Annotated in this window: 42 protein-coding genes and 1 pseudogene (1 of these 43 running past the window's edge); 23 read left to right on the forward strand and 20 right to left on the reverse strand. The window is 43.7% G+C overall.

Annotated features, from left to right (window positions below):
• Positions 1–128: integrase core domain-containing protein (locus ABMY45_RS20260; RefSeq protein ID WP_349289445.1), on the forward strand; the 128-nt coding region annotated here is incomplete at its 5' end.
• A 311-nt stretch (positions 129–439) separates the two neighbouring features.
• Positions 440–3,289 carry a pitrilysin family protein gene (locus ABMY45_RS20265; RefSeq protein WP_349289424.1) on the forward strand — a complete coding sequence of 950 codons (2,850 nt, stop codon included), beginning with the start codon at positions 440–442 and terminating at the stop codon, positions 3,287–3,289.
• Between the two features lie 91 nt (positions 3,290–3,380).
• On the opposite strand, the gene ABMY45_RS20270 is transcribed toward ABMY45_RS20265, so the two are convergent.
• Positions 3,381–5,516 carry a winged helix-turn-helix domain-containing protein gene (locus tag ABMY45_RS20270; RefSeq protein WP_235368376.1) on the reverse strand — a complete coding sequence of 712 codons (2,136 nt, stop codon included), beginning with the start codon at positions 5,514–5,516 and terminating at the stop codon, positions 3,381–3,383.
• A gap of 1,639 nt (positions 5,517–7,155) precedes the next feature.
• Here ABMY45_RS20270 and ABMY45_RS20275 point away from each other — a divergent pair.
• From ABMY45_RS20275 to ABMY45_RS20285, 3 genes are all read left to right on the forward strand, one after another.
• Positions 7,156–7,395 (forward strand): hypothetical protein, encoded by a 240-nt coding sequence (locus tag ABMY45_RS20275; protein ID WP_237117280.1) that lies wholly within the window; start codon positions 7,156–7,158, stop codon positions 7,393–7,395.
• Positions 7,396–7,461: 66 nt separating this feature from the next.
• A complete protein-coding gene (locus ABMY45_RS20280) occupies positions 7,462–9,540 on the forward strand; it encodes a hypothetical protein (RefSeq protein WP_349289425.1) in 2,079 nt (692 codons plus the stop codon).
• Between the two features lie 59 nt (positions 9,541–9,599).
• On the forward strand, positions 9,600–9,872 hold the full coding sequence (locus ABMY45_RS20285) for a hypothetical protein (protein WP_010606859.1): 273 nt from the start codon (positions 9,600–9,602) through the stop codon (positions 9,870–9,872).
• Positions 9,873–10,229: 357 nt separating this feature from the next.
• Here ABMY45_RS20285 and ABMY45_RS20290 read toward each other — a convergent pair whose 3' ends face one another.
• From ABMY45_RS20290 to ABMY45_RS20300, 3 genes are read right to left on the reverse strand one after another with little or no spacing between them, the layout of a single operon-like run.
• A complete protein-coding gene (locus ABMY45_RS20290; protein ID WP_102057708.1) occupies positions 10,230–10,772 on the reverse strand; it encodes a cupin domain-containing protein in 543 nt (180 codons plus the stop codon).
• Positions 10,769–11,455, reverse strand: a complete 687-nt coding sequence (gene mtnC / locus ABMY45_RS20295; protein ID WP_349289426.1) for an acireductone synthase — start codon at positions 11,453–11,455, stop codon at positions 10,769–10,771. The genes ABMY45_RS20290 and mtnC overlap by 4 nt, the downstream gene beginning before the upstream one ends.
• On the reverse strand, positions 11,452–12,066 hold the full coding sequence (locus ABMY45_RS20300) for a methylthioribulose 1-phosphate dehydratase (RefSeq protein ID WP_235368381.1): 615 nt from the start codon (positions 12,064–12,066) through the stop codon (positions 11,452–11,454). Before ABMY45_RS20300 ends, mtnC begins: the two co-directional genes overlap by 4 nt.
• 102 nt (positions 12,067–12,168) lie before the next feature.
• On the opposite strand from ABMY45_RS20300, the gene ABMY45_RS20305 reads away from it, so the two are divergent.
• Together ABMY45_RS20305 and ABMY45_RS20310 are read left to right on the forward strand one after the other, a co-directional pair.
• Entirely contained in the window at positions 12,169–13,308 is a 1,140-nt protein-coding gene (locus ABMY45_RS20305; RefSeq protein ID WP_211867259.1) for a methionine aminotransferase, read from the forward strand.
• Positions 13,296–14,066 (forward strand): amidohydrolase, encoded by a 771-nt coding sequence (locus ABMY45_RS20310; protein ID WP_349289427.1) that lies wholly within the window; start codon positions 13,296–13,298, stop codon positions 14,064–14,066. The genes ABMY45_RS20305 and ABMY45_RS20310 overlap by 13 nt, the downstream gene beginning before the upstream one ends.
• Positions 14,067–14,142: 76 nt before the next feature.
• Here the strand turns inward: ABMY45_RS20310 and ABMY45_RS20315 are convergent, their stop codons facing one another.
• The 5 genes from ABMY45_RS20315 to ABMY45_RS20335 form a co-directional block, all read right to left on the reverse strand.
• Positions 14,143–17,445 (reverse strand): methyl-accepting chemotaxis protein, encoded by a 3,303-nt coding sequence (locus ABMY45_RS20315; protein WP_206471203.1) that lies wholly within the window; start codon positions 17,443–17,445, stop codon positions 14,143–14,145.
• A 142-nt stretch (positions 17,446–17,587) separates the two neighbouring features.
• Positions 17,588–20,926, reverse strand: coding sequence for an amidohydrolase family protein (locus ABMY45_RS20320; RefSeq protein ID WP_349289428.1), 3,339 nt, complete (start codon positions 20,924–20,926; stop codon positions 17,588–17,590).
• A gap of 132 nt (positions 20,927–21,058) precedes the next feature.
• Complete coding sequence (locus tag ABMY45_RS20325; RefSeq protein WP_174170265.1) at positions 21,059–23,218, reverse strand: ATP-binding protein; 2,160 nt, start codon at positions 23,216–23,218, stop codon at positions 21,059–21,061.
• Positions 23,219–23,369: 151 nt separating this feature from the next.
• A complete protein-coding gene (locus tag ABMY45_RS20330; RefSeq protein ID WP_349289429.1) occupies positions 23,370–24,026 on the reverse strand; it encodes a response regulator transcription factor in 657 nt (218 codons plus the stop codon).
• A gap of 228 nt (positions 24,027–24,254) precedes the next feature.
• Complete coding sequence (locus ABMY45_RS20335) at positions 24,255–24,626, reverse strand: histidine triad nucleotide-binding protein (RefSeq protein WP_010376435.1); 372 nt, start codon at positions 24,624–24,626, stop codon at positions 24,255–24,257.
• A gap of 335 nt (positions 24,627–24,961) precedes the next feature.
• Between ABMY45_RS20335 and ABMY45_RS20340 the strand changes: the two genes are divergently transcribed.
• On the forward strand, positions 24,962–25,576 hold the full coding sequence (locus ABMY45_RS20340) for a DUF2057 domain-containing protein (protein ID WP_349289430.1): 615 nt from the start codon (positions 24,962–24,964) through the stop codon (positions 25,574–25,576).
• A 127-nt stretch (positions 25,577–25,703) separates the two neighbouring features.
• Here ABMY45_RS20340 and ABMY45_RS20345 read toward each other — a convergent pair.
• Positions 25,704–25,864 (reverse strand): annotated as a pseudogene (locus ABMY45_RS20345) (tyrosine-type recombinase/integrase); the annotation flags it as partial.
• Positions 25,865–26,401: 537 nt separating this feature from the next.
• Here ABMY45_RS20345 and ABMY45_RS20350 point away from each other — a divergent pair.
• Positions 26,402–26,545, forward strand: a complete 144-nt coding sequence (locus ABMY45_RS20350) for a hypothetical protein (protein WP_158299133.1) — start codon at positions 26,402–26,404, stop codon at positions 26,543–26,545.
• A 380-nt stretch (positions 26,546–26,925) separates the two neighbouring features.
• Here the strand turns inward: ABMY45_RS20350 and speE are convergent, their stop codons facing one another.
• Positions 26,926–27,786 carry a polyamine aminopropyltransferase gene (speE, locus tag ABMY45_RS20355; protein ID WP_349289431.1) on the reverse strand — a complete coding sequence of 287 codons (861 nt, stop codon included), beginning with the start codon at positions 27,784–27,786 and terminating at the stop codon, positions 26,926–26,928.
• Positions 27,787–28,006: 220 nt separating this feature from the next.
• On the opposite strand from speE, the gene speA reads away from it, so the two are divergent.
• The 4 genes from speA to ABMY45_RS20375 all read left to right on the forward strand — a co-directional run bounded on the left by speA (position 28,007) and on the right by ABMY45_RS20375 (position 33,035).
• Positions 28,007–29,887 (forward strand): biosynthetic arginine decarboxylase, encoded by a 1,881-nt coding sequence (speA, locus tag ABMY45_RS20360; protein WP_349289446.1) that lies wholly within the window; start codon positions 28,007–28,009, stop codon positions 29,885–29,887.
• 110 nt (positions 29,888–29,997) lie between these two features.
• Positions 29,998–30,873 (forward strand): acyltransferase, encoded by an 876-nt coding sequence (locus ABMY45_RS20365; RefSeq protein ID WP_045964780.1) that lies wholly within the window; start codon positions 29,998–30,000, stop codon positions 30,871–30,873.
• Between the two features lie 15 nt (positions 30,874–30,888).
• A complete protein-coding gene (locus ABMY45_RS20370; protein WP_349289432.1) occupies positions 30,889–31,809 on the forward strand; it encodes an acetyltransferase in 921 nt (306 codons plus the stop codon).
• Positions 31,806–33,035, forward strand: coding sequence for a mechanosensitive ion channel domain-containing protein (locus tag ABMY45_RS20375; RefSeq protein ID WP_174170269.1), 1,230 nt, complete (start codon positions 31,806–31,808; stop codon positions 33,033–33,035). Before ABMY45_RS20370 ends, ABMY45_RS20375 begins: the two co-directional genes overlap by 4 nt.
• Positions 33,036–33,059: 24 nt before the next feature.
• Here the strand turns inward: ABMY45_RS20375 and chrA are convergent, their stop codons facing one another.
• Positions 33,060–34,190, reverse strand: a complete 1,131-nt coding sequence (gene chrA / locus ABMY45_RS20380) for a chromate efflux transporter (protein WP_206471199.1) — start codon at positions 34,188–34,190, stop codon at positions 33,060–33,062.
• 96 nt (positions 34,191–34,286) lie between these two features.
• On the opposite strand from chrA, the gene ABMY45_RS20385 reads away from it, so the two are divergent.
• Positions 34,287–35,084, forward strand: a complete 798-nt coding sequence (locus tag ABMY45_RS20385; RefSeq protein ID WP_174170271.1) for a transporter substrate-binding domain-containing protein — start codon at positions 34,287–34,289, stop codon at positions 35,082–35,084.
• An 82-nt stretch (positions 35,085–35,166) separates the two neighbouring features.
• Complete coding sequence (locus tag ABMY45_RS20390; protein WP_010378204.1) at positions 35,167–35,793, forward strand: OmpA family protein; 627 nt, start codon at positions 35,167–35,169, stop codon at positions 35,791–35,793.
• Positions 35,794–35,862: 69 nt separating this feature from the next.
• On the opposite strand, the gene ABMY45_RS20395 is transcribed toward ABMY45_RS20390, so the two are convergent.
• The 4 genes from ABMY45_RS20395 to ABMY45_RS20410 form a co-directional block, all read right to left on the reverse strand.
• Positions 35,863–36,189 (reverse strand): helix-turn-helix transcriptional regulator, encoded by a 327-nt coding sequence (locus ABMY45_RS20395; protein ID WP_010606831.1) that lies wholly within the window; start codon positions 36,187–36,189, stop codon positions 35,863–35,865.
• A gap of 19 nt (positions 36,190–36,208) precedes the next feature.
• Positions 36,209–36,622, reverse strand: coding sequence for a hypothetical protein (locus tag ABMY45_RS20400; RefSeq protein WP_102057692.1), 414 nt, complete (start codon positions 36,620–36,622; stop codon positions 36,209–36,211).
• A 242-nt stretch (positions 36,623–36,864) separates the two neighbouring features.
• Complete coding sequence (locus ABMY45_RS20405; protein ID WP_010606829.1) at positions 36,865–37,209, reverse strand: rhodanese-like domain-containing protein; 345 nt, start codon at positions 37,207–37,209, stop codon at positions 36,865–36,867.
• A gap of 37 nt (positions 37,210–37,246) precedes the next feature.
• Complete coding sequence (locus ABMY45_RS20410; protein ID WP_349289433.1) at positions 37,247–37,459, reverse strand: DUF2892 domain-containing protein; 213 nt, start codon at positions 37,457–37,459, stop codon at positions 37,247–37,249.
• 74 nt (positions 37,460–37,533) lie between these two features.
• Between ABMY45_RS20410 and ABMY45_RS20415 the strand changes: the two genes are divergently transcribed.
• The 3 genes from ABMY45_RS20415 to ABMY45_RS20425 are packed head-to-tail and all read left to right on the forward strand — an operon-like array spanning position 37,534 to position 42,196.
• Complete coding sequence (locus ABMY45_RS20415; protein ID WP_010606827.1) at positions 37,534–37,839, forward strand: metalloregulator ArsR/SmtB family transcription factor; 306 nt, start codon at positions 37,534–37,536, stop codon at positions 37,837–37,839.
• A gap of 15 nt (positions 37,840–37,854) precedes the next feature.
• Positions 37,855–41,160: an efflux RND transporter permease subunit gene (locus tag ABMY45_RS20420; protein WP_227386769.1), complete on the forward strand. Its 3,306-nt coding sequence runs from the start codon at positions 37,855–37,857 to the stop codon at positions 41,158–41,160.
• Positions 41,150–42,196 carry an efflux RND transporter periplasmic adaptor subunit gene (locus ABMY45_RS20425; RefSeq protein WP_227386770.1) on the forward strand — a complete coding sequence of 349 codons (1,047 nt, stop codon included), beginning with the start codon at positions 41,150–41,152 and terminating at the stop codon, positions 42,194–42,196. Before ABMY45_RS20420 ends, ABMY45_RS20425 begins: the two co-directional genes overlap by 11 nt.
• Positions 42,197–42,213: 17 nt before the next feature.
• On the opposite strand, the gene ABMY45_RS20430 is transcribed toward ABMY45_RS20425, so the two are convergent.
• Positions 42,214–42,891, reverse strand: a complete 678-nt coding sequence (locus tag ABMY45_RS20430; RefSeq protein WP_010606824.1) for a nitroreductase family protein — start codon at positions 42,889–42,891, stop codon at positions 42,214–42,216.
• A gap of 151 nt (positions 42,892–43,042) precedes the next feature.
• Between ABMY45_RS20430 and ABMY45_RS20435 the strand changes: the two genes are divergently transcribed.
• From ABMY45_RS20435 to ABMY45_RS20455, 5 genes are all read left to right on the forward strand, one after another.
• Positions 43,043–43,924, forward strand: a complete 882-nt coding sequence (locus ABMY45_RS20435) for an ABC transporter ATP-binding protein (RefSeq protein WP_010606823.1) — start codon at positions 43,043–43,045, stop codon at positions 43,922–43,924.
• Between the two features lie 11 nt (positions 43,925–43,935).
• Complete coding sequence (locus ABMY45_RS20440) at positions 43,936–47,505, forward strand: M1 family aminopeptidase (RefSeq protein WP_206471196.1); 3,570 nt, start codon at positions 43,936–43,938, stop codon at positions 47,503–47,505.
• A gap of 59 nt (positions 47,506–47,564) precedes the next feature.
• Complete coding sequence (locus tag ABMY45_RS20445) at positions 47,565–48,521, forward strand: ATP-binding cassette domain-containing protein (RefSeq protein ID WP_349289434.1); 957 nt, start codon at positions 47,565–47,567, stop codon at positions 48,519–48,521.
• Positions 48,511–49,707 carry an ABC transporter permease gene (locus tag ABMY45_RS20450; RefSeq protein WP_349289435.1) on the forward strand — a complete coding sequence of 399 codons (1,197 nt, stop codon included), beginning with the start codon at positions 48,511–48,513 and terminating at the stop codon, positions 49,705–49,707. The genes ABMY45_RS20445 and ABMY45_RS20450 overlap by 11 nt, the downstream gene beginning before the upstream one ends.
• An 87-nt stretch (positions 49,708–49,794) precedes the next feature.
• Positions 49,795–50,457: a fumarylacetoacetate hydrolase family protein gene (locus ABMY45_RS20455; RefSeq protein WP_174170278.1), complete on the forward strand. Its 663-nt coding sequence runs from the start codon at positions 49,795–49,797 to the stop codon at positions 50,455–50,457.
• Between the two features lie 34 nt (positions 50,458–50,491).
• Here the strand turns inward: ABMY45_RS20455 and ABMY45_RS20460 are convergent, their stop codons facing one another.
• The 3 genes in view from ABMY45_RS20460 to ABMY45_RS20470 are tightly spaced (at most 3 nt apart) and all read right to left on the reverse strand, a layout consistent with a single transcriptional unit that may run on beyond the window.
• Positions 50,492–51,745, reverse strand: coding sequence for an MFS transporter (locus ABMY45_RS20460; protein WP_349289436.1), 1,254 nt, complete (start codon positions 51,743–51,745; stop codon positions 50,492–50,494).
• Entirely contained in the window at positions 51,742–55,854 is a 4,113-nt protein-coding gene (locus ABMY45_RS20465; RefSeq protein ID WP_349289437.1) for an amino acid adenylation domain-containing protein, read from the reverse strand. Before ABMY45_RS20465 ends, ABMY45_RS20460 begins: the two co-directional genes overlap by 4 nt.
• Positions 55,855–55,857: 3 nt before the next feature.
• Positions 55,858–57,671 carry the final stretch of an amino acid adenylation domain-containing protein gene (locus tag ABMY45_RS20470; protein ID WP_349289438.1) on the reverse strand. 4,498 nt of this gene lie beyond the right edge of the window, so the window shows 1,814 of its 6,312 coding nt (coding positions 4,499–6,312); the start codon falls outside the window, past its right edge — the gene reads right to left on this strand; its stop codon occupies positions 55,858–55,860.

Genomic DNA, 57,671 nt, shown 5'->3' on the forward strand with positions numbered 1-57,671 from the left:
TATACTTGTTTGAGTCACTGCAAGAAGTACGTGAAATCACTGATGAGTGGTTAGATATTTATAATTATGAGCGACCTCATGATTCACTTGGTGATATGACACCGGTTGGTTACCTTGAGGCTGCATAGAATTCTACGAAATAGCTGTACTAAATAGGGTGGAGTTACAAATGCTGTAGGTATAAAACGACATATTCGCATTGTTATCGTTATCTAACACTTCACTATTTGTTGTTCCAAAGGCTAAAAATAATTTCATTATATTTATAACTATTTGATTTTAGAGCTAATAAAAATAAATAAATTCATGATGACTCGATAAGCGACTTAAATTTCTTTGGCTTGTAATCTTGTCGCCAACAACGGGGAACGCTGAACGCTTCTAGCTTTGTTCCATACGAGATAAACGCCAAATTATAAAATAAATGTAAGGATTTTTTATGCTTTTAAACAAAGTTGCAATCGCAGTCATAATGGCCGCAACATTGAACGGTTGTAGTCAATTTCAATCTTCTGATGCGTCAAAGTACGCTGGTGCAACATTAGTGGAACAAAAAAACATTGAGGGCGGTGATATTGGGATCGCTTATCAAAAGTTTGAACTCGATAACGGTTTGACAGTTATTCTTCATGAAGATCATTCAGACCCATTAGTTCATGTAGATGTAACTTACCATGTTGGATCTGCACGTGAAGAAATGGGCAAATCAGGATTTGCACATTTATTTGAGCATATGATGTTCCAGGGATCAAAGCATGTAGCTGACGAAGAGCACTTTAAAATAGTGACGGAAGCAGGTGGTAAGTTAAATGCAACAACCAGTACAGACAGAACAAATTACTTCCAAACAGTGCCAGTAAATCAATTGGAGAAGATGCTTTGGTTAGAAGCGGACCGTATGGGATTCTTTGCTCAAGGTATTACTCAAGAAAAGTTTGAGATACAACGCGCCGCGGTAAAAAATGAGCGCATGATGCGATACGACAACGTCCCTTATGGGCAAGCTTTAGAAAAGCTGCACCAAGCGCTATATGACTATGGTCACCCCTATTCATGGATGCCGATTGGCTATATGTCTGATTTAAATCGTGCGAATTCAAATGATTTGAAAGCTTTTTTTAAACGTTGGTATGGGCCTAATAATGCGACGTTGACTATTGGTGGTGCTGTAACTCCAGATGAGGTTTTACCACTTGTACAGAAGTACTTTGGCTCTATTCCAAAAGGGGAGACTGTTTCAGATGCTGCAAAGCAACCCGGTACATTAGTTGAGTCTCGTTACGTTTCTTATGAAGATAATGTATCACTACCGATGCTTAGAAAAGTGTACTCAACGGTTTATATGGGGCATAAAGATGAAGCTGCGTTAGATGCGATTGGTTATTTTGCAGGGCAAGGTGAAAGCTCAGTGTTATATCGCGAATTGGTTGATACACAAAAAGCGGTAGCGGCATTTGCATGGCATCAATGCTTTGAACTATCTTGTCAAATGGCTTTTGGTGCACTTCCTCATCCGGTGAGTGGTGAGACACTGACTAGCTTAGATAAGCGCATTGATGAGTTAGTTGCAGATTATATTCAAAATAAAATTACCCAAGAAGATGTTGATCTTTTTATCACTAAAAGAGAAGCAGAGATTGTGAGAGCGCTGCAGAGCGTGGAGGGTAAAGTTTCTATGCTGGCTAAATTTGAGACTTTCCATGAGAATCCAGGTTTCCTAACTCAACAGCTTAAAAATGTTAAAGCTTTGAAAGTTGGAGATATAAAACGTGTATTTGAGCAATATGTTGCTAATAAGGCGAATGTTGTATTGAGTATTGTACCAAAAGGAAAGCCAGAACTTATCGCGCAGCAAGACAACTATACGCCGAAGTTTTATGAGCCTAAAGCAACTGAGGAAGTACGAGACGAAGTACAACTTCCCTCGATTACTGATAGTTTTGACCGCAGCATTAAACCGCAGGCAGGTGTTGCAAAAGCAATTACATTGCCAGACTTATGGCAAGTTAAAACTGATAATGGCATAGACGTATTAGGAGCGTTTGATACCGAAACGCCAACCACAACATTGCTACTTCAGATCCCTGCTGGTCGTTTATATGACCCTGAAAATAAAGCAGGGGTCGCACTTTTAACGGTGGAAATGTTGGGTCAAGCTACAACACAGAGTACGCCGTCAGAGCTGGCACAGCAATTGGCAAAATTAGGTGCTGAGATCGCATTCGAAGCGAAGTCTGAATATATTGAGGTTAAGCTATCCACATTAAGTAAGAACTTAACCGCGACACTAGATATCTTGTCAGAAAAGTTGTTACAACCAAAGTTTTCGGAGTCGGACTTCGCGCGAGTTAAAAGCATGGTTTCAGAATATAGTAAATCTGAACGCGATAGCGCAAAATTTCTGGCAGATAGCGCATTATCTCAGGTGATGTATCAAGAAGGAAACTACAGTAAACCTTGGTTGCCGTCTCAAGCAGAGCTTGCGACTATTGAACTTGCAGATGTTAAATCATTTTATGCGCAGCAGATACGTCCACAAGGTAGTAAATTATCAATTGTATCCGATGTTGCACAGTCGAAATTGGTGTCGGCATTAACTAGTGCACTATCACAGTGGCAAGGAAAAGGTGAGCTGGACATGGCGCTTCCTAAATTTGCTCCCCTCGATAGTAATATCGTGTATTTGGTACATAAAGAGAATGCACCTCAGGTCCAGATCCGTGTTGCTCGCCATGCCGCTGCGGAAGATTTAGCTGCGGAGCATTTTAAAAGTCAAATCATGAACTTTGCCTTCTCCGGCAGCTTTAACAGTCGAGTGAATCAAAACCTGCGTGAAAGCAAAGGATATACATATGGTATCGGAGGACACTTCTCTGGATATGGTGATGCCGGTCAGTTTGTCCTCGCTTCAGGCATTAATGCAGCAAACGTTGCTGATGCGCTGACAGAAATCCAACAAGAGCTTAGCAAGATTAGTGAGCACGGATTAACTGATGAAGAAATTCAATTCACAAGAAATTCGATCGCGCAAAGAGATGCGCTGAAATACGAAACACCAGCGGCAAAATTAAACTTCTTTGCGATGATGCATGCCCATAATGTTGATGCTGATATTGTTGATGTCCGAGCTAAAACAATTGAAACAGTTGGCAAAAAAGAGCTTAATCAGCTGGCGAGCAAGTACTTTACTCCAGCCGAGATGACTTATGTTGTAGTTGGTGACACCAACACGCTAAGCAAGCAGCTTGAGGGTAAAGGCTTCACTGTAAAGCAACTGACTATTCAGTAGGTTAGTGTAATCGAAAGGATCCCAACCATGGCGAGCTTATAGAGCTCGCCATTTTTCGTTATAAGCCTATCGGTCGGTAAGCTTTACCTGTTTAGCGGTGATATAACTTTATCTCATTGTGGTATCTCGTGAGGTAAGAAATCAGTAACTTGTCAGCATGAGCATCAAGGTAGTAAATGCTAGATTCGGCATTCACGCTGGCTTTGATATCTAAGATGGTTGTTATTTGTTGATTTGCGTCAAGCTTATATACGTATTGCCGATTATAGAGGTAGATTGCACCATTGGAGGCGGTGATCGTTGGTCTTACTTTTACTTCATTGGTGCGGTTTGCAAGCTCGGATCCGGATATCAAAGGGGTCACTTGAGCCGTTTCTATATTCAGTAACGAAATATTCCGATTACTTGATAAGGTTACTAGGTGATGGTCGTCGTACCAATCAATACTCACGATGTCATCAACCGTAATGATTTTGTTATTTTTGTCATTCAGAAAAGTAACCTCAATAATTTTGTCATCAGTTACCTTGTGAGCCCGCAGTTGAGCAACCTTATTTCCGCCAAGCCGAGTACCACCATTCTGTTCGTTATCGGGCAGAGTTATTAGCACATCAAGAGACTTCCAATCTCTCACTTCAGTTTGTTTGTTGGCGACATGTTTGACGAGAATTTGCTGATTGCTTGGATCTGAGTCGATAATGGAGTAGCCCGAACTTAATGCCGCTATGGGTGAATATCGATGGCTTGAGTCTATATGCATGACCCCGTAAGATTCCACATCTTTGAAAATGGAATCATTGTAGGCAAATTCATTATCCCCAAGGTAAGCCATAATTACTTCGTAAATATTCGGTTTGGCAAAGAGGGTTGATTTACCCGTATTAAGATCGATGACATAGCTGTCATGGTCGTAGCCGTAGGTCGTCATGAGCAATTGGTTTTCTGACATTGGCAAAATGTACGAGGTGGGCTCGACCGCAACTTTTACGGCAGGCAGCTCCGTTAAGCTTTGCATGGAATAGCGTTTGATTTCACTGGTGTTGTGATCAAACCACAGCACACTTTTTTGTTTAGTATTCCAGTTCGCAGCCCATAGCAAATGCGGGAACTCTGCCAATTTTAAGGTCTTTTGCCCTGTTGAAGTGGTCACCAGTAGCTCGACTTTATCACCGATATTACGAGTAAAAATTAGCTGGTGTGACTCAGGGATAATTGCTAAAAGCTGATCCCCAAAACCATGGTTATTCGGTGTTGTGATCCTAGTTTCTTGTTGTTTTTCCATATTATAGCTATAAATCGCACCTAGGTTTGGTACGTCTAAATAGCCTCGTCGACTGTATATCAGATGGTCTTTTCCAAAATCAAACAGTGCGTTAATTAGGCCGCCAGAACAGCGAAAGAGTAACTGGTCATGAGCGCCTGTTTTTGGAGATAACTGGTGGCGGCGGTATTCGCAGATAGGGTTTTCCCCTTCAGATCGGTATAAGTAATAAACCCATGTACTGTCAGCCGACCAACCTAAAATGTTGCTGCCATTCGGCAGGCTAAGTGCTCTTTCATGTTGGGTGGTAAGATCCATGAGCCTCACCTCCCCTAACGCCCCAACTTCATTGGTATCAGCTTTAAAATTATAGGCTAGGTAACGTTGATCCGGTGAGTTATACAGTTTGCCATGATGACCTCGATACCAAGATAGTATTTGATTATGGAAAATCTCAGCGGATGGCTGTGGCTGAGGTGCACTTTTTATCTGGAGAGTTTGCTTTGTGACGAAATATAGCACGGTGATCAAAGCGGCGAGCGCAATTAAGGTGCCACAGAGTATTCGCACTCGGTAAGACTTGCTTGCTTCGCTGTTTCCTGTGGTGTCAGATGTCTTACTAGATAGCTCAATCGGTTCAGGTGCCGGTATCGTGAAACTGTAGCCTTTGCGATAGTGGGTTTTGATCGTTGGTTGAGGTTGCAGATCACAAGCCAACTGCTTTCTTAACTCGAAAATGACTCGGTTAATTGTATTGTCGTCGACAAAGTTAAGTTGCCAAACATGTTCAGCCAGTTCCTGCCGCGTAATGATCCGCTCTTGGTTACCAATGAGATACATAAGTGTTTTAAACAGCAGAGGCTCAAGTTCTTTGCGCTCGTGTTTGTTGTTGATGGTTTGTGTTGCCGTATTAAGTTGCCAACATCCTATATCAATATACTTTGATTGTGTTGCTTCAAGAACCATGAAAATACCAAGTTAGTAATCAAAAAGGCGGATATACAAATTTCGATATTATCAAAGATTTCAAAATAATATTCAGCTGTTATTGCTTATATCATTAGAAATTAATAGTTTCCCATTATTGCATGGTCACAAAACCTTCATTTCAGATTTAGGGACAAGCTGCTTTACTATAGAGAATTTGAAGTAAGGTAAAGTAGCTAATGAAGGGATGGTTCATTATCGGTGTGGTTGTACTGGCCTTATGCAGCTGCCACTCTATTCACTCGCAAAAAACCTACATCCATATAGTTGCAAGTTGCCCCCCTCAGGTGTTTGAACAATTGTTTATTGATGCGACAGATAGCTTAGTTATATCGTCCTCTGAGGCTGAAATTCCTACCGGCATGCACACTAATCCTCTGCTTTTTTCACCGTTGACAATGTCTTGAGATCTTGTGGATAAGCTTTTGTTTGAGTTGAACGACGCGGGATTTAAGTTTCAAGGCGATTTCTTCGGTAAATATAATCACGCTTATCGTGATAACCATATAGGCGTGTATTTTGTTGAAGGTTGTGAGTATTTTATGCGCAAGTGAGATAGATATCGAGTTCACGATGTAATGGGTAAACTATCGACCGTAAAGCGTATAGGTCTTAAGCAATTACCGTTATATTTAAAAAACGATGCTGGTTGCTTTATTTTGGTTAGAGTGTTGCATTTGTGAGTTACACCAATTTGTCTTAATACTTGCTCAATCTGAAGGAGCAAACCTGACGCTAACTATGTTAAAAACTTCTGATTGAGAACAACTAAGTAGAAAAATTTTGCCTTGCTTATATGGATGTAGATACTTTGGAGGCAACAGGACGCGGTAGCCGTGTTATCGACAATGTTTTATCACCTCATAATAGGGTACTTAATTAATCAAGTTGGCCTTAAAGTCGGGATAAATAACTTACTTTGATAATTTTTATTGATATAGCGGTAAGTGGTAGCCTAATAAGTTCTATTAAAAAATTTTTATTTTTTTCTTATTCATTGATGTGAAAGTCCAAGTCGTTAAAATATGTGTTAATGCAGTACAGTGGGCTGTTATATTTAACTCCATGCTTTGAATTGCTTTATAAAAATTTTAATTTCTAAACCCGATTATCAAGTTCTTACCAATTTGTTATTTGCTCATGATTTTTTGTAATAAGGTGTTGAAAGTAATTGTTATTTTGTTTTTTTTTTGGAAGTTTTACTTTCTTCTTTATAAGTGTATTTTTGTGATGACATCTCTCTATTGTTGAAGACCCACTCAATTATTATAGGTATTGGTGTGTCAAGTTTGATGCTTATAACGCCTATAAAAAGTTAGTCAAATACATACAAACCGTAACAAGTAAATAAGGTGAAAATAAAAACGCTTGTATTGAGCTTTATAGTGCTCGTAGCTACCCAAAATGTCACTGCCGTAGAAAGAATTGACGTGATAGGTCATAAGCCATAAGCCAGATCCAATGCGGACACTATATCCGTGGGAAGGGGGGCAACTCTAGTAATAGCGCTGGCGCTTCGGGTGGTGGTAGCGGTGGTGCAAGCACGGCATCAAAACAGAAAACCGATGAAGAAAAAAGAAAGAAATGCTTAGCAGGTATTGATTCTCAAGGAACTTGTGTGGCGGACCGTAAATACACTATTAGTCAATTACATCATGCGTGTATTGGTGCTTCTGGAGTATTGGGTATTGCTGCTGGCGGTATCTCTTTAGGTGCAGGTGGGATGGCAGGTGTTGTTTCAGCAACAGCATGCAACATGGCAAAAGAGCATGATATACATAATGCAGGCAGTTATTGTTCAAGCAAAATTGCCAATCAGAAAAAACGTGTGCTAGAGCATAGCAAAGGTGATGTATAGGAGCACATTTTTCGCCTATACATCGTACCAGTGCTGACGATATATATTAATGCAAGGAGCAAAATATTGAGTAAAAAGTCACTTTTAATTGCAAGCGCTACATTGTTAGCACTGCTCTGCCTTTATTGGACATACCTCGCCTTTGACAACATCGAGGAAAATGTAATAACTCGTGAGCCGTTGCAGTCAAATAACATTGGACAATATCAGCATACAAGCTTGGGAAGTGTTGCAACTCAGCCGGAAGAAACGATCAGTGTGATGTGTAATGACTATGCAAGTGATATTGATGATATGGTAAGCTGGCAAGCTCTAGCTGAGCAGCGTATTCAATATATATTTTCTTCTATGCAGCATCAGGGATTAGGCGAAAACCAGCTAGATTATATTTCAAAAGCTGCGGGCCTAGGTATACTTAGAGGTCGAATGCTAAGGCCTGAATCGAAGTATTACCAATCGGTAGATGCAATCCCTCACTACGCTAATGGTATTTTATCTCAGCGACAGGCTGATATGTTCTGGGCCTACCTTAGAAGTCAAGACATCAAAGGGTTAATAACCGCCTATCAGCAAAATAAAATACAAGCCAGCAAGCGTGTTTCTGTCTACGACACACCTGTGAGTCTCATATTGACGCAACTTCAAGGTGACAATTCCAACGTTATTTCAGAGCTTACCTCGAGCGGTATTTTGGTGACATATCAAGACTTGGTTACAGCCACGCAACTAGGTATCGCTCCAACCCTTATGGCCCAGTTACTCGATGCAAGCGGACTAACACCGAGTGAAGTTTGGTATGACGATGAGTTAGAGCATTATACATCACTAACAAATGTTGCTATTGCTGCAATTAACTCTGAATTAACTACGTTTTGGCTTAAAGAAGGAAGTCCAGCAATTGCTGACCCATTTTCGAATAATGCCCTCGATTTACTCTCACCAGCACCTACAGACAAAGCTGATGAAGTAGAGTCTATCATTCTTTTATTACTAGCAAATGGGGTGCGCCCTTCGAACGAACTTAGTAGTAAGAGGCTTCTTCACTGGCTCTCTGATGGTACTCTCGCGCAATATAAGACCCAGCTTCAACACGTAGAAAATGCAATACCGTCAGAATGGCAAGATGAGATTGAATCGGGTGTCGATAAATTATATCGCGCCGTTTTATCAGACATAGTAGCTCCTGAAAAGTTGTCTAAAGCCCATCCCTGCTTTCACTCTGTCGGGCGAGCAAAAATACAGCTAGTATTTAATCGTGAGCACGCATATGAACAGCTAAATAATGAGCAGTTACAGGCCGTTAATGTTAAAGAGATAAAACAGTCAGCTGAGAGTTTGGTTACTACAGTCACTGAACAGAATACTGATCCAAGCATGATAGTCCGTGTTTTGGGGCAAGAACCTGATTTGCTGAACAAAATGGCAGTAGACAATTATCGTTATGAACAATTAAAAGCTTTGCTGGCGAGACACACCGAACAACAAGCGCAGTTAAGCGATGAAGAAAAGGCAAAGCAAGCCAAGTTACAAGAGGCGATCACAGAAGCCTTTACGCTGGCACAAAAAGGTAATTGGCAGCAAGCTGCAGATCATATGACTGAACAAAATGCGCACATAGAGCAGCAAGAAATGCTAAACGCTTTATTGACCATGGCCATTTCGACAAATGCCAGTATCGATGAAATAACTAGATTACTTGAAAAAGGGGCACAGCTAGGTCCCCAAACAATATTAAATTTAGTGCGAACGCACAACCTTCCACTAATTAAGGCGCTCGTTAAATATGACTTGGATTTACATTTTGTTGACCCACTAGGTCGCAATGCGTTGCTCTATGCCGTTTTATTACGCACTCCAAAAATCATGACATATTTGCTGAGACATAAGGTTTCAGTCAAGCCAGATCCCTATGTGCTAGATGCCTTAGACTTTGCACTAGAGCAGGTTGAAAATGGGGCAAGTGCCATGGAGTTAGCTGCTGGGATTAATATGAGTTTGAATGACAGCTTTTTCTATATCTCTCAGCTGCTCTACGCGGGAGCCCCTATTGAATCAAGTCACAAACAAAGGGTTGCTGCGTATCAAAATAGCAACCCGATACTATACAAAGAAATTATTTCGGCCTTTCCGAGCTTTAAACTATAGTGTCGTCTTATTTAACCTAAACCAAGCAATAAGCGAATCAAACTTTAAAAGGTATTATTATGGAAAAACAAGAATCGAAATCAATAGAATTAGATGAAATTATTAAGCAATTAGAACAAGCAAATAAGGTTGAACGGAAGAAAAAAATTGAAGTCACGGGGTTTGTTTTCTTGTATCTTGCTCTCTCTGTATTTTTAAACTACTTTCCATACATGTATAAATCTGTGTTATTTGGGTATACAGCGATAACGGTGATGTATTTACTTTTGAAACAGCATCAGCAGCAAACATCAATAAACTTACTCATCAGCGCGCTCAAAGAAATTAAATAATTTTGTATTTTAATCAAATGTCGAGCCGATTAGTTGATAAGGAGGCTTTCTTGCAGTTAGGTACAAAAAGTTAACGCGTTTTAGGGAGAGTATGCGCATTTTAAGGACTTAGTTTTGATAAGTGAAAACGTTCATATCAACGGAAACGTAGATTGAAAGTCAGGCCTCTTCAAGAGTTTACCTATTATGTCAGTGCCATGTTGGTTTACTTGCTGTTGTAATACAAATATTGAAATGAGTCATGAGGTAAAATCTGGTGATGGAATTTGGTGTGTATTTTGTTGAAGGTTGTGAGCCTAGCATGAGTAAGCAAGTACTCACAGTGCTTCGTTAATACTGTGAGTATTCAGACTTGGATTAATCAAGTAAGGGAAACTGCTTTGCAATGTCAGAGTCCGTGCTTTTTGCAACCCAACCCTCTTGATTATTGAACAGGCGAATGGCGGTAAATTCTGGATCGCTACCCATATCGAACCAATGAGGCGTATTTTCTGGTACTGAGATTAGGTCACCTTGCTGACATAAAACTTGGTAAACCTTATCGTTTAAGTGTAAGCAGAATAGCCCTTGTCCTTTAACAAAAAAACGTACTTCATCTTCGCTATGAGTATGCTCAAAAAGAAACTTTTGTCGCAACTCCGAGGCACTAGGGTTGCCCTTTGCAAGTGAAATCACGTCGACAGTTTGATAGCCGCCTTGCGTCTTTAATCTTTCAATATCGCTCAGGTAGGCATTAATAATGTCGTCTTGTGACATTTCAGCGGTGATATCGGTGCTAGTCTGCCATTGTTCAAAGCGTACGCCTTGCTCTGCGAGCAAAGATGCGATGATGTTTGCGTCTTGCTCTTGTTGTAAAGCTTGGCTTGGATTCTGTACCTGGTAGATAGTCAGTTGACTCATGAAAATGCCCCTTCATCAAAATGGTCAAAGCTTGATATAACTGGATGTTCAGGTGATGTTGCTTGTGCATCTCTAAACAGTTGTAATGTTTGCATGCCAGCGGCCTTTGCCGCGTCTAGCTCGGCAACGATATCGCTTAAAAAGAGTATTTGCTCTGCTTCATACGGTAGGGCTGCAATAATGTTCTGATACGACGAGACTTCCTGCTTGGCACCCACTTTAGTATCAAAGTAGTCGCTAAATAGCGGGCGAATATCACCATAGTCTGAGTGCGCAAACAGTAGCTGCTGCGCTTTCACTGAACCCGACGAATACACGTAGAGGTCGCGGCCGTTCGCTTTTTGTTGTGTTAAAAATTGGTAGGCATCTTCATACAAATGTCCGGTAAAATCGCCGTTTGTATAGCCAAACTGCCAAACGAGACCCTGTAGCTGTTTTAATGGCGTGATTTTTTTATCTGCGGCGATCCACTCAAGTAGTGCGGCAATCACGGTATCAATGTCTGCATCAGCATTATCCAATTCTGCTCTGACGGCACTAATTTGCTCGGCAACGGCGGCGTCATGCTGATGGTCGCGAATAAACTGCGGTAAATGCGCAGCGGCATATGGGAATAGTATCTCTTTAACAAAGGAGATGCGGGTAATTGTCCCTTCAATATCTGTTAAAATGGCTTTGATCATTGGCGCCCCTCCAATTTGATGCGTTCTAATTCGCAGGCAAATAAAAACTCTAAGCCCTCAATATGACGACGAGTTTCTTGCACTGTGCGGCCCACGGCGTATAACCCGTGACCTCGGATCAATACACCGTGTACAACTGGTGTAGTTTGATGAGATTGCGCCACCCGCTGTGCTAGTCGCTCTATATCCTGATCGTTATCAAAAATAGCAATGGATAGGGTTTCTTCATGGGATTGAATGCCAGACAGTGACTTTTGCATTTCATAACCACGGATCTGAAATTGATCGCCTTGAATAAATCGCGACAACACAGTCGCAGCTACGGAATGCGTGTGTAATATACACTGTGCACCCGCACATAAATCATATAATTTTAGGTGCAATGCGGTTTCGGCTGAAGGCTTGCCACTACCGGCAATGATGGTGCCAGTGGCGTCTAATTCCAGAAATTGTTCTGGTGCTAATTTACCTTTATCAAAGCCGCTGGCCGTGACAACAAAGCCAGAGTCTGTTTTGATAGAGAAATTACCACCAGTCGCGGGAACCCAGCCTTGCTGAGCAACCCAAGCTCCTGCGTCGATAAGCGCGAGTTTTGCGGCTTGTGTGTGCATAGTTAACACCTATAAATTAAATGCGTTTGGACGGCTATACATCTATTTTGAGCAATGATAGCATCCACTCACGATTAGCACCATAAGAAAGAGAGTGTTGCAGTGAAAAGTAAGTTACCTCAGGTTGGAATTAGTATCTTTAGCCAAATGACGGCATTAGCGAACGAGCATGGTGCGATCAACTTATCGCAAGGCTTTCCGGAGTTTGATGCGCCTGATTACCTCAAATCACAATTGAGTCACTATGTTGGCGAAGGTCAAAATCAGTATTCGCCTTCTGCCGGCATACCGAGCTTGCAAGCACAAGTTGCGGCATTAATTGAGCGTCGTTATCAGGTGAGTGTTTCAGGACAAGAACAGATCACGGTGACCTCCGGTGCAACGGAAGCACTCTTCGTGGCAATTCAGGCAATAGTATCTGAAGGGGACGAAGTTATTGTATTCGATCCGGCTTATGACTCCTATGAGCCTGCAATTGAACTTGCTGGCGGAAAAGCCGTACATATTGCATTGACCGCGCCACATTACCAAATTGATTGGCAACAAGTCGCAGAGAGTATCAACCCAAATACCCGTGCTATTATCATCAATACACCGCATAACCCGTCGGCTAAAACGCTGAAGCCGTCAGATTTAGAGCAACTAAAACAGCTGCTAAATCAGCATGACTTGTTATTGATCAGTGATGAAGTATACGAGCATATTACCTTTGATGGTTTGCCCCATCTGAGCGCATTAACTGATCCTGCATTGTTTGAGCGTGCGTTTGTGATCTCTAGCTTTGGTAAAACCTTTCATAGTACAGGCTGGAAAATGGGTTACTGTGTGGCGCCAAAGCAAATGACTGTTGAGTTTAGAAAAATCCATCAGTATGTAACGTTCTCAAGTTTCACTCCGGCACAACTTGCATTGGCTGATATGCTTGCTGAACACCCTGAGCACGTTGATGAGCTGAGTGGGTTTTATCAACAAAAACGCGATGTACTGGTTAAGGCGTTAGCGTCAAGCCGATTTACGCTATTACCAAGTGAAGGGACTTATTTTTTGCTTTTGGATTACAGTGAAATTTCTGATCTTGATGATGTTGTCTTTTGTCGCTATCTGGTGGAAGAGGTTGGGGTGGCGGCAGTGCCACTCAGCGTTTTTTACCAACAAGCACCTGAAGACAAGGTCATTCGATTGTGCTTTGCTAAGGAAAACCAGACATTAGAAGAGGCTGCAAAACGCTTATGTCAACTTTAACCGTTACCCTTGTTCAAACAGATATCCAGTGGCTTTCACCTGAGGCCAACTTTACCCATATTGAACGTTTGCTAGAAAATGTCGAGCCAAGCGATTTAATTTTGCTACCAGAAACATTTGCGACCGGCTTCGCCGTAAAAGAGCTGGGTGTTGAGCGTTATGCTGATGCAGCCATCGAGTTTCTACAGCAATGTGCTCAGCACTTTCAAGCTGTTGTTGCGGGCAGCATACTGGTTTCGCAAGGAGATAAAAAGGCCAACCGTATGGTGTGGTGCCAGCCAGATGGAAAGATACTTCATTATGACAAAAGACACTTATTCTGTTTGGGTAATGAGGGTGATTTTGTGGTTGCTGGTGAGCACCGTGAAGTGTTCGAATTAAAAGGCATAAAATTCTTACCGCAGATCTGCTATGACTTACGTTTCCCAGTATTTCAGCGCAATCAGACCGATTATGAGGTTATGATTAATATTGCAAACTGGCCAGCGGCACGCCGAAATCATTGGGATACCTTACTGGCTGCTCGCGCAATCGAGAATCAGTGCTTTGTGCTTGCGGTAAATCGCGTAGGTGAAGACGGGTATGGCACTGCACATAATGGCGGTACCAAAGCGGTTGATTTCAATGGTAATAGTCTTGTGTCGGCAGTAGATAACCAAGCTGAGGTTATTACCGTAAAGCTAAAACTGAGTGATTTGCAGCAGTATAAAGCTAAATTTCCAGCCCACCTCGATGCGGATAAATTTACATTGGCATAATACACATTGGTACAGGCATAGCATGCCCAACTAAAAGGCTTAGTTGGGCATGCTCTAACTCGAAGCTCAACAGGCCCTAAGATGCATTATATTGATGCACAAGCAACTCACCTTCTCTACCTGTGGCGCTGTAATCATTTTTTGATAAACGGAAATAGCTCAATTGGGAGCGCATTTCATGGGCTTGCTCGGCCATTTGTCTCGCTGCTGCCATCGTTTCTTCGGTAATTGCAGAGTTTTCTTGAATAAGATCTGTTAGCCTTTGCACCACCAAATCCACTTCTTTAATGGCTTGCTGCTGCATTGAAGTCGACTCATTGATTTTAATGATGTTGTTATTTACATCACTCACGGCACCAACGATTTGTTGCAGCTTTTCACCGGAACTATTGGCAAGTTCAGTCCCTTGCTCTACCTTCTGATTACTGTTTGAGATAATTTCTTTGATTTGCTTTGCAGAGGCGGCGCTACGCCCTGCCAGCTCTCGTACTTCGTTTGCAACGACTGCAAAGCCACGGCCATTTTCTCCCGCTCGTGCCGCTTCAACGGCAGCATTTAGTGCCAGCAGGTTGGTTTGAAACGCAAGTCCATCAATCACCGATACAATCTCATTAATGTCTTTACTGGCTTTGTTCACTTCAATTATTGCAGCTACGGTTTGGGCAGATAAACTGCCTCCTTCTTTGGCTATGTTTTCTGCGTTTGTTGCCAGTCCTACGGCATCACCAGATTGGTTTGAAACCTTAGTGAGTTCATCTAACATATTACCAGTGCTGGCACTGGCTTCTTCTAAGTTTGCTGCTTGCTCTTCTGTGCGTTGACTGATTTCAGTGTTACTCGCCGCTATTTCTCCGGCACTTTGAGCAACATAATTTGCAGCGGCTTGGATCCCTTCGATTACACTGGTGAGTTTTTTAATTGTGGTATTAGTGTCATTTTGCAAAGACTTAAACACGCCAAAATATTCACCATTTACTTGATTACTTAAGTCACCCTGAGCAACGTTGGCCAACACGCTGCTCACTTCGGAGATTGCCCCAGAGACCTGTAAGGTCGAGTCATTTACATTCTCTTTAAGCTGTTGCAGCTGACCTTGTAGTGGCAACTCTATTTTTTGACTAAAGTCTCCTTCGGACATTGCGCCCATTACGCTGCCGAGTTCTTCGATGACCTGATTGAGGTTCTCGACTGAACGGTTGATATCACCTTTGAGATTATCAAGCTGGCCAGACATCGCAGATTGAATGGTGCGGTCGAATCGACCATGGCTAATAGCCATCATCACCGTAGAAATTTCCGAGATAGCAACATCAACGGCCGTCACCGAAGCATTAATGTTATCTTTAAGTTGCGCGAGTTGGCCCGTTGCTACCACATCCACTTGTTGTTTAAAGTCGCCGTTGCTGACGCCAGCCATCACAGTGCCTATTTCTTTCATTACTCTGTCTAGGTTTGCCATGCTGGAGTTGATATCTTGTTTTAAGGTATCTAATTGGCCTGCGAGTGGGGCATCGAGTTGCGCAGAAAAGTCGCCTTGGCGTAGTGCAGACATAATCGTGCTGATACCGTCAATTGCACTGCTAAGGCTGCGTACGGAATTATTTACCGAATCTTTAAGTTGCGCTAACTTGCCTTTAGCGGGCACGGTGACTTGTTCCTTAAAGTTACCTTGCTCAATATTGGTCATCACATGAACAATACCGTTCATAGTCGAATTAATCGATGCCAAAGAATCGTTAATATTATTTTTGAGCTTGTCTAAATCGCCAGACATGGGAGCATTAAGTTTGGTATCGAAGCGACCATTAGCCATATCAATCGAAATTTCATTCAGCTCGGAAATCGCTCGACTTAACGTATTAGCACAATGGTTAGTGGCTTCTTTTAAGGTTTCTAGCTCGCCCCGACACGGTACTTTGATGCGGTCGTCAAACTTGCCCGACGCCATTTGATTCATGACGCGATTAGCCTCTGTGATAGAAAGCTGTAAGGCATCTAGTAGTGAGTTGAATGCCTGTGCACTGTTACCTATTTCATCATGACTACGAATGGGGGCACGCAATGAAAAGTTGCCTTCTTGTTCAACTGATTTCATGGTTTCTACCAACTCGTGAACAGGTTTGGTAAGCGTTTTTGAGAACCAATAGGCGACGATCAGTACTAACACTATAGTGACCGCTAAAATAATCATCAGGTATTGAGAGAGCGAGGTGATAGAAGCAAATGCTTCCGCTTCGTCAATTTCGGCAAGCAGCGCCCAACGGGTATTAAAAACTTCCACAGGTGTATAGGCAGATAACACGGCCTCGCCGTTATAGTCCTCAATAACCTGTTGTCCAGATTGATTATTTAATGCTTGAGAGACAGCAAGCGTAGCTACCTTGCCGCGCTCAGGGTATCGAAATGAATTCACCACGGAATGATGTTGTGGATCTAAGAATGAGTCTGAACGCATCAGACCCTCAGGGCCGACTAGGTAGGTTTCACCACTTTCTCCTAAGCCTTCTCGCTCGGTCATAATGGCATTGATGGCATCAATAGATAGCTGTGCAGCTACAATTGCAACGGTTTGGCCATTCACCACGATAGGTTTGGCAATAAAACTAGCGGGTGCATTATAGGAGGGGAGGTATTGTTTGTAGTCTGCGAAAGCGCTGATTGTTGGATCCGCTGAGTCCTTCAGTTCTTGATAAAGAGAAGCTAGATTACTATTGGCATAAGGACCCGTTTCTAGTGACGTAGCAAAGTCGACCTCTTTAAATACGGAATAAACAATATTTCCATTACTTGGGTCAATGATAAAGATATCGTAAAACTCATAAATGTCGGCGATGTTAAGCATATATGGATGGTAACTGCGGTGAGCAAGGTCATAACTATCTAAGTGACCGGTTTCAATAAATTTGTATTTTTCGCCAACTGGGTAGGGGTTGCTTGCTAAGTAACGTGCTTGCAGCGCAAGCCCAGACTCTGAAATGTTACCAATTAGCCTTGCTGTGCTCGTATCTTCGGGGTTTTCTTGATTGAATTTAGGTACGAACACTTCATCATAAAATCGAGATAATTTGGCATAGTTAATATCGGCCTGAGCGCTAGGAAAGCTGGTAATAAACTCTTGTGCAATCACAGGAAGTAATGGGTTTGCCGTAAAGGCATCGAGTTTATCCTCAACGGTCTTAAAGTAACGATTAACCGCGCTTTTTTTGATCTCACTAACGGCACCAAGTTGTGAATATACTTGCGCTGTCATGGCATTCGATGCGGTATTAAGTGCGATGGAAATAATTACTATCAACGGCACGAGCGCGACGATTAGAAATGCAAAAATCAGCTTTTTAGTTAAATTAAGAGAGTTAAAAAATTGCGAAAACCCAGACATAACCTAATTCCTTGTTGCTATGGAAGTACCTATAACAGCATAGAACAGTATTGATTAAGATCTAGACAAAAAATAAAAAACCCGGCTATCTAGATAGCCGGGCTTGTAAACTTAACGTTTCACGCTTCAATCGTGCTACGTATTAGTGTTTCCAATGATAGGTATGGGCCTTTTCTTCCATATACTCAGCAGTTGCTGGATGCATTTGGGTTTGTGCGCCATTTTCAAAGAAGAAAGGCTGACGTTTATTGTCATAGTTGCCGATTTCATTCATGGTTGCCGCATCGTAGACACGGCCATTGATCACGGTGTAGGCAACTTTCTCCGAATCACGGATGTTAGACAGCACATCACCATCTATGATGGCAAGATCGGCGAGTTTTCCTTGTTCAATCGTACCAAGGTCACGGTCCATACCTAGATATCTTGCACCGTCGATTGTACCGCTGCGAAGCGCCTGCCAAGGTGTAAACCCGCCTTGTGCCATAGACCATAATTCCCAATGTGCAGCTAGACCTTCACGCTGGCCGTGAGCACCAATGTGTACAGTCACACCCTTATCGCGAAGCTGTTTTGCGGTTTTGGCGACATTGATATGGTTATAGTGACGTTCAGGTGCTTTGCTTGGACGAATTGATCTTGGCTTTACCACATACTCAGGAACGAAGCTCATTAAGCGCTCGTTTTCCCACACATTAGTGTGTTGATACCAGTATTCTTCGCCAGAGATACCGCCATAGGCAACAACGAAAGTTGGCGTAAAGCCAACATTTGTTTGTCCCCACATTTGTTCGATATCAGAGTAAATATTCGGGATCGGTAGGGCATGTTCAACACCAGTATGACCATCGACTATCATGTTCATGTTGTGTTGGAATTTTGAACCACCTTCAGGCACAACCATGATTTCCATGTTCTTCGCCGCTTCCAATACTTGCTGACGTGTCTCACGGCGAGGGTGGTTGTAACTCTTCACTGAAATAGCGCCAGCGTCTTTTAGGCGTTTAACGTGGAACTCTGCGTCTTCAAGGTTACTGATTGGTGTTTTATAACCCGGCGCGTGGCCAGCATATAAAATACGTCCAACAGAATAGGTGCGTGGCGCGACCGTTAAACCCGTTCTTTGTAGTTCTGCCATAGAAAATACCTCGGCAGAGTTATTTGATGGGTCATGGATAGTCGTCACACCAAAGCTAAGATTAGAATACTGGTTCCAGTTTTGCTGTGGCTGTAGGTTATAGCTACCGTAACTGCCATGTGCGTGGGCATCGATAAGGCCTGGGATCACGGTTTTACCGCTAATATCCATTACTTTAGCTGTGCTAGGAACGTCTAGCTCACCTTGCTTACCGACTGCAACGATGCGATTCTCTTTGATTAGGATCACACCATTGTCGATGATTTCTTGTTCGTTCTCAGCGTTACGCATGGTCACTACTTTACCGCCAACTAGCGCAATCATACCTTCAGGCTTATCTGCTTCTTGCTCAAAACTCAAGTCGATGCCTTCAGCGGTTAGCTCGTCGGTGTTATCAGATGCACCATCGACGAAAGCGAAAGTGTCAGTCAGTTTGCGCTGATAAAGTGTGGGACCAAATGCCCAAGTTAGCGCGCTGCTGTCCGCTTTCCAATTTAGGAAATCACCAGAGTACTTTGACACTTGCTTAACTGGGAAAGCTTTCTCACCCTTGTTAATGGATAAGGTTTTACCCGTACTGGTAAAAGGTGCAACAAACGTATTGAAATGCTCGATAAATGCAACATATTGGCCATTTGGAGAGACCTTAAAGTCAAAGACGTAATCACCTTTGAAGTGGCTACGTTCTTCTTGACCATTGAGGTTAACACTTTTTAGTTCGCGATGTGTTTCATCACTCATGGTGGAGAAGTAAATGCGCTCAGAGTCGGCTCCAAAGTGCGGATTGTCGCCGCGTTTAATGATGCGTTTTGCTTCACCGCCGTTGGCATTAACTAGATAAATCCCTGGATGCATTGACCAGTCACCGCTTAGCAAGTAGCCACCAGTTACCTTTTTAAATAGCACGTTTTTGCCATTTGGTGAAAAGCTAGGTGAGATATAGTGACCTGGTTCTTGGGTGATCACTCTACCTTTACCACCGTTTGCAGACACTACACGTATTGCGCCTAAGTCTTTATCACTCCAAGTTGTGTAAACGATAGACTTGCCATCGCGAGAGTAGCTTGGGTAGAACTCAAAGTGGTCGGTTTGCTTAGTGAGGCGTTTTACTTTGCCTGACGCAATGTCTTTTACGTAAAGGTAGCCAAGCGCTTGGAATAGTGCAGTTTCACCATCAGGAGAAATTTGAGACCAGCGTGCAAGTTTGACTTTAAAAGTGTCAGGCGCGACATCTACCGCAAAGCGTAGCGCCGGTGTTATTTGTTTTTCAGCGACAACGCGAGTAGGGATGACGTTGACCTCGTGCGATGCGATATTGACGCGGTTGAATACCCCTTTCGCCCAAAAAACGAGGGATTTACCATCCGGCGTGTAAGCAAAAGAAGGTGTGTTACCATGTGCGCCATTGGCTTCTTGTAAATCGCGATCAAGGCCGGCATAAACACGAGTTTCGACGCCAGAGTGTAAATCTTTAATATATAAGGAACCGATCATTTCGTTGCCGTTATCTTCGCGTTTAACAAACGCAATAGATTTACCATCAGGACTGACGGTTGGACGAATAGCACCGCCAGCACCACGGATCACTGTCTCTTCTTCACCGGTTGCTAAATCCCAACTACGAATTTCGAATACAGCGTCGAGCGAGTTTTTGTTATATTCCCAGCGCACGCCAGAGGTCGCATCAACTGAGTAATAGATTTTCTTGCCATCGTGAGAAAAAGCGGGCTCTGCAACGTTCTTTTGCGATTTTGCACCATGTAGACGCTCGCGAACCAACACGCCTTTACCGCCGCTGATGTGATACATACGAATAGAGCCACCTGGAATGGTACGCCCCGTTACTTGACCTTGCTTAACTGCAATGTATTGACCATCAGGCGACCATGCAGGGTTGTGAACAATATTATTCACTTCTTTTGATACCTGACGCAGGTTTTTGCCATCTACGTCCATCACCCACAGGTTATCGCCACCTGCGCGATCGGAGATAAATGCGATGTGCTTGCCATCAGGCGAAAACTTAGGTTGAATGTTCCAGCCCATGTCGGATGTTAAGGCTGTTGCTTTACCACCGCCAATTGGCATGATGTAAAGGTCGCCAAGCATATCAAAGACGATGCTTTTACCATCAGGGCTAACATCTAAGTTACTCCATGTGGTTTCGTTGGTATCGATGGTGATGGTTTGCTTTTCACCTGGTGGGTTGAGCACATCCCAGCCTTTGGTTGACTTCTCTTCTTTTTGCGTGGCTGTAACGGCATCATCAGCGCTGGCTGGCTGAGCCAAACCAATCACAGCAGCACCAATAGCAATGGCTAATGGTGATTTAAAAAATGACATAGATGTTCCCTTAATTTTATAGTTATTGCCCAAGGCGAGCAGTTTGCCTCGGTTAAATTAGCGTTAATGTATATGCTTACTAAGCATGAACAAGTTTTATTATGATGTCGAACAACATGCGTTTAATGACGCTTAACCTATCGCCTCTTTACGAACAAAGTGGAGATATGCAGCGAGACTGTCTTGCCATAGCGTCATGGCTTCTGTGAGTTCATCATGGCAGGATTTGCCATCCAATAAGCGGCGCTCTGCTTTTTTCAAATTTGAACCATAGCGGTTAAACCCGAGTTGTAACGCGGTGCTGGCTTGACGATGAAGCTGTCTAATACATTGATCTTCGTCTTGCTCTAATAGCTGCTGAATATGGATGAGTTTATTACGAGCCGACAACACAAACTCGTTGTAAATCGAAGAGACTTCATCTTCACTAAATCCAGACTTTAGGGCATTTACAGCCGTTTCATCGTATAGGATATCGGGCAACTCGACGCTGACATTGGCTTTTTTGGGAGACTGAGACTCGCTAAGCGCTTGGCGTAATTTTTCTTGCTTTATCGGTTTGCCAACAATATCGCGAATGCCGAGTGCTAAGTATTCTTTAACCTCATCAGGGCTGAGGCTTGCGGTAAAGGCTAGGAAAGGGGTTCGTTTGTTTTTATGCTCACAATTTTGTAGCTGCTTTAATACTTCTTGCCCGGAAAGATCGGGTAAGTTCATGTCTAACAACACCACATCGAAATGGTGCTGTATTAGCATCTCGATGGCGCTTTTACCATTGGTTGCCAATTTAACCTTATGCTCATCTTCTGCCATAAACTCAATAGCGATTTTTTGGTTGAGATCCAGGTCTTCTACCAACAGTACTTTCAGACCGGTGATACAGTTATCGTGCTGCGGGCGCTGCTCTACTAAGCTCAGTTCACCAATGTTTAGTAGTAAATCAAAACTGAATGTACTGCCTTTGTTAAGCTCGCTTTGAATATCTAGCTGCGAATTCAGACGGTTGAGTAGGCGACTGGTAATGGCAAGCCCCAAGCCCGTACCACCCTTAACTTTACCTGCACTACTTTGTACGTATGGCTCGGTCAGCTTATTAATATCTTCACTATCAATACCTGGCCCTGAGTCCGTGATACTAAAGCGCACTTTATGCTCAATTTGTTGGTCTTTTAAAATCTCAACTTTGAGTTTTACTTCCCCTTTATCAGTGAACTTAATGGCATTACCAACGAGGTTGATAAGAATTTGTCTTAGCTTTTGTTGGTCAAAGTAATAGCACACCTGATCGGGCAGTTCGTACACCAGTTCAAAGTGTAGTCTCTTTTGCTCTGCAAGCGGGCTTAGCAATAAGCAAAGGTTTTGTAGCCAACTTCTAAGCTCAACATCCTCTTCGTACAAGGCTTCATCACTTTGCTCCAAACTGGCGTAGTCTAGTACTTTATCAATCAGTAAATTTAGCGATTCAGCAGAGTTTACTATGGCCTCACAGTAGGCCTTGTTGCGACTATCTCTGGTGCGTCCCAGTACAAGTTGGGCGCTGCCCAAGATACCGTTAAGCGGAGTTCGTATCTCATGACTGATCGTTGATAAAAACATACCGCGCAGCTCAAGGTCTTGTTGTGCCTTTAATGCAAGTTTATTAAGGTTTTGTTCTCTTTGCTCGTTACATAACAGCGCCATGCCGGTGGCATAAAAAATGGGAGCAAGGACGCCATTGAAGAAAATAGTGATGGTAAACCAGTTCTCTTTGAAAAGCGTGAAATGCGTCACTTCTCCCATTAATAGGGTTCTGCCGGTAAATATCACCAATATAATAAGTAGAATGGTGATATAGACTATGCTGCCGTTAGGGTATTTATTTCGTGCAAAGCGGATAAAGAAATAGAGCAGGAGTGTCGCTTCAGCTAAGTGTTGTAAGTCTGAGATAAGGATCCTGTCTCTCAGGCTAGGAGAGAAAATACTGCTGTACATCAACAAGATGAAAAGCCCTGCTGTAACGCCGAGAAACACTTTAAAGGATGGGCCTTTAACCCCTAAAAACTGCCTTATCGCCATACAGTGGATGATGGAGGCCGTGAATAGCAAGGTATTAGCAATGGGAATGGTTTCCCAATTGTCAAAATAGCCGTGTAGTGCAAAGGAAGAAATCGCACAAAGCAAAACCAGAGGGTAAAAAATATAGAGCAGCGTTCCGGGAGTGCTTTTATTCGCTCGCCACGTTAAAAAGGTAAGGAGTGCCATCATTGCCGTCATGACGAGGCTGGTTAGGTAGAGGGTTTTTGGGTCGAGCATTTACCTAAAACTGCTTTTTGTTGCGAAAAAACTTAGCATAGAGGTATTCGTTGAGGCAGTAAAGCCCGTATGAAACAGAAGCTTCGATATCACGATGTCAGCGCTGTCTTCCCCCGCCGACTTGCGTCAGCAGGTTAAAGACATATGAAGCTTAGCGAATTTCGTCAGGAATATTCTGCTGAGCCCATGAAAGGAGTTCGATACGGTTACGACATTTGGTCTTACGAAATGCACTGTACAGATGCGTTTTCACCGTATGTGGACTGATATTTAGCTCTTCAGCGATCTCTTTGTTTTTCGCGCCTTTACTCATTAGCGCGATAATTGCTTTTTCTCGCTTAGTGAGCTTAACAGGTTCGATATCACCTTCGGTTAGTTTATGTAATGCATCCTTATTGAATTGCAACATGCGATTTAATACATTACACATCACGTCACGGCGATACCACAGTTGATCTTCAAGCAACAAACGGATCCCTTTCATTAGCACGTCGGCGTTGTCTGTCGTGTAAAATACACCACGAATACCGCTTAGCAGCGCACGATTGGCAAGCTCTGGGTTTTCATCTAAGTTGAATAGCACGATATCGCATTTAACTTTGAGGTTGACTAGTTGTTCTTTTAATTGACCCCAAGAATTGTTCACTGCGGTTTCGATGAAAAGTAATCGAGTGCCTTCAGGCACATCTGAGATATCAGTTCCGATAGTAACATCCAACCCTTGGGTTTTTAACAAAGGTTGTAACACATTGATACCAATGGTGTTAACCGGTTCTTTATCTAATAACAAAAAAGCACTACTGCTCATTTTAGGACACACTCTAATTTTTCCGATTTCTCAATGCTAACATGGGATTCAGACCTTTTGTATTAGAATTTTTAGTACAAGATAGAGAAATCCGCTATATAACAAAGTGAAATAATAAATCGAAATTATGTACAGAATATGTATTGAAATGTAATTTGTTGAAATAAGTAAGCTTTTAACAATTTCTGTTAATAACTTACTTATTTACATTGCTTAACAGAGAATAATTTAAACTGGTACTTTTTTCGTATTTTGATAAGGCGGCCAGCCCATTTCTTTTCCAGCTAATACATGTAGATGAAGGTGATATACGGTTTGACCACCGTGATCATTACAGTTCATCACCACGCGATATCCATCTTCCGCAAAGCCATGCTCTTTCGCTAATTTGGCGGCAACAACATATAAATGACCAACAAGATGAGCATTTTCTTCCGTCACGTCATTGATGGTCGCAATTGCTGTTTTAGGAATAACCAAGACGTGAAATGGCGCTTGTGGATTAATGTCTCTAAACGCGAGTGCTTGTTCATCTTCGTAAACGATGTCTGCTGGGATCTCTCGATTAATAATTTTGGTAAAAATAGTTTCTGAACTCATGGTCCTTCCTTATCTGCATATTGAATTGCTCTAGCATAGCTAACTCTCAAGGAGACTCAATAGATTTAATGCGTTATCCCACTGCACATCAATTAAAAGGGTAGAGATATAAGCAGGTATGCAGTAATCTCATGAAAGTAATACCAATTGAATTAATTCTTCAATCAATTTGAAGGGTGAAATATCATATTAGCTTCGTTAAAAATTTCTCATTTAGAACAACTAAATAGCAAAATTTTTGCCTTGCTACTAAAGCTATTTCCCCGCTTCAAAATAGCTCATTTACTTAATACAATTGGTATAAAATGATTTGGTACTCACGAAGGAGTGAATAGATGCGCTTAAAATATACGCTTGCGACCGCTGTTTTACTGTTGTCACCGCTTTCACAGGCTGCGTTGCTAAGTTTTCCTGAAGAAATTATTCCCTTGCAAGTTGATGATAAAACCATTGAACACTCATTCTTCTCCAAAGTGCGAGAGTTGGACTTAGCAAAAGGTGAGTATGCGGTCAAAATGCGTTACACCGACTTGTATGAAGTGGGCTATGACGACCACGAAACCATAGAGTCGAAGCCATTTTGGGCAAAAATAAGTATCGATCAAGACGGCGAGTATCAGGTTGAATTTAACCGACCTGACAATGTGGTTGCGGCAAAGGCATTTGCCGATCAGCCATTGATTATGTTGCAGGCACCCAACGAATCGTTAGCGACAACATTGGTGGTGACACAAGAAAGACCTAAATTAACGGCGACGATGGTAAGTGAGCCTTCAACAGCCACTGCACCACGTTATTCAACGCCAAGTACTACCACACGAGCCGTTACGCCAGCACCTGTAGCGCCTAAATCAGCACATCCAGATGTGGTTGGCATGTTGGACTATTGGTGGCAACAAGCAACTCCAGAACAAAAACGGTTGTTTTTGGAAAAAATAAAGGGCAACTAAGCCCTTTATCTGAATAAGTCTTAATTTGACCTGTTAGTCTTTATTAACGGGGCTCAATCAAATATGACCGTTGTGTATGTGTCAGAAGCGAACCCGCAGGCGTAACTCGTTTTTGCCCCAAAACAAGCTAGAAAATTTTGCTCAAAGGGCTAACAACTCCGTTTGCGTCTTGCTGTAAAACATGAGTATATATTTGCGTTGTCTCACATCGGAATGACCAAATTTAGATTGCACGGTTCTGATATCTGCACCACTTTGTAGTAAATGAGTAGCCAATTCATGTCGCAAGCGAAAGTTAGCATTAATAAAGTCACAAGAATCACACACAGGTAAAGTGGAGAGGCCAAAGACAGAAGAAAGCGTGACGCTGATACCACATTGGCCTTGTCAGCATTGTCGAGCAGGTATCTTGCGGCTAATTGGCGTATTCAAGTTAGATGCAACAACGGCCAAAGTAGAACGAACGAGGTGGCAGCTAGATAGCTTTTTACAATCAATGAGTTAACCTGCTTAATTGTTCAGGCTAGAGGTCTTTGTACGCGTAAAAAATATAATTGCTTATTAAGGCAAATTTAGGTGTAATGAATACATAATAAGCGCTGAGCAATGCAGGGAAAGCTTACATAACACTAGCTAGGAAAGTGAGAGCCTCCAAAAAGCCTATTTTTTCTAAGTAAGCTATAGCATAAACAACACCAACTCTGTTACACCGAGCAGGTAGCGGCTCAGTTCAACAAGCGATTATGCAACACAAATTGCGTGTCACATAAATACTAAAACGTTATGGCTAAGTAACTTCGCGTGCGGTTGTTTTAAGGAAGATTTATGATTAATGAAATTAAAAATTGGTGGAGCTCAGTACCAAAAGCCCAGAAAACTGGCCTGATTGTGTTAGCGGCATTTGTTGCGGCAGCTCTTATCATGAGTTTTGGAGTAATTATTGGCTCATCTCTGGGCAAGGCGCTCTAAAGTTGTTGCCTTTGCAAAAAGATATATTTGAGCAGTTATGGCAAAACGAGCTACCAATGTCGTTATTAGGTCTGGAACATGTGTCATCAAGCGAGCGAAGTAGTCATAACAAGGTCAGGCACAGCGACGGCTTTTCTGTTGCGGCTTCACCTTCACTACAAAGCCGCGTGTGCTGGCGGCGTTAGCCCATAGAAATTTTTATGCGAAATTCGCCTAGTACAGCCGACGACCTAAAACGTTTTTATCCGTGCGAGCTAGAGCGAACGTCTATTGTTCGCTCATAACTGCAGGTCAGGTGAAGTATTAACTTAATCATCAAGGCTGTAGAGTCAGATATGAGCCACTACACTTTAACAATTAAGTTTATATTTTGATTCGGCCTACTTTTCGAAAGCACGCTTCATAAAGTTAGGTGTTGCTAATGCACCCTTATGAATACCTGTGTTGTAGTACTCAGTGTCAAATGTTGCGTTATCAACGTCTTGTTCGCGGAATCCGGCAAACTTTTCATCTTTACGCGCCATCGTTGCTGACCATAGGCCGCTTGGGTAGATTGGCTGTGGGAAAGGCAGGGTTTGCAGATCAACAAAGCCTACTTCCAACATTGCATCGCGCATTTCTAGTAGCAACGGCATGTGCATCAGTGGTGATTCACTTTGCTGGATCATGATACCACCAGTGTGAAGCGCTGCTAAACAGCTCTTGTAGAATGCGTGGTTGAATAAACCTTCACCAGGGCCAACAGGATCAGTGCCATCAACGATGATAACATCGATAGACTCTGCTTCGGCTTCACGCATATATTTGATGCCATCATCAAACATCACGGTTGCACGAGGATCGTTATTAGACTCACAAAGCTCAGGGAAGTATTTCAAAGACATTTGCGTCACAACTTCGTCGATATCAATCTGAGTTACTTTTTCAACGCCAGGGTGCTTTAATACTTCACGCAATGTGCCACAGTCGCCGCCGCCAATGATCACAACATTTTTAGGTGCAGGGTGCGAGAATAGCGCCGGGTGACTCATCATTTCGTGATAGAAAAAGTTTTCACGCGTGCTCACCATAGTGCAACCGTCAATGATCATCAGGTTACCAAAATCCGTCGTTTCAAACATTTCTACTTTTTGAAATGGTGATTGGATTTCGTCTAATTTTTTATTGACTCTAAGTGAAAAAGCGCTGCCATCGCGGTCGCTAATTTCTGTAAACCAACGGTTTGCTTCTAAGTTTGCCATGATTGTGTTCACACTTGATAAAAATTAAGGCAATTTTGCCAGTGCTTGCGCCTTTGCTCAATCAATTTTAGTCAACATTTTGTACTTTGCCTCATATTAGTCCTAATCAAGCATGGGCTATTTATAAGGTTTGTAAGCTAATGAAAACGCAACTTTAGGTCGCATTGACTAGCCTCGCGTATTAGAATGAAGCTTTATAAAGAATTAATTGAGAGCAGCAATGACTTGGGGTCTGCAAACAGCACGTTCTATCTATAACGTTACTCACTGGAGTGACGGCTATTTTGATATCAATGAACAGGGCCAGTTAGTGGCGTTTCCTGATGGTGATCGCACTAAGCCACCAATTCTTCTTCCAGAGTTAACTGAGCAATTTAAAGCGCAGGGGCTAACTTTGCCGGTTTTGGTGCGTTTTACCGACATTTTAAAACATCGTGTCGATACCTTGACTCAAGCATTTACTGCCGCACGAACTCAACGTGATTACCAAGGTCAGTACACCTGCGTTTACCCAATAAAAGTGAATCAGCAGCGCTCGGTTGTCAGCAAGTTACTAGCGCACCCAAGCGGTCTTGTTGGTCTTGAAGCCGGTTCTAAGCCTGAGCTGATGGCAATTTTGGGTGTGGCACACCAACCTATTACCATTGTCTGTAACGGCTACAAAGACAGTGAGTTTTTGCGCTTAGCTTGCATTGGTCAAGCGATGGGTCATCAAGTAAACGTAGTCGTTGAAAAGCTCTCTGAACTGGATACCTTATTACAGGAAATCGACGATTTAGGCATTGAACCGTCGATTGGTATTCGTATTCGTCTTAATTCAGTTGGTAAGGGCAAGTGGCAAAATACCGGTGGTGAAAAAGGCAAGTTTGGTCTTACTGCTAGCCAAGTGCTGCAAGCGGTTGAGCTACTTAAGTCGCATAATCGTTTGCACTTAATGCAGTTGGTACACTTCCATATCGGCTCGCAAGTTGCCAATATTCGCGATATTCAACGTGCGCTTAAAGAGTGTGCGCGTCACTATGCTGAGCTATACCAACTAGGTGTTCCGCTGCGTATCGTTGATGTTGGCGGTGGCCTCGGAGTGGATTACGAAGGCTCAGGTTCTCGTAGTTCATGCTCTATGAATTATACGGTGGCGGAATACGCGAAAAATGTGGTGCATGCTTTTCATGATATTGCGGAGCTCAATAACATTCCGCATCCGGATATTATTACTGAATCTGGCCGAGCATTAACTGCCCATCACGCGATGCTTATCACGGATGTGATTGACGTAGAAAAAGCGCCAAATCAAGTCGAACCGGTGCAGCCACAAGATACCAGCCCATTGGTGTTGCAAGAGTTATGGCATTCGTTGTCACAACTGACTCCTCGCATGGCCTTAGAAACTTACCATGACGCTATGCACTTGTTCAGCGATGCACACGACCAATACGTGCATGGTTTGATCAGCATGCAAGAGTGGGCGCAGCTTGAACAGCTTTACTTCACGACACTTCATAAAGTGCGTGAGTGCTTAAATGAGAATGCGAGAGCACACCGAGAAGTACTAGACGACCTCAATGAAAAGCTGGCTGATAAGCTGTTTGTGAACTTCTCGTTGTTCCAATCACTGCCGGATGTTTGGGGTATTGACCAGCTATTTCCGGTGATGCCTATCGACAAGCTCAATCAGCCGTTGACGCAAAGAGCGATTATTCAGGACATTACCTGTGATTCTGATGGTCAAATCAACAGTTATGTTGAGGGCGCGGGTATCGAATCAAGTTTACCCATTCCTGAGTACGTGCCGGGAGAGCAATATCACGTTGCGATGTTCTTGGTGGGAGCCTATCAAGAAATATTGGGTGATTTACATAACTTATTTGGTGACACAGACTCAGTACACGTTGAGCTTTGTGATGAGGGTTATAAACTCACTAATGCCATCAAGGGCGACAGTGTTGAAGATGTACTGCGCTTTGTTCATTATGACAAAGTGGTGCTATCTGAGAACTACGCACAGCAAGTCGCGGCCTTGTCGTTGCCAGAGTCAATTAAAGCTCAGTATCTACAAGAGTTAAACGCTGGACTTGAAGGTTATACTTACTTCGAAGATTGATTTTCAAATAGTGAAATGGAATAAATTATAGCCGACCAACTGGTCGGCTTAATTGTGTGTGATTTTCAAGGTATGATACAGCTCTGCCGTAAAACACGATGAGGGAATGAATGTCGTTTATTCGTAAAGTGATCAGCATCTTGCTGTACGCCGTTAACACTATATTTTGGTTTATACCGATCTTTATTTGTGGCTTGATTAAGCTCCTGCCCATCCCACCATTGCAAAAAGCCATGAGCTATATTGCTAAAGCGTGCGCAAGTAACTGGGTCGCGTGTAATTCAGTGAGCCAAAACCTCATTGCGCCGTATACGCTCAATGTTAGCGGATTGGATGAGCTAAAACGTAAAGACTGGTACTTGGTTATTGCCAATCACCAAAGTTGGGTGGATATCTTAGTGTTGCAGCGAGTGCTTCATGGCAAAATCCCGTTTTTGAATTTCTTTTTGAAAAAAGAGCTGCTTTACGTACCCGTGCTAGGTCTTGCTTGGTGGGCGCTCGATTTTCCTTTTATGACGCGAACCAGCAAGTCGCAATTAAAGAAAAACCCTAAATTGCGTGGTAAAGACATAGAAACGACGCGAAAAGCATGCGAAAAGTTTAAAACAATGCCAGTGAGTATTGTAAACTTCGTTGAGGGTACGCGTTACACCGAATCCAAGCATAGTAAGCAGAAAAGCCCATTCACACACCTGCTTAAACCAAAAGCGGGAGGCATCGCATTTGTGATGCAGGCCATGGGTGAGCAAATCAGCAAAGTGGTGAATGTCACCATTCATTATCCCGGTGGTGTACCAACTTTTGCAGACTTTATCGCTGGTAACGTGAAGTCAGTAGATGTTCAGGTGGAAGTAATGCCGGTCAGTGCAAACTTGGTCGGCGACTACACGAATGATCCCGAATTTAGAGTGCGTTTCCAATCCGAATTAAACGCCTTGTGGCAAGCCAAAGATGCACAACTTGTGGAGCTTGCCGATAAAAAGTAGTAGAAGGATGTTGTGATGTTAAAACAAATACTACCTAAGTGGTTTCTCGGGCTATCGGCCAGTGTGTGGCTGCTGGTGAATACCTTTGTGTGTGGTTTATTGGTGCTATTGTTTGGCATCATAAAATTGCTTGTGCCAGTTAAGTTTATCTCTACAGCACTGCACTTTTTTTACGGTATGTGGTGCAAAGGCAATTACCTTGGTTTGCGCATCGCGTGCGACAAAATCCAAGTGACCTTGCCAAAAGAGTTACACGCTCAAGGGTGGTATTTATTAATTTCCAATCATCTTAGCTGGCTTGATATCGTTGTGCTTAGTGCCATGGAGGTACTACCTGCACCTAAATTTTTCTTAAAAGATGAATTAAAGTACGTGCCTTTCATTGGTACTGGTGCATGGGCTATGGGCATGCCATTTATGAAACGTGCGAGTAAAGCGCAGATCGCCAAAAACCCTAAGCTTAAAGGGATGGATGTAGAGCGTACCAAAGCCAGTTGTCGCAATTTTCGTGATCATCCCACAACGGTAATTAATTTTGTGGAAGGTACTCGTCATACTAAAGCCAAACATATGCATCAAAATAGTCCGTTTAAGCATCTGCTCAAACCAAAGGCGGGTGGTGTAGCGTTTGCCCTTGAAGTGTTATCTGAGCAACTTGATGGCATGCTCAACGCGACTTTGGCTTATGAGTTAGAGGGTGAGCATATTTGCCGTGCATTTACGCTTGGACGCTTGGATGCAATTGATGTAAAAATAGACTACATCGCGATGGAAAAAGTGCCACTTGGCAACTATCAAGCCGATAAAGCCTATCGTGTACAGTTTCAATCTTTTATGAATGAAGTTTGGCAACGCAAAGATTGCCAACTCGAAGCGCATTGGCTGCATTCGACTGAGCCAAATGACACGCTCAATGAGGAGCTAAAACAGCTATGAAGTTTGATCACCTTCATGATGTCGTTCAACCGTGGTTAAAAGAGTTACCGCAGGGCACTGTGATCAGTGCTTTATTTACCAATGGTGTCGCGGTGGTTGGATTATTGTTTTTATATTGGGTGATCCGCCGTTTAGTGCTACCCAATGTAGAAAACCTCGCGCGCCATATTTCACCGCGTAAAATTGGTCACCTTGCCCCTCAGTTAAGTAAATTTAGCGGCCGCTTTGCCTTTGTATTGTGTTTACTGGTTTTCTCCGCCTACCACGAGCGTCTATTTGTCGCGCCAGCTTGGGTGTTTGTCGTGATGGAAACACTGGTGTACGTTATGTTGGTGGTGGCATCAGGGTTTTTATTTAGCAGTTTAGTCAATTTAGGGAATGGCGTTTATAACCTCTTTCCATTCGCCAAAGAAGTGCCGATCCAAGGGATTATTCAAGTAATTAAGTTACTGATATTTATAGTTTGTTCTATATTGGTGGTCAGTATCTTGGTGGATAAATCACCGACCTATATTCTTTCCGGTTTTGGTGCTATCGCGGCAGTCATTATTTTGGTATTTAAAGATACGATTTTGGGATTGGTTGCGAGTATTCAAATAGCGGCCAACCGACTGGTAACCACTGGCGACTGGATCCAAGTTGACGCATTTGGTGCAGACGGCGAGGTGATAGATCTGGGGTTAAATACCGTTAGGGTACGTAACTGGGATAACACCGTCACCACCATACCAACTTATATGTTGATCTCTGATTCATTTAAAAACTGGCGTGCCATGCAAGAGTCAGCAGGACGCCGCATCAAACGCGCCATCCATATTGATTTTACTAGCATTGAGCCGTTGCCAGAGCAAAAGCGAGCGTCGCTAACCGAGCAATATCCACTACTGGAAAAACTTGAAGATGTACCAAGCGATATCACCAATTTAGGCTTATTTAGACGCTATGCAGAGGCCTACTTGAAGCAGCATGATGCCATCAATCAAGATTGTTTATGTATGGTCAGGGAACTTGCACCCACACAACATGGCTTGCCTCTAGAGTTTTACTGTTTTAGTCGCGATAAACGCTGGGTGTTTTACGAGCACCTACAAGCCGATATTTTGGACTACATGCTAAGCGTAATGCCAGCATTTGGGTTACGTCCATATCAAAGCGTGAGTGATTACTTTGGCGCACACCGCGTGAAAGTGCGCGCCGGTAGCAAACCAGACGCAACTTCAGAATAATCATCAAGGCCACTCAAGCGTGGCCTACACACTTCCTGCGATAACCCCAAACACCATAAAGGCAATAAGCAACTGCCATATCGCGGGCTTTAGCCATTTTAGTGCTGCAAAGCCTAATACCACCGCGGTGATATCGAGCAAGCTATGCACCGCAGAAAGCCAAATTGGTTGATAAAACGCAGCGGCTAAAATTCCCACAACACCGGCATTTAAGGCCGCGCTAATACTTGCAAACCGTGGCAATGCAATAAGTGATTGCCACTGTTGGTTAAACGCCCACATTAACAGTAGGCCCGGCAAGAAAATAGCGAGCGTCGCAATCGCTGCGCCCAAAATGGGATGGGTATTGTCGACAACGGCGCCTAAAAAGCTTGCGATGGTAAACATCGGCCCAGGAATGGCTTGCGCGGCAGCATAAGCCGTTAAGAAGGTTTCTTGCGCGACCCCCTCGACACTGGTTTGTAGCAGCGGCAGCACGACGTGACCACCACCAAAAACCAAAGCACCTGCCTGATAAAACTCGGCAAATAGTTGATTTGGTAGCATGGCAAAGGTTAACGCAAATAGGCCAATAAAGAGTGCAAATACAGACCAGTTAATTTGGCTTTTTGATTGACTCGGTTTACTTGGCGCATTGCTGAATGAGTAAAAGCAACCCGCGATGACAAGCGTCATAAGCACACCCAATTGTGCGCTTAAGTTCGGCAGCATCAACAGTGTGAAGGTGGCGAAAAATGCGACGAATTTGAGTGCTGTGGTTTGACAAAAGCTTTTCGCCATACTCAGTACCGCATCGGCAACGATAACAACAGCAAACAACTTCAACCCATCAATGACATTCAACGCAGTGCCCGAAAGCTGCTCAGCGGTTAATGCCAGCATGATCATGAGCAAAAAAGACGGTAGCGTAAATCCTAAAAAGGCGGCGATCCCTCCTAGCATTCCAGCTTTTTCTAAACCAATCGCGAATCCGACTTGGCTGGACCCCGGTCCTGGCAGTATTTGTGACAGGCTGATCATACTGGCATAGCGCTCGTTACTCAGCCATTTTAAGTTATCGACAAAGTGTTTTTTAAAGAACCCAAGGTGGGCTGCAGGTCCCCCAAAGCTCGTACATCCTAATAACAAAAACTGATAAAATATTTTCAGAAACATAGTGTACCTTGTGATATTGTTAACCTTGTATCCTCACATTTTTATATGACATATTTATGACTTTTGGTGCTGGTGCGCCTCAGTTGGATAAGTATTATGCGAATGACTTTTTTATCGCCCTGTTTACTTTTTTTGTTGGCGAACTTCTCTTGTTTTGCTCAGCAAATCAATGTCGCTGTTGATCACGCGCCACCGTATAGCATTATTGAAGACAATGGTGAAGTGCAAGGTTTAGTCTTAGATATATTGGCAACGGTACAGGCTCAAGCTGGTGTTGATTATCAAATAAATGCCGTTCCCTGTCCTTTCTCACGCTGTATGCGGATGATAGCGCAAGGTGAAGTAGACGTCATGGGTGGCTTGATCCGTACGCCTCAACGAGAAAAGTTAATCGACTTTGTCGAACCCGCCTACATGGCGCTGACATCTTCGTTTGTGTTCTATGCTAAGCAAGACAGCGATATTCGGGTGGAACAATATACGGATCTTTATACCAAGCGGATTGCGGTGACGCGTGGCGGCGTTTTTTACCCTCGCTTTGATGAGGACCGTCAACTCAATAAAGTCCCTGTGTTTAGTGAGCAAGTGGCGTTTGATTTATTGCTTAAAGGACGTGTTGACCTTGTGATCGCAGTGGAAGACACCGCGGAGGTGGCGATGGAAGTGCTTGGTCAGCCCATTGAAAAGTTAAAAAAAGTCTCCTATCACCACGCTCAGCCGATTTATGGTCATATGGCGATGAGCAAACGCTTCAGCGGCACCGAGCTTGCGCAAACCATTCGTTTAACGATGAAGCAATTGGCTGAAAAAAAGCAGCTTGATGCTGTGGTTGCAAAATATAAACTGCCACCAGTTTCTGAGCATATAAGCGACTTAGTCCCTGCTCATCCTTAAAAAACCAGTAAAGCTTCAGCCAGAGTTAATTGTTTATTGCAACAATATAGACAATCAAGTTGAAACGAACTCAGGTGGGAAGATGATTGCAAGAAATATGTTAATTGGTGCAGCTGTTGTGGTTGCTTTGTCTGGATGTGAAATGAATAACACAGGTAAGGGAGCGGCGATTGGTGCTGCGACTGGTGCGGTGCTAGGTAAAGCTACTGGTAACCACAAAGATAAGCGTCTTGCCATTGGTGCTGCGGTTGGGGCAATTGCAGGTGCCGCGATTGGTAACTATATGGACAAGCAGGAAGCCGCTTTTAACCAAGAGCTTGCTGGTACGGGTGTTGAGGTTGTTCGTGAAGGCGATCAAATGCGCTTAGTGTTGCCATCAAACATAACCTTTGCGACAGGTAAGTCAGCTATCAGCCCTGGTTTTTACAATACACTTCAAGGTATTGCACGCGTGATGCAGCAGTACGATAAGACATTCTTAACGATTGTCGGACATACAGATTCTACTGGTTCAGCGAGCTTCAATCAGACTTTGTCTGAACAGCGCGCAAATAGCGTAAAGCAGTATTTATTATCACAGCAAGTACTACCTGCGCGTTTGTACGCAGAGGGCATGGGTGAGTCTCAGCCAATCGCGAGCAATAGCACCGAGCAAGGTAAGGCACAAAATCGCCGAGTCGAAATTAAAATTATTCCAAACCGCGCGTAAGAAAAATCAAGGAGTGCTATGTTTGAGCACTCCTTTTTATGGATTTCGGCTGCTATAAGAATAAGGTATTTATCGAATTATCAGATAAATCAGGCCTGCGCCGATAACGCCCCCAACGCTTAGGGATAGGATTGCAGTAAACAAGAATAAATGATAACTCACTGTTTTTTCTTCTTTGTTTTCTTTATTATGGAGCATGTCGGCCAAGTCAATAAGCTTGGATTGGGAGATTTCAAACACCGCACACAAACTCATTACAGTCTCTTTACTTGCTGTCCCGTCGCTCTCGACGCGTTGAATTGTGCGTAGACTTACTCCAGAGGCATCTGCTAAATGTTGCTGAGTCCAACTCTTTTCGGTTCGCAACAGCTTTACTGTATTATTATTTATTTGCATTATTTCCTCCTTGACGAACTTAAAGTACGGTGCTGCCGTACCAGCGTCCCAAGTAGTACGCGAGAGTAAATATACAAAAACCTGCAACTAGGCCGTAGCCCATAAAAGTGAATATGACCTTGGCTAAGGTCAGTTGATCGTTCAGAGGGGGACTTGACTGGCGACCAAGTATTTTTTTTCCTTTGAGTAGTAGGCACTCAGTTTCAAAAGTAAACCCGTTAATTAAACAAAATCTAGCTTCATAGGCTTGATCTGCATAAGTAAATTTATGGGTACTATCACCGAGTAAGTGGCGTTTTTGAGAAACGCAAACATCGTCGACGAAAACATATTGAGTGCAATTTAATGCATTTGCACAACACGTAATTTGATGATCTCCATCTTGGAAATACACTTTGTAGGTGGCTCTTTCTAGCTTTTTTAAGTCAGACATATTGAACTCCCGTTAAGTTGTTGTCTCCACTGTGCCTGTTTCTCCATTAAAACACGCCGACAAGCTTACGTCAGTGCTCAAACTGTCATATGACAATAGATTTATAAAATTAATTAACTTAATGATTTAAATACTTTTATAGCGAATGTTAAGGCTGGGTAAGAAATGGAAGTCAGAAAAAGCACTGAGCCTAATAAAGTTTTGTGACTCAGTGCCTCAATAAAAAGAAGGTCATAATGTGCTTAAAGCGTGTCACACACCACTTCAGCTTTGCAGGTAATTACGCTGACATTGGTGTAACCGATACGAGTTAGTTGCTCTGCGGCAAAAATAGCACGGCCACCAGCGGCACAGTGTAAATAAATTGGTCTGTCTGCGTCTTTTTCCAGCTCTGGAAGCTTAAATTCTAGCAATCCTCTTGGGATATTTACCGTGCCGTTGGCTGCCTTTTGACTGTGTTCAGCCGGCTCTCTCACGTCGATAACCAGACCATTGTTTTGTGCAATCTCTGATTTTGCTTGTACCGCGTCAATGCAGCGTTGATTAGGCTTGACTGTCTTTAATACATCTTGGGCAGATATCAGCATATATAGCTCCTTATTGGGTTATCGGTTTCATTATGACTCACCTTTCCTGAATGCCAAGTTTCTTCAATATAACGATCATAGGGCACCAGTTTGTAAAAGCAGACTGCACTAAATTGACACAAATAAACACACTAAACCAAACCCAATGTGGGTTGACAAAATGTGTGAGCAGTAAAGAAATGGCAAACATAACACCAGCGATTAATCTAAGTAGAGGATGTAAGGTCATAATGAGTGTCATCTTTAACATTAGGTGTTTCTAATATTAGACATTGCTAATGTTTGTGTCTATACTTTAAGCGCATTTATTTTTTGGGAGTCAACATGGATCTTCAGCAAATGGCGCAAAATGCCGAACAGGCAGAAGCCTTGTTAAAGCTTATGGCGAATAAAAATCGCTTGATGATTTTGTGTGCATTGCAAAAGCAAGAGCTCAGTGTTAGCCAGCTTAACGAAATGGTGCCGTTAGCGCAGTCTGCCTTATCACAACATTTAGCCAGCATGAGAAAGGCACAAATCGTGGCGACTAGGCGTGAGGGAGCGACGATTTATTATCAGGTTAAAGATAGCCGAGTCGCTGTACTACTCGAGAGTTTATATCAGCTGTTCTGCGCCTCAAGTGCAGAGTAACTAGGAACGACTGAGATGCAAAAGTTAGATGGTGTCATTCGGTATGCTCTACAAGGCAGCTTGCCAACGATTATCTTCTTGTGCGCTGTGGTACTTGGATTATTTGCATTGCAAATGACACCACGAGAGGAAGAACCACAAATAGTGGTGCCTATGCTGGATATTCATGTGTCGGTACCAAATACTGCCTCACCAGAAGTGGCACGATTGGTCACCACTCCACTTGAAAAGTTACTGCTGCAAATTCCGGGCGTTGAACACGTCTATTCTACGACCCAAACCGGCGGCACGGTTGTTACTTTAAGATTTCATGTGGGTGAAGACAGAGAGAAAGCCATTCTCAACACCTACACTAAGCTGTATGCCAACCAGCATACTATGCCGGGAATTGTCACTCAGTGGCAGATCCGCCCAATAGAAGTCGATGACGTTCCGATTCTTATGCTTGGACTGACAAGTTCCAAGCCGCAACTATATGATGACTACGCGCTAACGCGTTTTGCACAAGAGCTAGCTATCCAGTTACAGAGCATTGCAGATACCAGCGAGGTTTCAGTTATTACCGGGCGCACGAGAGCACTTAGGGTTGAGTTGAACTTAGCTGCGCTTGCCGCACATCAAACAACACCAATGGATGTTTTAGGTGCTATCCAAAGTAGTAATCTAGTGACACGAGTCGGGCAAGTGACGGCAGGCAGTAACACAATTGCCTTTGAATCAGGTGATGTCCTTCGTAATAAGTCGGCACTTGAAGGGCTCACGGTAAATGTAATTAATGGTCGTGCCATTGTTTTAAAAGAAGTTGCTCGGGTTATTGATGGTCCTAGTGAGCCCGATAGCTATCAGTGGTTAGCAAGCAGCGACAGCCAGGCTGATGCACCATTAGTGACGATTGGCGTGGCGAAGCAAAAGGGAAGTAATGCGGTAACGGTTGCAGAGCAAAGTTTAGCGCTTGTGACCCAGCTACAACAGGAGCTCCTTCCTGCTGAGGTATCGGTAAAAGTATTAAGAAACTATGGCGAGACGGCCAATGACAAAGTCAATAATCTTACCTCTAGCTTGGCCTTTGCGGTATTTACCGTTGTGATATTTGTCGGTGTATTTTTAGGTTGGCGGCCTGCCATCGTTGTTGGTCTTGCAGTGCCAATTTGCTATGGCATTACACTTGGGTTGGACTTTGCGTTTGGTTACACCATTAATCGGGTCACCTTGTTTGCGCTTATTTTGTCGCTGGGATTGTTAGTCGATGACCCAATCACTGGGATTGATAATATTAGCCGCTTTATTCATCGCGGCGCGGCAGCTGACACAGATCATAACATTGTCGCTGCTATGGTCGAGATCAAATCTGCGCTTTTGATGTCAACGTTAACTATCATCATGGCGTTTATTCCATTGGCGTTTATTACTGGCATGATGGGCCCATATATGGCACCCATGGCATTTAACGTCCCCATTAGTGTCATTGCCTCGACGTTAGTGGCTTTTTTAGTGACGCCTTGGCTGTCTAAAAAGTTACTCAAAGCGGATTCAAAAACAAGTGAAGTCGTGCCTCAAGACTCGTACTACAGCAAAATCATGCTGCCAATTTTACAAAACCCCCGCAAAGCCAAATGGTTATTATGGGGTGTGTTAGGGTTATTTGTTGCAAGTGTGAGCCTCCCTATTTTTAGGGCCGTACCACTGAAATTGCTGCCGTTTGATAATAAAAGTGAAATCCAAGTATTGATAGATATGCCCGAGGGAACCAGCCTTGAGCAAACGGCCGCAATGACGAGGCAAGTACAGCAAATCGTTTGGTCAGAAGCTGAAGTGACCGACATCGCCGCTTTTGTCGGCAAGCCTTCCAGTATGGATTTTAATGGTATGGTGCGAGGCTATTATCGTCGTAGTGGTACGCATCTTGCCGAACTTAGGGTGTTACTGGTGGATAAGCGTGAACGCGAACATCAATCTCACGCCATCGTCATGCGACTGCGTGAAAAGCTTCAGCCTTTTAACCAAACTTTGACGCAAGTAAAAGTGGTGGAAGTGCCGCCGGGACCTCCGGTATTAAGTACACTCGTTGCTGAGGTTTATGCAGATCCGTTTGTTGCTCGTGAAACGCAAGAGCAAGCAGCCCAGAGGTTAGCACATCGTTTAAGGCAGGAGCCACATGTGGTTGAGGTTGACACCTCAATGGCTTCGCCAACATGGCTAAAGCGGTTTGTGGTTGATAAACAAAAGGCTGCGTTATCAGGTGTGGCCACAGAGGATATTAATCAATCTTTAGTGGTTGCAAGCAGCGGCATGTCAGCAGGCTTTTTATATACTCAAGGTGAGGTCGCAACGGTGCCCATCGAGTTAGGTGTGAGTTACGCGCAGCGTAATCAATGGCAAAACGTATTGGCGATGCAAGTTCGTGGTCGTCAGGAGTTGGCTAAAACCATTCAAGAATACGGCTTAGAGCAGGCTGCGAGACCCCTTGTGGCGATTGCCGAACTGGGCGAATTAACATCTATTCCTACGGCTCCCGTGATCCTTCGAAAAGACCTAAAAGAGGTGATTTATGTGTTTGCGGAGCTAAATGGCCGCACGCCAGCTGAGGTGATTGCCGATGTGGTTGCAGATGAAAACCAACAGATAACACCGAGCAATTGGGCATCTCGCACCTTTTTACACAGTGGCGGAGGAGTCACTTGGTCAATGTTTGAGGGAACCCATTATACCTTTAAAGGCGAAGGTGAGTGGCGCATTACCATAGATGTGTTTAGAGATATGGGGATCGCATTTGCGTTTGCACTGGTGGCGATATTTATCATCCTGCGGGTACAAACGGCATCTAGTAGCTTATCACTTATCATTATGTCGGCTATTCCCCTCACTATGATAGGGATTATGCCGGGTTTTTGGTTACTCAACCAGTTTGGTGAGCGTGTGGTTGCAGGTGCGCCTGAGCCCGTGTTATTTACAGCGACCGCGATGATAGGGATGATAGCGCTGGCCGGAATAGTGGTGAGAAATTCCCTGATTTTGGTGGAGTTTATTAATCAGTCTCGAGCGGCTGGTATGGCACTGATCGATGCATTGATTGCGGCGGGAAGTATAAGAATGCGACCGGTATTACTTACAGCAGGTACGACGTTATTAGGCAATTTAGTAATTATCTTAGATCCCGTTTTTAGTGGCCTCGCCCTTGCTATTATCTTCGGGATCATTGCTTCAACGTTATTTTCACTGTTGGTCGTGCCTATCGTTTACTATTTAGTATTCAAATCATCATCGACACCTAATCAACCCCTTAATGCCTCATCAGTTCAGGAGTCTTCTCATGTCTCGTAATAAAATCTTTATTCCTGTTCTTGCTATTTTTTGCCTATTCTTGATGGTCGTATGGCTTGCTGGTGGATTCCAAAATAAGCTAGCTCCGGGCAATAAGTCCGAACTTCCCGCCTATCAAGGAACACGTTATACAGTACAAAAGTCGCTGATTGCGATGATTGAACAAGTTCCCGCGAGTGTGGTCGCAAAAGAAAATACGTTAGTGTCCAGTCGGTTGTTGGCGGAGCTTAAAACGCTTAACGTCAGAGCCGGTGATAAAGTCACTGCGGGACAGCTGATAGCAACACTCGATGATGCAGAGCTTAAAGCAGAGCTGCAAAGAGTGGCAGCGCAGCAAGCGGCAAATTCAGCCAAGCTAGAGCAAGCAACTAAGCAGTTAGTACGCAATAAATCTCTTAATGAAAAAGGGCTTATCGCGATTAACCAAGTGGATGAGTGGCAAGCCACAGTGAACGAGTTACAAGCGCAAGATAAGGCATTGCAAGAAGCGTATCGTAGCGCTGAAGTCGCGCTGGGTTACACGCAAATCACAGCCCCTATTTCGGGTAAAGTGGTGGCGCGCTTACAAGAGCCGGGCAGCATGGTTAGCCCCGGTGGCGCCATTATTTCGTTATTCAACCCATTACAATTGCAGATTGAAGCGCCAATTCGCGAGAGCCAAGTTAAGCATATTCAGCTAGGAAGCGAGATTAAGGTACGCATACCTGCGCTAGACATAAGCCAAACCGCGCGAGTGTCGGAAATGGTGCCAATTGCCGACAGCCAAGCGCGCAGCTTTATTATTAAACTGGATATGCCTTTGCTGCAAAAAGTGGTGCCTGGCATGTACGCGCTGGTTGAACTTGTGCTTGGCGAGCAGGCGGTTATCCAAATTCCAACTAATATGATCAGCAAGTATGGTCAATTGGCGATGGTTGAGGTAATAGAAATTGGCCAGCTTCACAAACGCTACCTCAGGTTGGGCGAAGAGACAGGTAATAAAACGATTGTTATTAGTGGCCTAAACGAAGGTGATCAGCTAGCTGTGCAGCGATAGTTAGCTGATCCGAACTTTTAAATAAAGGAAGCGATTTCGGCGAGTGATTTTTTCACTGTTGCGTGCTCTGGAATAGTTGCATCATCACTTGGATAACCCGCAATCAATAACATATAAGGACGTTCGTTATCTTTATCTCTACCGCACAACTCGCTTAAAAAGCTCATAGGTTTAGGTGTATGGGTCAGTGTGGCAAGTCCTGCATTATGCAGAGCTTGGATAAGAAACCCAGTAGCGATCCCAACCGATTCATGGACATAGTAGTTGGTATTTTTGTCTTCCGCGTGGATCCCACCTTTTTTCTGACTAAAAATAGCGATAAGCCAAGGTGCATGTTCTAAGTAGGGTTTTTGTGCATCTGTGCCCAAAGGCTTTAGTGCGTCCAGCCACTCATCTCCCGCACGGCCTTGGTAAAACGAGCGCTCGAGGTCTTCGGCTGCAGCTCGGATCTGTTTTTTCTTTTCTGCGCTGCCAATCGCCACGAAATGCCATGGCTGATGATTTGCACCACTAGGGGCAGTGCCCGCTGCTTTGATACAAGTTTCGATGATTTCTTGCGGTACTGGGCGGTCGCTAAAAGCACGGATACTATGACGTCTCTTACTGTTCTCCAAGAATGCTTCCGCACGACTTAGCATTTCCTCGTGAGGGTATTCAATAAAATCCGTCAATGGGTGGTTGGCGTGATCTTGCATGTTAGTTTTCCTTGGGTGTTGTAAACTAAGAATGCTTCTTAGTGTTTCAGTGTTTACTTTTATTTGCAATTGATATGTTTATGTTAATTGTCACTAACCTAGGGAAATGTTATAAAAAGGACAATAATAAAAATCCGGACAGGAAATAAAAATGCTCGAAATCTCAGGACTTTCAAAAACCTATGACAATGGCGTTCATGCTTTGAGAGGTGTAAACCTGACTATTCCAAAGGGAATGTTTGGTTTACTCGGACCTAATGGCGCTGGTAAATCTTCGTTGATGCGCACGATTGCCACATTACAGTCGGCAGATGCAGGCACTATACAGTTCGATGGTGTAGATGTTTTAAAGGAGCCAAAGGCACTTCGTGCACGTTTAGGCTACCTGCCGCAAGACTTTGGTGTTTACCAACGCGTTAGTGCGTATGATTTATTGGATCATATGGCAATCCTAAAAGGGTTAAATAATAAAAAAGAGCGTAAAGAAGCCGTTGACGGATTGCTCGCACAAACTAACTTATATGATCACCGTAAAAATGCGGTAAGCGGATTTTCCGGAGGTATGCGTCAACGCTTTGGTATTGCACAGGCACTGCTTGGCGACCCTGATTTACTCATTGTGGATGAACCGACGGCGGGACTAGACCCAGAAGAACGTAATCGTTTCCACAATCTACTCGTTGGCTTAGGTGAGAGTAAAGTAGTCATCTTATCAACGCATATTGTAGAGGATGTGTCTGAGCTATGTCCGAATATGGCTGTATTGGCGAGCGGACAAATTTTACTTGAAGGTAATCCTATTGCACTCACGGAGCAGCTACAGGGAAAAATCTGGCGTAAGTCGGTCACACTTGCAGAAGCGAAAGAAGTAGAGCAAAACTTACCGGTTATTTCTAAGCGCTTATTCGCGGGCCAGACCTTACTTAATGTATTTGCTGATCAAGCACCTGAAGGCTTTGAAGCGGTACCAGCCGATTTAGAGGACGTCTATTTTTCTACTCTGCATACTCATCGAAATAATCAAGCAGCGTAAGGAGTAGGCAGATGCTATTTAAAATGATGCGTTTTGAGCTACGGTATTTTGTCCGTCAGCCTTCCTTTTATGTGACTTCTCTGATTCTATTTTTACTCACCTTTTTTGCGTCAGTTTCGGACTCAGTACAGATTGGTGGTGGCAGTAACGTCAATGTAAACTCGCCCTATGCCATCTTGCAAACCGTTGCCATCATGACCATTTTTTCCATCTTTTTGGTGGTTAACTTTGTTGGTAGTGCGGTAATAAGAGACGATCAAAGTAAGTTCAGTGAGCTTATTTTGAGTAAGCCTTTGCACTTAGCTCAGTACCGATTGGGTCGTTTTCTCGGCGCTTATCTTGTTACTTTACTAGTATTTTCAATGTGTTTAGTGGGGATCTGGGTAGGCTCAGGCATTGGTGGTTTAGTCGGTTGGCTAGATACCGAACTGATTGGGCCTAATAAACTCAACTATTACTTAACGCCACTATTTGTCATCGCGGCCCCTTCACTGTTCTTTATGGCGAGCCTATTTGCGCTGGTGGCGCAAAAATTTAGAACCATGATAGCAATGTACTTAGTTGCTGTGGGTTTGTTTGTGACTTATCTTGTGGCAAATAGTATTTTTTCAGATATTGAATACCGTACTATTGCTGCGTATTTAGACATGTTTGGCCTATCAGCTATTTCGGCGCAATCAGAATATTGGACCATTGCAGATCGCAATACGTCAGTCATAAGCCTAGTTGATGAACTGCTCTATAACCGCTTAATTTGGATGTCAGTTGCACTGCTCAGTTTAGGTGTTTTAGCCTTAAATACTTCTCATTATTTACCGCAAAAACAAAAAACCAAGAGTAAAGCCAAAGAAGATGGTAACCAAGCGTCGGCATTGCTGAATCGTTTTGATTTTAAAGCGAGCGTAGGTAGTAGTTGGGTGCACTTTTGCACCAGAACCACTTTTGAAGTAAAGCAAGTGCTTAAAAGCTACCCATTCTTAGTGTTATTAATTTTGGCGGTGGCAACCTTAATACCTGCACTGGTTGGCTCATTTAATTGGTATGGCACAGAAGTATGGCCAGTGACCTTTAGAATGGTGGAGCTTATCCATGGGAGCTTCTGGCAATTATTGGTCATTGTATTGGTGTATTACAGCGCTGAGCTGGTATGGCATGACCGTGATTCGCGAATGGGAGACATTGTTGACTCTTATCCTGTTGCAAACTGGGTATTTTGGGGCTCTAAATACATAGCCTTAGTTGCGGTGATGACGCTGCTATGTGTATTTGGTAGCTTGATCACCATTAGCTATCAACTATTGTCGGGTGTGACACAGATAGATCTTGCCCAGTATATTGTGCGCTTGGGATATTTATATGTGTTAGGTTTTGCCTTCCAAACCACCTTAGCATTTTTGATACAGGTGATGAGTCCAAGCAAGTATATGGGTATGGGAATATATGTCGTTTATTTCATTATTTCGATAGTCCTGACCAACTTTGGTTTTGAGCACAATATGTACCACTTAGGCGAAACTTCCCCAGTGCCGTACTCAGATATTAATGGTTATGGTCATTTCCTCAGTGCAGCACATTGGTACAATTTGTACTGGTTTGGTTTTAGCATGATATTAGCGACACTAAGCTATGCACTTTGGCCTCGTGGTGCAGGACAAACGCTGAAAGCACGCATTTCACTGATGGGCTATCAGTTAGGTAACGCTGGTAAAGCATTATTGGCTTGTGGTGCTTTAATATTCGTGGGCAGTGGCAGCTACATCTACTACAACACGCAAATGGTCAATGAGTTTATCACGCAGGATGAAGCTGAAGATATCGCAGAGCTATATGAGCAACAATTTGCCCAGTATCGTGATGACCCTGTACCTGTCACGTTAGACGTACAGCTCAATGCTGAGATATTTCCAAAGACACGTCGTATTGAAGCGCAGGTAAAGCTGTTGGTTGAAAACCGCTCAGATAAAGAGATTGCTCGCTTCTTGGTCAATAAACCTGATCATACATTAGAGTGGCAAGTTGAAATGGCTGGCGCTACGCTTGCTGAAGAGGATAAAACCTTTAAGCATGCTTGGCTTGAGCTTTCACAACCAATGACACCGGGTGAGCAGCGTGTAATTACGATGTCAGTCGTACGCCAAACGCTTGGCTTTGTAGATAGAGGCTATGATGAAACTTTGGTGAACAATGGTACCTTCATTGATAACGCGACCTTGTTCCCGACATTTGGTTATAACATCTATAAGCAAATTCAAGACAAAAGTGAGCGTCGTCAGCGCAGCCTTGAACCACTAAAACGTGGCAATAAGATTGAAGAAACACACTATCATCATGAGCCATTATTTGCTGAAAATTTCGTCACATTCGCCGCAACGGTGACGACGGATGAATCGCAAGTTGCGATGGTGCCGGGTTATTTGCAATCAAAATTCAGCAAAGACGGCCGCACGACCTATGTCTATGAAATGGATGCTCCAATGCTGCACTTCTATAACATCTTGTCGATGGATCTTGAGGTGAAACGAGAAGAGTACAAAGGCATTGCGCTCGAGGTTTACTACCATAAAGATCATGCTTGGAATGTAGACACTATGTTGCAGTCGACTAAAGACTCTATTGATTATTTCACTCGAGAGTTTGGGCCTTACCAACATAAGCAAATGCGTATTATTGAGTTTCCTCGTTACCGAGACTTTGCGCAAAGTTTTGCCAATACAGTGCCTTACTCGGAGAATATTGGATTTTTAACGGACACCCGTAATCCTGACAATATCAATGTACCTTACTATGTGACGTCACATGAGCTGGCACACCAGTGGTGGGCGCATCAGGTGATTGGTGCTAATGTGGAGGGGTCAAATATCCTGTCGGAAATGTTGTCGCAATATTCTGCCATTATGGTGATGAAAGAAAAGTACGGCGAGCATAATCTCCGTAAATTCTTGAAGTATGAACTAGACACCTATTTAAGTGGGCGAGGTTCTGATCCGTATGAAGAGCGGGCGCTATCCAGAACAGTCGGTCAGCAGTACATTCACTACAATAAAGGTTCTGTTGTGATGTTAGCGCTGCACGATTTACTTGGAGAAACGCGACTCAATAGCGCATTAAGAAGCTTCTTAAATGACTATCGTTTTAGAACAGATATCTACCCAACGACACTCGACTTTTTGACTTACTTAAAAGCGGGGGCTTCAGAGCAAGAACAAGTATTTATCGAAGATCAGTTCAATGCGATTACGTTGTATGAGCTTAAGCTTGCGGGTGTTGAAGTGCAAGAAGCGACGCAAGCGGGAGAGCTACATACGGTGACCTTAACGGTTGAGGCGGCGAAAAAGCATGCAGATGGTGAAGGTAACGAAGAAGAAATCCCGCTTAATCAAGAGATTGATATAGCCTTATTCTCTGCCGATCCTAACAACATTCAAAGTGACGAAACGCTGTTATATCTACAAAAGCACGTCATCACATCGGGTGAAAATAAGATTGAGTTGAAAGTAACAGAGTTACCGAAATTTGCGGGAGTTGATCCGTTTGTAAAACTGATTGATAAGAAAACCGCCGATAACATCAAGTCACTCTAATGGATATATAGGTAGGAGAGGGCTTTTCGAAAGCCCTCATTCGTTTTTAAAGGAAAGTTATGCCAGATTTATTGCAAGTAACAGGGGTGTCGAAGCAATATGTTTCGGTAAAAGCAGTAGACAATCTAAGTTTTAGCGTTAAACAAGGTGAGATCTTTGCATTACTGGGCCCCAATGGTGCGGGTAAATCATCTCTCGTGAGAATGTTGGTTGGATTTACCTATCCAGATAGCGGCACAATCGCTGTGAATATTGATGGGCAAGCATATCAATCAATCCCTCATCAAAGTTTAGGTTATCTCCCAGAAGATAGAGGGCTTTACGCTGAAAAAACCGTGCAGCAGAATTTGCTCTATTTTGCCAAGCTACGCGGTGTTGAGAAAAACGCAGCGCTAGCACAGATTGAGTCTTGGCTAACACAGTTTGACTTAAGTGATAGAGCGCATGAGCGGTTGAAATCGTTGTCAAAAGGCAATCAGCAAAAAGTACAGTTAATATCGGCAGTATTGCACAAACCCAAGGTTGTATTGCTTGATGAGCCTTTCTCTGGTCTTGATCCCATCAACCAAGAAAAGGTGGTGGTGTTTTTAGAAGCGTTAAAAGCACAAGGCATGACGGTTATTTTAAGCGCACATCAGATGGCGATGGTAGAAAAGCTTGCCGATCGAATGCTGTTAATGAATCACGGGCAAGCTGTGCTTTATGGCACGTTAGCCGAAATAAAACAGGACGTTGGTGTTGGCATCGATATCACAGTGAGTTTCAGTGAGGCAACGAACTACGCAGCGCTCAATTTAGGTAACTACAAGGTTGCGTGTACTCAATTAAGTCAGAATAAAATTAAGTTTGAGTTGAGTGACTCCTCAGAGCTTAATTTGCTGCTCGCCGATTTGTCTAAATCAACGACTTTGCAAGGAATAGAAACCAAAACGATGGACTTGCATCAACTCTATCTTAAAGCAATCGAGTCTCATCAAGGCAAAGTGCAATCTCAGGAGAATGCCCATGTCTCATAAGCTGCAACAGATACTGCAAGTGACCAAATGGGAGTTTATGTACTTTTTTAAACTCAAGCAGGAGTTGATCGGTAAAGCAATTATGCTGGCGATAGGTTTGCTTATCTATTTTTGGCAAAGCACTTCGTTTTTTGAACCTGAGCAATATGTTATCGCAACACCATCCGCCATGAACTTAACTCAGCTACCTGAGCCTTTGCTTCTAAAGCGAGTTGATGCTTCAAAAGCTGAACTTCTGACTCAGTTAGAACAAGAGGAAATTGACGGTATTTTGATACTTCAAGCCCAAACGGGTGAGGCGTTACAGTTTGAACTGATTACCACAGGTAAAATGTCTTGGCAGAATGAAGTTGAGGTAGCGCTTAAGCAGTTTTACAGCAACGAACTCGCACAGAGTTTTAATTTATCTGCCGCTCAGCTCGCCTTGTTACAGCAACCTGTGAGCGTTACCAATCAATATACCAAGGATGCGGTTAAGGAGGCACACAACCAGTCTTCGATGACAGCATTTGGCGTGATGCTATTGATGCTCATCGGTATTTTTACGTCATTTGGACAGATCTTCGTGTCTATCACCGGAGAAAAGCAGCAGCGTGTTACCGAGCAATTATATTCTTGTATGAGTGCGCAAACTTGGATTGACGGCAAAATATTTGGCCAAATGCTTCATTGTCTAAAGGCGATGTTAAGTACGTTATTTTCATTTTTGTTGGCGATGGCTTTTATACAAGTCGTTGTAAAAAACGAAGCCTTGGACTTTACGATGATAGACTTTGCAATGTTGCCTTGGTTTACCCTGTTTGCGATAGTAGGTCTTTATATGGCAACAGCCTTTATGGCAGCAATAGCCGCAGCTATTGACGATCCTAACCATAGTGGCAAGACAGGATTTATGATGATCCCTATATTGCCAATTGTTATCGCGTTTATGATTGTTGATAGTCCTAGCAGCCTTGCCGTGGATATTTTGAGTCTTTTCCCGCTTACCGCATTTGTAGTGATGCCAGTAAAAATGGCGTTAATTGAAGTACCCATTTGGCAAGTGTTATGTGCGTTGGTCAGCGCATTACTTGGTTGCTACCTTATTCGTGTTGCTGCGGGACGATTGTTTAAAGCGGGTATGGTGATGTATGGCAAGGAACCCTCAATTAAGGATATGGTGCGCTGGGTCTGTAAACCGGAATAATACCGTTTATATGATAACTTGCTAGCTCAAGGCTTTGGTTATGGTACGCTCCATAACCGGAGCTTGTGGCCATACAGAGAGGGTGAAATGTATCAACACATTGATAGTGAAAACAATAAAATAAGTCTACCAGCGGGAAAAATCGTTTGTGTTGGTAGAAACTACGTAGCGCACGCGAAAGAGCTAGATAACCCTATTCCAAGCAGTCCACTGTTGTTTATCAAACCAGCAACGAGCTTAGTACCATTTAATAATGAAATGAAGTTGGACGCCGCACTTGGCGAACATCATTATGAGGCAGAGCTTGCACTATTGGTAGGCACCAAAATCGATGCAAAAACCCCAGCGCCTCTCAAGCATATCGCCGGAATTGGGCTGGCACTCGATTTGACATTACGAGACTTACAAAGTGAGCTAAAAGCACAAGGGCACCCGTGGGAGCGGGCAAAGGCCTATGATAATAGTTGCCCAGCGACGCCTTTTGTACCATGTGATGAAAACACCTTTGCTGAGTGTATTGAATATCGTTTTTGGCAAAATGGAGAGCTTAAACAACATGGCGACTCTAGCTTAATGATTTTTCCAATCGCTGAGTTGCTAAAGGACATTGCTCGTTACTTTACGCTTCAGCCAGGAGATATTGTCTTAACAGGAACGCCAAAAGGGGTAGGGAGCCTAGCGCATGGCGATGAACTTACGCTGCAGCTGAAAAGCCATACTCCTTGGCATGGCAAAGTTGCGATAGATTAGCTTCTCGCTTTTATGTACATCGCTGCGTAGTCTGTTACGACTGCGCAGCAACGAGCTGAGCTTCCGGTTGATTGATTGTGCTCGAGCAACACAGCATGATAGCAACGAGTGAAATTACGCCTAATATTATCCAGCTGATAGTCAGGCTGACGTAGCCCAACAGTAAAGCGGTTAATGCAGAGCCGAGCAAGCCACCAAAGCGAGTGGTCAGTGACATTATTGACTCCACAGTGGCTCGCACGTTATCGCTACTCAGTTGATGTTGTAGTTGCAGTTGTGCCGGTTGTGCTAGTCCCATACAAAGATAAAAGCACAGCAGAGCTACAATCAGTAATGGTAGTGACGTAACCCAAGCAAGTAACAGCACAAAGGCAAATTTGGCGAAATGAGCGAACGCCATGACATACCCTAAGCGTTGACCAAATAAAGAGCAGATCGGAGCACTGATAGCTGCAGCGACGCCATTTAATACAAACCCAGCCGCCATCATTGCTGGGAATATCCACGCAATAGAGTCAACTGGTGCACTACTGTAGCGTTCTGTTAGGGCTGGCCAAAACTTCTCTATGCTACTGGCAACAGGAATTGCAAAAACAATCACCAACAGCAGTCTTTGCATACCACTTTGCTTACAAGTTGCCAGCATAGCCTTAGCTTGGCTAATCAGTCCTTTCTCAAGCACCTCTTGCTGAGGTCTCGTTGACTCTTTCACCACGACAAAAGTACATGCAAATACCACACACAATACCGCTATCGAAACCACGATTAAGGCTTGATACAAGTGGTTGAGCTGTTGTGTTGGGCTAGTCGCAAACGCCAAAAAGAGGGCGGCAAATAAAGCGGCACTGGCGCCGATAAGATAGCCAATACCATACACTTTACCGAACCCTTTATTCAGTGGTTCGTCTCCTTCAAGCTTTTGATAAGTTTCAACAAACCATGCGTTGAGCGTGCCAGTTAACGATGCCTGACTTAATCCCCAACATGCCATGGCTAAGCAGACGTGCCAAAAGTCTTCACTCAACAATAAAAGTAAGTTGCATACAGCGGCAAACACCAAAGAAGCTAAAAATACTTTGCGGCGACCAATGGCATCTGCCGCAATACCACTTGGTACTTCAAACACCACGATAGTGATAGCCATGACCACCATAGCCAAGGCCACATCTTGCAATGCTAGGCCTAAGTTCAGCATGTAAGGTGTAAAAATAGGGAGCACCAGCATACTGGCAAACATAGTTAACCCAAGGTGGATGCCGTATCGTGTAGCAAATTGTGAACGAGTCATGCGCGTTGCTCCACAGTGGTTGCGGCACTATTCGTTTGCTGCATTAACGCATTAATATGTGACGCGATGATGGATAAGTCTTTAGTGTCGGTCATGATTTCATCGTGTGCACTTTCAAGCGTAATATAGTCTGCATTGGCAAGTAAATTCTCAAAACCATTTCTGTCACTTGCAAACGTCCGCTTATACAGCGCAGGTATGTCTTCCACTTGATGGATCAATCTCAGTGCTGGAAGTGGAATGGCCTCATCACTGACATGATCGGCGATAAAGAAGCTCACAGGGAAGGTAAACGCCGTCGCGGTTTGAAAGTATTGAGTAAAGTCTAAAAATGCTCGGGCGATAAGTTTAGCGTCATCGTCTTGCGAACGGATATACTCTTCTTCGGCGGCCTGACGCGCTGTTGAAGTAAGCCTTGGTAAGACGGGGTCAATCAAAAAGCAGTGGACAATTTCTCTACCCATTTCGGCCAAGTAACGCGCCACTTCCAGTGACAATGCCGCACCTTCACAAAAGCCGCCCAAGTAAAGTGGGCCAGTTGGCGATACCTCTGTAATACGCTGAGCATAATAGCGCACCATAGTATGCAAGCTGATGTGTTTGCCTGTGAACAGTTTAATATTTTCTAATGCGTGAATGCGCAGGTCGGGCGCAAGTTTTTCACACAGAGGTGCAAAGCTATCAGCGGTTGCTGCTGCGGGCATGAGGTGAAGCAGAAACTCACTCTGTGGTGCATTGAAAAAACGTGAAGGAGCGAAATGCTCATGGGCAAGCGCAGCGTCAATTGCTTGATCTTCACTCATGGTGGCAAAATCAAGTCGGGTCTGATTATCAATAAATCTTGCCAGTTGCTGCACTGATAGGTGTTCAAGGATAAGTTGTGGAGTTAGCTGCCAATTACGCTTGCTTGCAGCACCACAAAAGCTTAATAAACTAATGGAGTCGGCACCTTGCTCAGTCACTGCCGTCGCACAACAAAGTGGACTCTGGCCTAAAACATCCAGCCAAATGGCTTGCACTTCCTTCTCTGTGTTGGTTTGTGGCACAACGAGTTGATGCTGCTTTAGCTCAGGTTCTGGCAGCTTAGTTTTGTCGAGTTTGCCGTTGAGCGTTAACGGTAACGCCGAAAGTACAGTGAAGCTATGTGGCATCATATAACTAGGAAGTAACTTGGTAAGCTGAGTTTTACAGTGGCTGAGTACCGCAGCTTGATTGGCCGCGGGTTTGATGACCAAATAAGCATGTAGCAAGGTTTGAGTCTGCTGCTTTTTAGCAATAACCGCACAGCTATCTACATCCGCCAGCTGATTAAGGTGATGCTCAATCTCTGCCAACTCAATTCTAAAGCCTCGCACTTTGACTTGTTGATCGCCACGGTTGATATAACACAGTTGCTGTTGTGCATTCCAATACACTAAGTCGCCCGTGCGATAGTACTTTTGCATAGAGCCAAACAGATTTAGGGATACAAACTTTTCGCTGTTGAGTGTTGGGTTGTTGAGGTAACGTGCAGCCACGCCATGTCCACAAACCACTAACTCGCCGGGACAGCCAAGTGGCAGTAATTCGTTATTGCGACCGACTACAGCCACTGCTCGCCCTGGGATTGGCTTGCCGATTGCTATCTCAGACTGCTGTTTAGACATCGTTTGCACTGTGGTAAACGTGGTGCACTCAGTCGGACCATAACCATTGATAAAGTGTTTTGGACAAGATGTGGACGCCAGCAATTTATTTACCATCGACTCTGTTAATGCTTCACCACCAACGAGTAAATGAGTCAGAGAAGCGAAAATATGCTCGTCTTGCAGCAACAAAGTGTCGAACAGTGAACGGGTTAGAAACATCGAAGTGATATTCAGCGTCTGCAATGTTGCTCTGAGCTGCGCTGCAGAATTAAGGCTGTCCTGATAGCCTAAGTGCACCTCGGCACCGTTGAGTAATGCACTCCATATCTCAAATAGAGTGGCATCAAAAGCTGGGTTTGCGAGTTGAATAAAGCTATCTTGGGGCTGATGCTGGTAACTATGATTATCGAGTGCCAAAGAGCTAATTGCGGCGTGAGAGAGCAATGTGCCTTTAGGGTTTCCTGTCGTACCTGAGGTATAGATAATCGTCGCGACTTCACTAGGTGCGATGTACATAGGCTCAAAATTCGCCGTGATATCAGTATCTTCCAGACTTGTATCATAGAAAACTTCAGCGATATTGTTGTGGTTGAGTGTTGCCAATGATTGGCTATGTTCACGCAAGGTGACTATTACGTCGGCATGACTATCACTCAGTTGATAATGATGACGCGCTACGGGGTCTTTGAGCGATAGTGTTGTGTATGCAGCGCCGATTTTTAGTACCGCCAACATGGCAATCACAAACTCAATGTCGTTTCGCATGTAAAGAGCGACGACTTTGGGTTCAGGGCAGACTGCCAAGATTGCATTGGCAAGTTGCTTGGCTTGGTTATCAAGCTCTTGGTAGCTCAAGGTTTGATGGCGATTACTGATAGCAGCTTTATCTGGATAGCGCGCTACTATTTCAGCAAACTGGTCGGTGATACTTGCCACGCTCGGATAGGCGTGTTGCATTCCACTTAATTGATATTGTTTTTGCTGCGCCGTGTTACTCAATAAAGGTAGGCTATAGAGAGGCTGTTGGGCGTTTTCAGCTGTTAGATATGCCTGTAAAACCGTTTGATATAACTCGAGGATCTGCTGCGCGTATGAGCTGGAAAAAAGTGCCGTGGCATAAGTTAACCCCAACTCAGTGGTTTTCCCTGCACTCAAGTGTAACGTTAAATCAAACTTCGCTTGGCACTGCTGGCTAAGATCAAGGTCAATGCTTTGCCATAAGGTATGATGTTGCTCAGGGGCAAACTGACTACTGCTAAACAACGTTTGAAATATCGGGTGCATGCTAGTGTCGAGCGGTACGTCTAAGCTATTCTTAATGGCCTCAAACGGCAAGGCCTGATGTTGTTTGGCTTGATTAACGACTTGATTAACTTGAGTGAACCAGCGCTCAAGTAACATCGTCATGTCGATATCCGCTTTAATCGGCAATGAGTTAACAAAATATCCAAGTATGTTTTGTTGCAGTGCCGTTGGACGGTTCTCGCTTGGAATACCAACAACAAATTGACGTTGATGACTGAGTAGCGCAAGGGTGTGATACCAAGCCGCAAGCCCAAGTGTATTAATACTAATGCGGTGCGTTTTCGCTGTTTGTTGTAACTTTAGGGTCGTACTTTCATCTAGCACAATGCTCTGTATCGCGCCGCGATGATCAAAGGTGGCTGGGCGCGACTGAGTTTGCGCAAGTTTTAATGGTTCGTAATCAGCCAATTGAGTTTGCCAATAACGTTGACTTGTTGCTTGTCGTTCACGTTGGCCGGGTGTTGCCATGTAATAAGCATAATCACTAAATTGTAGACTCAGAGGTCGATTTTCCCCCTCATAGAGTGATGTCAATTCTTGTAAAAACAGTCCCAAAGACCATCCGTCAAAGGCGATATGATGCCAGACAAAAAACACATGTTGCTGCTCCTTTGAGGTGATGACATAGGCACGAAATGGTCGAGAATGCTGTAAGCTAAACGGCTCGTTAAAGAAATGCTCGCACTGCTCATGCAAGTTTAGATTACCAAGCTCATGATGCGTCACGATAAACGCCTCATTGGCAGGCTGCTGTATCGTCTTTCCTTGGTGATCATAGGCCACAACCATATCTAGCGCACTGTGGCGGATCACCAGTTGTTCTATTGCTGCTGTGAGTTTTTCAATATCGCAGTGCTTGGCGATTTTGAGTAGGCATGGAATATGATAAGTACTTGCCGCGTTGCTCACTTCTTGCGTAAATAGTAGTTGTTGCTGCCCAAGCGTAAGCGGAGCGCATCGCGTTTCCAATGGCAAGATAGACAGTTCATCAAAACGAGCTTTGCTATCTATGCCTTGCCTTGTGAGGTAGCGTAACAACTGTGGCTTATTCTGTTTTAGCTGCTCAACGATGGCTTGGCCTTGTAAATTCACGTTGCTAGCAATTTTTAATTTATCCTCTTGCTGCCAAACGCTTATCCCACTTTGTTTTAGTCCATAAATAAATGATTCGATCATGCGTTATAACTCCATTTCAAATTCGCAGTTTTCGCTGCTGGCTAGCGTGTTTAGCTGTTGTTCTACTTGCGTGGCAAATGCGTCAAGTTGTGGGTAAGTCAGTAAGGTCGCAACGGCAATTTCGTTGCCGAGTGCTTGACTACACAGAGCGGTAACTTGTGCAGCCTGTATCGATGAGCCACCCAAAGCAAAAAAGTCGTGTTGTAGGCCAATCTCGGAGACTTCAAGCACTTGCTGCCAAGCATTGGCGAGTTGTTGTTGTAGTTCCGTCTCTGGCGCGATATAGGCAATACTATCTTGCAGCGTTGGAATGATGAGCTGAGCGGTATCAAGTTTGCCATTTATTGTCATTGGAAGTGCGTCAACCAGTGATATCGCAGCAAGCTGCATATAGCTTGGGAGTTGTTGATTCAACCATTGGCGAAGGTCGTTCACATCACACTCAGTGTTAGCGTTAAGTACGACATAACCCAACAGCACTTTGCCTGTTTCACTTAAATGTAAGTGTGCAACGGCGTGGTCAACATCTGGATGCGCTTTGAGTTTATACTCAATTTCGCCTGGCTCAACACGGTGACCATGTAAATCCCACTGTTTGTCAGCTCTGGCAACAAACTCGAATTCACCTTGCTGATTTTTACGCACTAAGTCTCCGCTGCGGTAGAGCTTTTCGTCAGAAAAGTGGTTGTTTTCACAGCGAAGGTGATAGTCAATATAGTGTTTTGCCGTTTGCTTTGGTGCCTGCCAATAGCCCAAACCGACGCAATCACCGGCGATGTATAGCTCACCCAACGCACCGTCCGGTAAAATCCGCATAAAAGGGTCCAACACATAGCATCGAGTGTTACGAATAGGCTTACCAATAGTGATAGGTGTATTGGGGTACACTTCACTAAGTGTTGCGGTGACACTTGTTTCACTTAATCCATATTCATTGAAATGATACTCTGCCAACTTGTGGCTGACTGGGTCTAAACGAGAACCACCGGCATACAATACGGTTAAGTTAATATCCGCTATCCACTTTGGAAACTGATTGATAAATACCGTAGGAATAAATGCGACGTTGACCTGTTTAGCTTTGAGATAGCGGCACAGCTGTTGTGGATCTTTGCGTATTGGCTCTGGAATGATTTCCAGTTTAGCGCCGGCAGCTAGGGCTGGGAATATCTCGCAAATGCAGGCATCAAAAACATATTCAGCATATTGGCTAGTGACTACCTGAGTATTTCCCTCTAATTTATGGGTGTTGCGCTTCTCGGTGCAGAGGTTAGCAAGGCCTTGGTAAGACAGCATCGCCCCTTTTGGTTCTCCCGTCGTCCCCGAAGTAAAGATGAGGTAAGCCAGCTTGTCTGTTGCATGAGTGTTGGCTGAGAATGGCCGTAGTTGAGCACTTTGCTGTAATGTCTGTACATCAAGAGTCAGTGTTGGCAATGCATTCCAGCTGCGTGGTGTGCGGCTAAGGAGCAGTTTTGCCTGCGCTTTTGCCATAATCTCTTGGCGACGAGCAACGGGATGATTAGCTGAGAGTGAAACAAAGGGCATGCCCGCTTTTAGCGCCGCTAGCATTGCTATGGGAGCTTCTATACCTTTATCAAAATATAATGCAACTGGTGAGCCTTCGTCATTGGTTGCAATCAACTGTGCTGCTAAGTGATCAGAAAACAAGTCTAGCTCGCGGTAACTCACGGTTTGCTCGGCGAAGCTTAATGCTGTGCGTGCTGGATACGCTGCTACTGTCTTTGCAAATTGCACTAAAAAAGCGTCATTTGGTTGTGATAATCGAGTTTCTGAGATGACTTGCTGTAAATATTTCG

The sequence above is a fragment of the Pseudoalteromonas sp. XMcav11-Q genome (assembly GCF_040104525.1).
Taxonomy (GTDB): Bacteria; Pseudomonadota; Gammaproteobacteria; order Enterobacterales; family Alteromonadaceae; genus Pseudoalteromonas.

Excerpts from the sequence above, each read along its gene's own strand:
- speE (WP_349289431.1), bottom strand. The coding sequence starts at position 27,786 with ATGGCAAACTTAGAAGCAAACCGTTGGTTTACAGAAATTAGCGACCGC.
- ABMY45_RS20400 (WP_102057692.1), bottom strand. The coding sequence starts at position 36,622 with ATGTCTGACTTAAAAAAGCTAGAAAGAGCCACCTACAAAGTGTATTTC.
- ABMY45_RS20365 (WP_045964780.1), top strand. The coding sequence starts at position 29,998 with ATGTCGTTTATTCGTAAAGTGATCAGCATCTTGCTGTACGCCGTTAAC.
- ABMY45_RS20265 (WP_349289424.1), top strand. The coding sequence starts at position 440 with ATGCTTTTAAACAAAGTTGCAATCGCAGTCATAATGGCCGCAACATTG.
- ABMY45_RS20350 (WP_158299133.1), top strand. The coding sequence starts at position 26,402 with ATGATTAATGAAATTAAAAATTGGTGGAGCTCAGTACCAAAAGCCCAG.
- ABMY45_RS20385 (WP_174170271.1), top strand. The coding sequence starts at position 34,287 with ATGCGAATGACTTTTTTATCGCCCTGTTTACTTTTTTTGTTGGCGAAC.
- ABMY45_RS20415 (WP_010606827.1), top strand. The coding sequence starts at position 37,534 with ATGGATCTTCAGCAAATGGCGCAAAATGCCGAACAGGCAGAAGCCTTG.
- ABMY45_RS20375 (WP_174170269.1), top strand. The coding sequence starts at position 31,806 with ATGAAGTTTGATCACCTTCATGATGTCGTTCAACCGTGGTTAAAAGAG.
- ABMY45_RS20290 (WP_102057708.1), bottom strand. The coding sequence starts at position 10,772 with ATGAGTCAACTGACTATCTACCAGGTACAGAATCCAAGCCAAGCTTTA.
- ABMY45_RS20420 (WP_227386769.1), top strand. The coding sequence starts at position 37,855 with ATGCAAAAGTTAGATGGTGTCATTCGGTATGCTCTACAAGGCAGCTTG.
- speA (WP_349289446.1), top strand. The coding sequence starts at position 28,007 with ATGACTTGGGGTCTGCAAACAGCACGTTCTATCTATAACGTTACTCAC.
- ABMY45_RS20300 (WP_235368381.1), bottom strand. The coding sequence starts at position 12,066 with ATGCACACACAAGCCGCAAAACTCGCGCTTATCGACGCAGGAGCTTGG.
- ABMY45_RS20310 (WP_349289427.1), top strand. The coding sequence starts at position 13,296 with ATGTCAACTTTAACCGTTACCCTTGTTCAAACAGATATCCAGTGGCTT.
- ABMY45_RS20395 (WP_010606831.1), bottom strand. The coding sequence starts at position 36,189 with ATGCAAATAAATAATAATACAGTAAAGCTGTTGCGAACCGAAAAGAGT.
- ABMY45_RS20425 (WP_227386770.1), top strand. The coding sequence starts at position 41,150 with ATGTCTCGTAATAAAATCTTTATTCCTGTTCTTGCTATTTTTTGCCTA.
- ABMY45_RS20440 (WP_206471196.1), top strand. The coding sequence starts at position 43,936 with ATGCTATTTAAAATGATGCGTTTTGAGCTACGGTATTTTGTCCGTCAG.
- ABMY45_RS20455 (WP_174170278.1), top strand. The coding sequence starts at position 49,795 with ATGTATCAACACATTGATAGTGAAAACAATAAAATAAGTCTACCAGCG.
- ABMY45_RS20320 (WP_349289428.1), bottom strand. The coding sequence starts at position 20,926 with ATGTCATTTTTTAAATCACCATTAGCCATTGCTATTGGTGCTGCTGTG.
- ABMY45_RS20460 (WP_349289436.1), bottom strand. The coding sequence starts at position 51,745 with ATGACTCGTTCACAATTTGCTACACGATACGGCATCCACCTTGGGTTA.
- ABMY45_RS20410 (WP_349289433.1), bottom strand. The coding sequence starts at position 37,459 with ATGTTAAAGATGACACTCATTATGACCTTACATCCTCTACTTAGATTA.
- ABMY45_RS20465 (WP_349289437.1), bottom strand. The coding sequence starts at position 55,854 with ATGATCGAATCATTTATTTATGGACTAAAACAAAGTGGGATAAGCGTT.
- ABMY45_RS20315 (WP_206471203.1), bottom strand. The coding sequence starts at position 17,445 with ATGTCTGGGTTTTCGCAATTTTTTAACTCTCTTAATTTAACTAAAAAG.
- ABMY45_RS20450 (WP_349289435.1), top strand. The coding sequence starts at position 48,511 with ATGTCTCATAAGCTGCAACAGATACTGCAAGTGACCAAATGGGAGTTT.
- ABMY45_RS20370 (WP_349289432.1), top strand. The coding sequence starts at position 30,889 with ATGTTAAAACAAATACTACCTAAGTGGTTTCTCGGGCTATCGGCCAGT.
- ABMY45_RS20430 (WP_010606824.1), bottom strand. The coding sequence starts at position 42,891 with ATGCAAGATCACGCCAACCACCCATTGACGGATTTTATTGAATACCCT.
- ABMY45_RS20285 (WP_010606859.1), top strand. The coding sequence starts at position 9,600 with ATGGAAAAACAAGAATCGAAATCAATAGAATTAGATGAAATTATTAAG.
- ABMY45_RS20405 (WP_010606829.1), bottom strand. The coding sequence starts at position 37,209 with ATGCTGATATCTGCCCAAGATGTATTAAAGACAGTCAAGCCTAATCAA.
- ABMY45_RS20340 (WP_349289430.1), top strand. The coding sequence starts at position 24,962 with ATGCGCTTAAAATATACGCTTGCGACCGCTGTTTTACTGTTGTCACCG.
- ABMY45_RS20435 (WP_010606823.1), top strand. The coding sequence starts at position 43,043 with ATGCTCGAAATCTCAGGACTTTCAAAAACCTATGACAATGGCGTTCAT.
- ABMY45_RS20325 (WP_174170265.1), bottom strand. The coding sequence starts at position 23,218 with ATGCTCGACCCAAAAACCCTCTACCTAACCAGCCTCGTCATGACGGCA.
- ABMY45_RS20335 (WP_010376435.1), bottom strand. The coding sequence starts at position 24,626 with ATGAGTTCAGAAACTATTTTTACCAAAATTATTAATCGAGAGATCCCA.
- mtnC (WP_349289426.1), bottom strand. The coding sequence starts at position 11,455 with ATGATCAAAGCCATTTTAACAGATATTGAAGGGACAATTACCCGCATC.
- ABMY45_RS20270 (WP_235368376.1), bottom strand. The coding sequence starts at position 5,516 with ATGGTTCTTGAAGCAACACAATCAAAGTATATTGATATAGGATGTTGG.
- ABMY45_RS20330 (WP_349289429.1), bottom strand. The coding sequence starts at position 24,026 with ATGAGCAGTAGTGCTTTTTTGTTATTAGATAAAGAACCGGTTAACACC.
- ABMY45_RS20445 (WP_349289434.1), top strand. The coding sequence starts at position 47,565 with ATGCCAGATTTATTGCAAGTAACAGGGGTGTCGAAGCAATATGTTTCG.
- ABMY45_RS20390 (WP_010378204.1), top strand. The coding sequence starts at position 35,167 with ATGATTGCAAGAAATATGTTAATTGGTGCAGCTGTTGTGGTTGCTTTG.
- chrA (WP_206471199.1), bottom strand. The coding sequence starts at position 34,190 with ATGTTTCTGAAAATATTTTATCAGTTTTTGTTATTAGGATGTACGAGC.